The organism is Humibacter ginsengiterrae (genome assembly GCF_054780115.1).
This window is the reverse complement of the sequence record NZ_BAAGWY010000010.1, coordinates 57,672-114,192: the sequence shown is the minus strand read 5'-3', so window position 1 is coordinate 114,192 and position 56,521 is coordinate 57,672. Positions and strand designations below refer to the sequence as shown.

General features: G+C 67.6%; 54 protein-coding genes and 1 tRNA gene (2 of these 55 only partly in view). 39 read left to right on the top strand and 16 right to left on the bottom strand.

Annotated elements, in window-relative coordinates; genetic code table 11:
- The 11 genes from ACYVII_RS12910 to ACYVII_RS12860 form a co-directional block, all read left to right on the top strand.
- Positions 1-120, top strand: the final stretch of a protein-coding gene (locus ACYVII_RS12910; RefSeq protein WP_460535720.1) for a metal ABC transporter ATP-binding protein. It extends 795 nt beyond the left edge of the window; only the last 120 of its 915 coding nucleotides appear in the window; its start codon lies beyond the left edge, outside the window; it ends in the stop codon at positions 118-120.
- Complete coding sequence (locus ACYVII_RS12905) at positions 117-1,043, top strand: metal ABC transporter permease (RefSeq protein ID WP_460535653.1); 927 nt, start codon at positions 117-119, stop codon at positions 1,041-1,043. Before ACYVII_RS12910 ends, ACYVII_RS12905 begins: the two co-directional genes overlap by 4 nt.
- 25 nt (positions 1,044-1,068) lie before the next feature.
- Positions 1,069-1,476 carry a Fur family transcriptional regulator gene (locus ACYVII_RS12900; RefSeq protein ID WP_460535649.1) on the top strand — a complete coding sequence of 136 codons (408 nt, stop codon included), beginning with the start codon at positions 1,069-1,071 and terminating at the stop codon, positions 1,474-1,476.
- Positions 1,477-1,712: 236 nt separating this feature from the next.
- On the top strand, positions 1,713-1,949 hold the full coding sequence (gene rpmB / locus ACYVII_RS12895) for a 50S ribosomal protein L28 (protein WP_210895839.1): 237 nt from the start codon (positions 1,713-1,715) through the stop codon (positions 1,947-1,949).
- The gene (rpmG, locus tag ACYVII_RS12890; RefSeq protein WP_146321261.1) at positions 1,949-2,116 is read left to right on the top strand and encodes a 50S ribosomal protein L33; all 168 of its coding nucleotides are present in this window, start codon (positions 1,949-1,951) and stop codon (positions 2,114-2,116) included. Before rpmB ends, rpmG begins: the two co-directional genes overlap by 1 nt.
- A gap of 3 nt (positions 2,117-2,119) precedes the next feature.
- A complete protein-coding gene (gene rpsN / locus ACYVII_RS12885; protein WP_460535647.1) occupies positions 2,120-2,425 on the top strand; it encodes an uS14 family ribosomal protein in 306 nt (101 codons plus the stop codon).
- Between the two features lie 645 nt (positions 2,426-3,070).
- Positions 3,071-3,358: an HU family DNA-binding protein gene (locus tag ACYVII_RS12880; RefSeq protein WP_146321257.1), complete on the top strand. Its 288-nt coding sequence runs from the start codon at positions 3,071-3,073 to the stop codon at positions 3,356-3,358.
- 323 nt (positions 3,359-3,681) lie between these two features.
- Complete coding sequence (locus tag ACYVII_RS12875; RefSeq protein ID WP_460535644.1) at positions 3,682-5,715, top strand: cytochrome c oxidase assembly protein; 2,034 nt, start codon at positions 3,682-3,684, stop codon at positions 5,713-5,715.
- Positions 5,712-7,034: an ATP-dependent DNA helicase gene (locus ACYVII_RS12870; protein ID WP_460535642.1), complete on the top strand. Its 1,323-nt coding sequence runs from the start codon at positions 5,712-5,714 to the stop codon at positions 7,032-7,034. Before ACYVII_RS12875 ends, ACYVII_RS12870 begins: the two co-directional genes overlap by 4 nt.
- A gap of 159 nt (positions 7,035-7,193) precedes the next feature.
- Entirely contained in the window at positions 7,194-8,543 is a 1,350-nt protein-coding gene (locus ACYVII_RS12865; RefSeq protein ID WP_460535640.1) for a serine hydrolase domain-containing protein, read from the top strand.
- Positions 8,544-8,655: 112 nt separating this feature from the next.
- On the top strand, positions 8,656-9,177 hold the full coding sequence (locus ACYVII_RS12860; protein WP_460535638.1) for a DinB family protein: 522 nt from the start codon (positions 8,656-8,658) through the stop codon (positions 9,175-9,177).
- Between the two features lie 4 nt (positions 9,178-9,181).
- Here the strand turns inward: ACYVII_RS12860 and ACYVII_RS12855 are convergent, their stop codons facing one another.
- From ACYVII_RS12855 to ACYVII_RS12840, 4 genes are read right to left on the bottom strand one after another with little or no spacing between them, the layout of a single operon-like run.
- Positions 9,182-10,366, bottom strand: coding sequence for an OmpA family protein (locus ACYVII_RS12855; RefSeq protein WP_460535635.1), 1,185 nt, complete (start codon positions 10,364-10,366; stop codon positions 9,182-9,184).
- Positions 10,363-11,187 carry a hypothetical protein gene (locus ACYVII_RS12850; protein WP_460535632.1) on the bottom strand — a complete coding sequence of 275 codons (825 nt, stop codon included), beginning with the start codon at positions 11,185-11,187 and terminating at the stop codon, positions 10,363-10,365. The genes ACYVII_RS12855 and ACYVII_RS12850 overlap by 4 nt, the downstream gene beginning before the upstream one ends.
- Positions 11,188-11,211: 24 nt before the next feature.
- The gene (locus ACYVII_RS12845; RefSeq protein WP_460535630.1) at positions 11,212-11,616 is read right to left on the bottom strand and encodes a hypothetical protein; all 405 of its coding nucleotides are present in this window, start codon (positions 11,614-11,616) and stop codon (positions 11,212-11,214) included.
- A gap of 53 nt (positions 11,617-11,669) precedes the next feature.
- On the bottom strand, positions 11,670-12,404 hold the full coding sequence (locus tag ACYVII_RS12840; RefSeq protein ID WP_460535627.1) for a hypothetical protein: 735 nt from the start codon (positions 12,402-12,404) through the stop codon (positions 11,670-11,672).
- 223 nt (positions 12,405-12,627) lie between these two features.
- Here ACYVII_RS12840 and ACYVII_RS12835 point away from each other — a divergent pair, with 223 nt between their 5' ends.
- Complete coding sequence (locus ACYVII_RS12835; RefSeq protein WP_460535625.1) at positions 12,628-13,164, top strand: hypothetical protein; 537 nt, start codon at positions 12,628-12,630, stop codon at positions 13,162-13,164.
- Positions 13,165-13,192: 28 nt separating this feature from the next.
- Here the strand turns inward: ACYVII_RS12835 and ACYVII_RS12830 are convergent, their stop codons facing one another.
- Both ACYVII_RS12830 and ACYVII_RS12825 read right to left on the bottom strand, forming a co-directional pair.
- The gene (locus tag ACYVII_RS12830) at positions 13,193-15,664 is read right to left on the bottom strand and encodes an HAD family hydrolase (RefSeq protein ID WP_460535623.1); all 2,472 of its coding nucleotides are present in this window, start codon (positions 15,662-15,664) and stop codon (positions 13,193-13,195) included.
- A gap of 184 nt (positions 15,665-15,848) precedes the next feature.
- Positions 15,849-16,292, bottom strand: a complete 444-nt coding sequence (locus ACYVII_RS12825) for a MarR family winged helix-turn-helix transcriptional regulator (protein WP_460535620.1) — start codon at positions 16,290-16,292, stop codon at positions 15,849-15,851.
- A 75-nt stretch (positions 16,293-16,367) separates the two neighbouring features.
- Between ACYVII_RS12825 and ACYVII_RS12820 the strand changes: the two genes are divergently transcribed.
- Positions 16,368-16,736 (top strand): VOC family protein, encoded by a 369-nt coding sequence (locus tag ACYVII_RS12820; protein WP_460535618.1) that lies wholly within the window; start codon positions 16,368-16,370, stop codon positions 16,734-16,736.
- 185 nt (positions 16,737-16,921) lie between these two features.
- A complete protein-coding gene (locus ACYVII_RS12815) occupies positions 16,922-18,106 on the top strand; it encodes a GTPase (protein WP_460535616.1) in 1,185 nt (394 codons plus the stop codon).
- 154 nt (positions 18,107-18,260) lie between these two features.
- Here the strand turns inward: ACYVII_RS12815 and ACYVII_RS12810 are convergent.
- A tRNA-Gly gene (locus ACYVII_RS12810) sits at positions 18,261-18,331 on the bottom strand.
- Positions 18,332-18,423: 92 nt separating this feature from the next.
- Between ACYVII_RS12810 and dcd the strand changes: the two genes are divergently transcribed.
- From dcd to ACYVII_RS12795, 3 genes are all read left to right on the top strand, one after another.
- Positions 18,424-19,062, top strand: coding sequence for a dCTP deaminase (gene dcd / locus ACYVII_RS12805; protein ID WP_460535614.1), 639 nt, complete (start codon positions 18,424-18,426; stop codon positions 19,060-19,062).
- A gap of 29 nt (positions 19,063-19,091) precedes the next feature.
- On the top strand, positions 19,092-19,634 hold the full coding sequence (locus ACYVII_RS12800; RefSeq protein ID WP_460535612.1) for a hypothetical protein: 543 nt from the start codon (positions 19,092-19,094) through the stop codon (positions 19,632-19,634).
- Between the two features lie 77 nt (positions 19,635-19,711).
- Positions 19,712-20,752 (top strand): Gfo/Idh/MocA family protein, encoded by a 1,041-nt coding sequence (locus ACYVII_RS12795; RefSeq protein WP_460535608.1) that lies wholly within the window; start codon positions 19,712-19,714, stop codon positions 20,750-20,752.
- Here the strand turns inward: ACYVII_RS12795 and ACYVII_RS12790 are convergent.
- Together ACYVII_RS12790 and ACYVII_RS12785 are read right to left on the bottom strand one after the other, a co-directional pair.
- Entirely contained in the window at positions 20,745-22,100 is a 1,356-nt protein-coding gene (locus ACYVII_RS12790) for an MFS transporter (RefSeq protein WP_460535606.1), read from the bottom strand. The genes ACYVII_RS12795 and ACYVII_RS12790 overlap by 8 nt on opposite strands.
- Positions 22,101-22,517: 417 nt before the next feature.
- A complete protein-coding gene (locus ACYVII_RS12785) occupies positions 22,518-23,318 on the bottom strand; it encodes a sugar phosphate isomerase/epimerase family protein (protein WP_460535604.1) in 801 nt (266 codons plus the stop codon).
- A gap of 166 nt (positions 23,319-23,484) precedes the next feature.
- Here ACYVII_RS12785 and ACYVII_RS12780 point away from each other — a divergent pair, with 166 nt between their 5' ends.
- Positions 23,485-24,753 (top strand): alpha/beta hydrolase family protein, encoded by a 1,269-nt coding sequence (locus ACYVII_RS12780; RefSeq protein WP_460535602.1) that lies wholly within the window; start codon positions 23,485-23,487, stop codon positions 24,751-24,753.
- 72 nt (positions 24,754-24,825) lie between these two features.
- On the opposite strand, the gene ACYVII_RS12775 is transcribed toward ACYVII_RS12780, so the two are convergent.
- Entirely contained in the window at positions 24,826-25,386 is a 561-nt protein-coding gene (locus ACYVII_RS12775; RefSeq protein ID WP_460535600.1) for an NUDIX hydrolase, read from the bottom strand.
- Between the two features lie 488 nt (positions 25,387-25,874).
- Here ACYVII_RS12775 and dnaK point away from each other — a divergent pair, with 488 nt between their 5' ends.
- The 6 genes from dnaK (at position 25,875) to ACYVII_RS12745 (ending at position 31,748) form a co-directional block, all read left to right on the top strand.
- Positions 25,875-27,743, top strand: coding sequence for a molecular chaperone DnaK (gene dnaK, locus ACYVII_RS12770; protein ID WP_460535598.1), 1,869 nt, complete (start codon positions 25,875-25,877; stop codon positions 27,741-27,743).
- Between the two features lie 2 nt (positions 27,744-27,745).
- Positions 27,746-28,507: a nucleotide exchange factor GrpE gene (locus tag ACYVII_RS12765; RefSeq protein WP_460535596.1), complete on the top strand. Its 762-nt coding sequence runs from the start codon at positions 27,746-27,748 to the stop codon at positions 28,505-28,507.
- Between the two features lie 137 nt (positions 28,508-28,644).
- Complete coding sequence (locus ACYVII_RS12760; RefSeq protein ID WP_460535594.1) at positions 28,645-29,643, top strand: molecular chaperone DnaJ; 999 nt, start codon at positions 28,645-28,647, stop codon at positions 29,641-29,643.
- 80 nt (positions 29,644-29,723) lie between these two features.
- Positions 29,724-30,146, top strand: coding sequence for a heat shock protein transcriptional repressor HspR (locus ACYVII_RS12755; protein ID WP_460535591.1), 423 nt, complete (start codon positions 29,724-29,726; stop codon positions 30,144-30,146).
- A 48-nt stretch (positions 30,147-30,194) separates the two neighbouring features.
- Positions 30,195-30,887 (top strand): SGNH/GDSL hydrolase family protein, encoded by a 693-nt coding sequence (locus ACYVII_RS12750; RefSeq protein ID WP_460535589.1) that lies wholly within the window; start codon positions 30,195-30,197, stop codon positions 30,885-30,887.
- Positions 30,888-31,088: 201 nt separating this feature from the next.
- On the top strand, positions 31,089-31,748 hold the full coding sequence (locus tag ACYVII_RS12745; protein ID WP_460535587.1) for an SGNH/GDSL hydrolase family protein: 660 nt from the start codon (positions 31,089-31,091) through the stop codon (positions 31,746-31,748).
- Positions 31,749-31,759: 11 nt separating this feature from the next.
- Here ACYVII_RS12745 and ACYVII_RS12740 read toward each other — a convergent pair whose 3' ends face one another.
- The 3 genes from ACYVII_RS12740 to ACYVII_RS12730 all read right to left on the bottom strand — a co-directional run bounded on the left by ACYVII_RS12740 (position 31,760) and on the right by ACYVII_RS12730 (position 36,469).
- Positions 31,760-34,267 carry a polysaccharide lyase 8 family protein gene (locus tag ACYVII_RS12740; protein WP_460535585.1) on the bottom strand — a complete coding sequence of 836 codons (2,508 nt, stop codon included), beginning with the start codon at positions 34,265-34,267 and terminating at the stop codon, positions 31,760-31,762.
- Between the two features lie 67 nt (positions 34,268-34,334).
- Positions 34,335-35,420, bottom strand: coding sequence for a LacI family DNA-binding transcriptional regulator (locus tag ACYVII_RS12735; RefSeq protein ID WP_460535583.1), 1,086 nt, complete (start codon positions 35,418-35,420; stop codon positions 34,335-34,337).
- A 53-nt stretch (positions 35,421-35,473) separates the two neighbouring features.
- On the bottom strand, positions 35,474-36,469 hold the full coding sequence (locus ACYVII_RS12730; protein ID WP_460535581.1) for a hydroxyacid dehydrogenase: 996 nt from the start codon (positions 36,467-36,469) through the stop codon (positions 35,474-35,476).
- Positions 36,470-36,814: 345 nt separating this feature from the next.
- Here ACYVII_RS12730 and ACYVII_RS12725 point away from each other — a divergent pair, with 345 nt between their 5' ends.
- From ACYVII_RS12725 to ACYVII_RS12700, 6 genes are all read left to right on the top strand, one after another.
- On the top strand, positions 36,815-37,849 hold the full coding sequence (locus ACYVII_RS12725; protein ID WP_460535579.1) for an ABC transporter permease: 1,035 nt from the start codon (positions 36,815-36,817) through the stop codon (positions 37,847-37,849).
- An 82-nt stretch (positions 37,850-37,931) separates the two neighbouring features.
- Positions 37,932-38,789: a carbohydrate ABC transporter permease gene (locus ACYVII_RS12720; protein ID WP_460535718.1), complete on the top strand. Its 858-nt coding sequence runs from the start codon at positions 37,932-37,934 to the stop codon at positions 38,787-38,789.
- 58 nt (positions 38,790-38,847) lie between these two features.
- Positions 38,848-40,497: a type 2 periplasmic-binding domain-containing protein gene (locus tag ACYVII_RS12715; RefSeq protein ID WP_460535576.1), complete on the top strand. Its 1,650-nt coding sequence runs from the start codon at positions 38,848-38,850 to the stop codon at positions 40,495-40,497.
- A gap of 2 nt (positions 40,498-40,499) precedes the next feature.
- Positions 40,500-42,467 carry a DUF2264 domain-containing protein gene (locus tag ACYVII_RS12710; protein ID WP_460535574.1) on the top strand — a complete coding sequence of 656 codons (1,968 nt, stop codon included), beginning with the start codon at positions 40,500-40,502 and terminating at the stop codon, positions 42,465-42,467.
- 89 nt (positions 42,468-42,556) lie between these two features.
- Positions 42,557-43,942, top strand: a complete 1,386-nt coding sequence (locus ACYVII_RS12705) for an alpha-L-fucosidase (RefSeq protein ID WP_460535716.1) — start codon at positions 42,557-42,559, stop codon at positions 43,940-43,942.
- Between the two features lie 107 nt (positions 43,943-44,049).
- On the top strand, positions 44,050-46,218 hold the full coding sequence (locus ACYVII_RS12700; RefSeq protein WP_460535572.1) for an RICIN domain-containing protein: 2,169 nt from the start codon (positions 44,050-44,052) through the stop codon (positions 46,216-46,218).
- A gap of 163 nt (positions 46,219-46,381) precedes the next feature.
- On the opposite strand, the gene ACYVII_RS12695 is transcribed toward ACYVII_RS12700, so the two are convergent.
- Entirely contained in the window at positions 46,382-47,980 is a 1,599-nt protein-coding gene (locus ACYVII_RS12695; protein ID WP_460535570.1) for a multicopper oxidase family protein, read from the bottom strand.
- Positions 47,977-48,381: a hypothetical protein gene (locus tag ACYVII_RS12690; protein WP_460535568.1), complete on the bottom strand. Its 405-nt coding sequence runs from the start codon at positions 48,379-48,381 to the stop codon at positions 47,977-47,979. The genes ACYVII_RS12695 and ACYVII_RS12690 overlap by 4 nt, the downstream gene beginning before the upstream one ends.
- Before the next feature lie 96 nt (positions 48,382-48,477).
- On the opposite strand from ACYVII_RS12690, the gene ACYVII_RS12685 reads away from it, so the two are divergent.
- Both ACYVII_RS12685 and ACYVII_RS12680 read left to right on the top strand, forming a co-directional pair.
- Entirely contained in the window at positions 48,478-48,936 is a 459-nt protein-coding gene (locus ACYVII_RS12685) for a MarR family winged helix-turn-helix transcriptional regulator (RefSeq protein WP_460535566.1), read from the top strand.
- 185 nt (positions 48,937-49,121) lie between these two features.
- A complete protein-coding gene (locus ACYVII_RS12680) occupies positions 49,122-49,394 on the top strand; it encodes a glutaredoxin family protein (RefSeq protein WP_460535564.1) in 273 nt (90 codons plus the stop codon).
- A gap of 120 nt (positions 49,395-49,514) precedes the next feature.
- On the opposite strand, the gene ACYVII_RS12675 is transcribed toward ACYVII_RS12680, so the two are convergent.
- Complete coding sequence (locus ACYVII_RS12675) at positions 49,515-50,483, bottom strand: patatin-like phospholipase family protein (RefSeq protein WP_460535562.1); 969 nt, start codon at positions 50,481-50,483, stop codon at positions 49,515-49,517.
- 395 nt (positions 50,484-50,878) lie between these two features.
- Between ACYVII_RS12675 and ACYVII_RS12670 the strand changes: the two genes are divergently transcribed.
- The 7 genes from ACYVII_RS12670 to ACYVII_RS12640 form a co-directional block, all read left to right on the top strand.
- The gene (locus ACYVII_RS12670; protein ID WP_460535560.1) at positions 50,879-51,241 is read left to right on the top strand and encodes a hypothetical protein; all 363 of its coding nucleotides are present in this window, start codon (positions 50,879-50,881) and stop codon (positions 51,239-51,241) included.
- Positions 51,242-51,345: 104 nt separating this feature from the next.
- Positions 51,346-52,731 carry an LLM class flavin-dependent oxidoreductase gene (locus ACYVII_RS12665; RefSeq protein ID WP_460535557.1) on the top strand — a complete coding sequence of 462 codons (1,386 nt, stop codon included), beginning with the start codon at positions 51,346-51,348 and terminating at the stop codon, positions 52,729-52,731.
- A gap of 208 nt (positions 52,732-52,939) precedes the next feature.
- Positions 52,940-54,085, top strand: coding sequence for a class I SAM-dependent methyltransferase (locus tag ACYVII_RS12660; protein ID WP_460535554.1), 1,146 nt, complete (start codon positions 52,940-52,942; stop codon positions 54,083-54,085).
- A 166-nt stretch (positions 54,086-54,251) separates the two neighbouring features.
- Positions 54,252-54,947, top strand: a complete 696-nt coding sequence (locus ACYVII_RS12655) for an NAD(P)H-hydrate epimerase (protein ID WP_460535552.1) — start codon at positions 54,252-54,254, stop codon at positions 54,945-54,947.
- Positions 54,948-55,084: 137 nt separating this feature from the next.
- Entirely contained in the window at positions 55,085-55,792 is a 708-nt protein-coding gene (locus ACYVII_RS12650) for a purine-nucleoside phosphorylase (RefSeq protein ID WP_460535550.1), read from the top strand.
- A gap of 102 nt (positions 55,793-55,894) precedes the next feature.
- Positions 55,895-56,350, top strand: a complete 456-nt coding sequence (locus ACYVII_RS12645) for an SRPBCC family protein (protein WP_460535547.1) — start codon at positions 55,895-55,897, stop codon at positions 56,348-56,350.
- A protein-coding gene (locus ACYVII_RS12640; protein ID WP_460535545.1) for a MarR family winged helix-turn-helix transcriptional regulator crosses the window boundary here: on the top strand, positions 56,343-56,521 show its beginning. Its footprint extends 277 nt past the window's final position; the window shows 179 of its 456 coding nt (coding positions 1-179); it begins with the start codon at positions 56,343-56,345; its stop codon lies off the right edge, out of view. The genes ACYVII_RS12645 and ACYVII_RS12640 overlap by 8 nt, the downstream gene beginning before the upstream one ends.

The window sequence follows — 56,521 nt, the reverse complement described above, 5'->3', positions numbered from 1 at the left end:
GTCGGCACATCGGATGCTCCCGGCGCGCACCCCGACGGATCGCACGCCCACCACGACGAGCATCACGATCCGCACCACGACGATCACGACCACGACGTGTACGAGGAGGCGGGGCGATGATCCACGCGGATGCCGCCGGTTGGTGGAGCCAAATCTTCAACTTCACCGACTACGGGCAACTGGTCGTGCTGCTGCACAACTCGATCCTGGCGGGGGCCGTGCTCGGCCTCGTCGGCGGGCTGATCGGCGTGTTCGTGATGTCGCGCGACATGGCGTTCGCGGTGCACGGCATCAGCGAGCTCTCATTCGCCGGGGCATCCGCCGGTCTGCTGCTCGGCGTCGGTGTGGTGCAAGGATCCCTGGTCGGATCGCTGATCGCCGCGCTCCTGATCGGGGTGCTCGGGTCCCGCGCCCGCGAACGCAACTCCATCACGGCCGTGCTGATGCCGTTCGGACTGGGCTTGGGCATCCTGTGCCTGGCTCTCTATCCGGGACGCTCGGCCAACAAGTTCGGGCTGCTCACCGGGCAGATCGTCGCGATCGACAACCCGCAGATCGGCGCTCTGCTGGTGATCTCGATCGTCGTGCTCGCCGGGCTTCTCGTGGTGTGGCGTCCGCTCACGTTCGCCAGCCTGGATGCCGACGTGGCGGCCGCCCGCGGAGTCCCGACCCGTACGCTCTCCATCGTCTTCATGCTGCTGCTCGGGCTCGCAGTGGCGGTCTCGGTGCAGATAGTCGGCGCGCTGCTGGTGCTGTCGATCCTGGTGACGCCCGCCGCGGCCGCGCTCAAGGTGTCGTCGTCGCCACTGGTGGTCCCGCTGCTCAGCGTGGCGTTCGGCGTTGTGTCGATGGTGGGCGGGATCATGCTCGCGCTCGGTGGATCCGTGCCGATCAGCCCCTACGTCACCACGATCTCGTTCCTCATCTACCTGGTGTGCCGGGTGATCGCGTGGTCGCGCAAGCGCCGGGGCGTCAGCGGCAGACGGATGCCGGCGGCCGGCGCGGCGGATCGCGCGCCCGTTCCCGCGGAGGCGGCTCGATGATCCGGTTGCGTGAGGAGGTTCGACCATGAAGCGCAATACGTGGCAGCGCGAGGCCGTGCGTGAAGCGCTGGCCTCCAACGAGGGATTCGTCAGCGCGCAGAACCTGCACAACGAGCTGCGCGACCACGGATCGTCGATCGGCCTGGCGACCGTCTACCGTGCGCTGGCCGACCTGGCGACGGAGGGCGATGCGGACTCGCTGCAGTCTCCGGAGGGCGAGGCGCTCTACCGCGCGTGCTCCACGACAGGTCACCACCACCACCTGATCTGCCGCCGTTGCGGCCTGACCGTCGAGATCGCCGCGGACGACGTCGAGCAGTGGGCGCAGTCCGTCGCCTCCGAACACGGCTTCACGGATGCCCGCCACGTCGTCGACGTCTTCGGTCTCTGCGCCACGTGCTCGCAGGCATCCAGGCGGCCATCCGAACCGTGAACATGACAGCTTGCGCTCTTGCGCCGCGAGTGTCATGTCGAGCCACCGGGGCCTGGTCCCGGGGCACGCGATTTGGGTGGATGCGGCGTGTCGCGTAGAATGGTTCTTCGTCTGCGCGGGCTCCTCTGCGCAGTTCGCACACACAATCCCCTCTTCGCGAAAGCGATGAGTCGTTGTGTGCGCCGACAAGAGATCTTGGGAAGGGCATCCGCCCTTCGGTACTGATGGAGGAAATCATGGCAGCTGTCTGCCAGGTGACGGGAGCTGTGCCCGGTTTCGGACACAACATCTCGCACTCGCACCGACGCACGAAGCGTCGCTTCGACCCGAACGTGCAGAAGAAGACGTACTACGTGCCGTCCCTGCGCCGTAACGTCACGCTGAACGTCAGCGCTAAGGGCATCAAGGTGATCGACGCCCGTGGAATCGAGGCTGTCGTCAAGGACATCCTGGCCCGTGGGGAGAAGATCTGATGGCCAAGCAGCAGGACATCCGCCCGATCATCAAGCTTCGTTCGACGGCCGGTACCGGTTACACCTATGTGACCAAGAAGAACCGCCGCAACGACCCCGACCGTCTCGTGCTCAAGAAGTACGACCCCATCGTGCGCAAGCACGTCGAATTCCGCGAGGAGCGGTAGAGCATGGCTAAGAAGAGCAAGATCGCGCGCAACAAGCAGCGCCAGGAGGTCGTCGACCGTTACGCCGCGAAGCGTACGGAGCTGAAGAAGGCCCTCATCAACCCGAACTCCAGCGACGAGGAGCGCGAGGCGGCCCGCGTCGGCCTGCAGAAGCTTCCGCGCAACGCGTCGCCGGTGCGTCTGCGCAGCCGCGACGCCGTCGACGGACGTCCGCGTGGCGTGCTGACCAAGTTCGGCATCTCGCGTGTGCGCTTCCGCGACATGGCCCACCGTGGCGAGCTGCCTGGTATCACGAAGTCCAGCTGGTAGGCACCAGCAGCGCTGAGGGGCGTCGTCTTTCGGGACGGCGCCCCTTTTGCATGTGCAAACCGAGCCGGAGAACACTCCCGCCTCGCGAAAACAGGCAGATCTCCCGGAAACAGGCAAAATTTGCCTGTCTTCACGAGGAGAGCGCGATCATGCCTGTTTTCGGGCGACCGTCGCATCGCCTGTGCTCGCGGCTGGCGCCGCTCAACAGGCTCCATCGGCTCGGCCAAGCGAGCAAGCTCGCTTGCCTCTCGCCTCAGTCGCCTGTGCTCGCGGCTGGCGCCGCTCGGCAGGCTCCATCGGCTCGGTCAAGCGAGCAAGCTCGCCCGGCTCTCGCCTCAGTCGCCTGTGCTCGCGGCTGGCGCCGCTCAACAGGCTCCATCGGCTCGGCCAAGCGAGCAAGCTCGCCCGGCTCTCGCCTCAGTCGCCTGTGCATAACTCGGCGAATTCTGTGCATAACCCTTGCTGGAGGCGGCAGGATGCCCCGAAACACGCGGTTCTGGCCTCAGAATCCCCGGAAATCCGCGGAATTACGCGGTTTGTTGGTACCTTGAGGGCGGTTCGCGAGAACCACACCATGCGGCTCATCGCCGTGAACTTCATCAACAAAACGCTGCCCAGCAGCAGAACGTCCGAGGAGGACACTCAATGGCTGACAAGTCGCTGAACAAGACCGAGCTCGTGGCGGCGGTCGCCGCGTCGACCGGTCAGAGCCAGGCCGCCGTGGGGGCTGTGGTCGACGCTTTCTTCGCGACCATCGCCGAGACCGTCGCAGGCGGGGGCAAGGTCACCATCCCGGGCTGGCTCGCCGCAGAGCGCACGTCGACGGCCGCGCGTACGGGCCGCAACCCGCAGACCGGCGCCGAGATCAAGATCCCGGCCGGCCACCGCGTCAAGCTGACCGCGGGCAGCAAGCTCAAGGCTTCCGTCAAGTAGCCGTACTCGACAAGGGGATGTCGGTTCGCCGGCATCCCCTTTCGCATGCCCGTCGCAACTCCCTGACACGCTGCGCGAGCCACCCTCATGTCGCCGACCCGCCAGCATGTCGCCGACCCACCCGCATGTCGCCGAGCCACCCGCAAGTCGCCGACGCACCCTCGCTTTTCCGCGGATCTGCGGGTGGTTCGGCAATATGAGGGTGGTCGGCGCCAGGGGGCGGGTGCGAAGCCTTCCCTCCACAGGCTCGCGCTGACGTGCGCGCGTGCACACGAGCATCCGGTCTCGCCCGGCGTCAAGGTTGCAACGCCTACGCTTGTCGGGTGAGAAGAGTGCAGCGCGTCGCGGGCCCCGTCGCACTCGTCGTGGCGGCACTGGCGGCCATTCTCGTGGCGCTCGCGTACGGGGGCGCGGCGTCGGCGCCGGCGCTGCTCGACCCCGGGCCGGTCGTGCGCTGGGGGCTGCCCATCGCGAACCTCTTCGTGAACCTGAGCGCTGCCGCCATGATCGGCTCGTTGTTCATGGCGTGCTTCGCGCTCAGCCCCGGCAAACCGGAGTACGACAAGGCTCTGGATGTCGCGGCCGGCTCTGCTGCCATCATGACCGTCGTCAGCGCCATCACCGGTGTGCTCACCTACCTCGACGTGACGGGTTCGGCGCTCGCATTCGACCAGTCGTTCAGCGACGGAATCAGCCAGTTCGCCACCCAGATCGCCATCGGGCAAGTGTGGCTGGCCATCACGCTGATCGCCGCGACCACCACGGTGCTCTGCTTCGCGGTGCGCAACCACACGGCCATCGCGTTCGTGACCATCGTGTCGTTGTGCACGCTCATCCCGATGGCGCTGAGCGGCCACGCGGCTGGAACGGCCGGCCACGACCAGGCCATCACGTCGCTCGGACTGCACCTCGTGTTCGCCGCCATCTGGATCGGCGGCCTGGTCACGATCGTGCTGATCCGCAAGACACTGGACAAGGACCGCCTCGTCACGGTGCTCGAGCGGTTCTCCACGCTCGCGATCATCTGCTTCGTCGTCGTCGCCTTCTCGGGCATCATCAACGCCGATCTGCGCGTCGGCACGTTGGAGAACCTGCTCACCGCCTACGGCGTGCTCGTGCTGGTCAAGGTGTTCGCGCTCGCCGTGCTCGGCTTGTTCGGCTTGTTCTGGCGCCGCTACATGATCGACCGGTTGAAGCGAGTCGGCAGCCGGGGACCGTTCTGGTGGATCGTCACCGCAGAGCTCGCGTTCATGGGCGTCGCCTCCGGTGTCGCCGCCGCGCTCGCCCGCACGGCCACACCCGTCGCGCAAGTGCCGGTCTCGCAGCCCACCCCGGCCGAGGTGCTCACCGGCGAGCCGCTGCCGCCACCGGTCACACTCGCCCGCTACCTGTTCGGCGTGAACATCGATCCGCTCTGGCTGATCGGATGCTGCTTCGCGATCTTCTTCTACCTCGCAGCCGTCATCCGGCTGCGTCGTCGTGGCGACAGCTGGCCCATCGGACGCACGATCGCCTGGATTGCGGGCGTTCTGGCGCTGCTCTGGGTGACCAACGGCGGCATCAACGTCTACGAGAAGTACCTCTTCTCCAGCCACATGCTCGCGCACATGCTGCTCACGATGGCCGTGCCGGTGCTCCTCGTGCCCGGCGCCCCCGTGACGCTCGCGGTGCGAGCCATCAGGAAACGCACCGACGGGTCGCGTGGCGGGCGCGAGTGGATCCTGCTGGTCGTGCACTCGAAGATCGCGGCGTTCCTCACGCATCCGATCACCGCCGCCGTACTGTTCGCCGGTTCGCTCTGGGTGTTCTACTACTCACCTCTGTTCAGCTGGGCGACGACCGACCACATCGGACACGAGTGGATGATCATCCACTTCCTCATCACCGGCTACCTGTTCGTGCAGTCGCTGATCGGCATCGACCCGGTCCCGTACCGGTTCCCGTACCCCATGCGGCTGGTGTTGCTGCTGGCCACGATGGCGTTCCATGCGTTCTTCGGCCTTTCGATCATGACCACTGACGGATTGTTCCTCGCCGACTGGTACGGCGCCATGGGCCGCACCTGGGGCGTGACGCCACTGGCCGATCAGCAACTGGCCGGCGGCATCGCGTGGAGCATCGGCGAGATCCCGACCGTCGCGCTCGCGATCACCGTCGCGATCCAGTGGAGCCGCAGCGACGCCAAGGAGACGAAACGCCGCGACCGGCAGGCGGATCGAAGCGGCGACGCCGATCTCGTCGCCTACAATGCGATGCTGCAGCGCATGGCGTCCGACGATCCCGATCCAGGGGCGGGCGCCGCGGTGCGGCACGACGAGGCAGCACAGACGCGTGCAGCGAAGGAGCCCCAGCGTTGAGCACGGTGACAGCGGATGCCGTCACTCTGACGAGCGAACAGGCTGCGGTGTTCGACGCGATCGAGCACACCCGCGACCACGTCTTCGTCACGGGACGCGCCGGAACCGGCAAGTCCACTCTGCTGAACCATCTGGCCTGGAACACCGAGAAGCAACTCGTCATCAGCGCACCGACCGGGGTCGCGGCGCTGAATGTGGGGGGTCAGACGATCCACTCCCTGATGCGGCTGCCGATCGGTGTCATCGCCGACAACGACCTGGACCAGCCGCGCGAGCTCATCAGGCTGCTGAACACCATCGACACCCTCGTGATCGACGAGATCTCGATGGTCAACGCGGACCTGATGGATGCCGTCGACCGAGCGCTCCGCCAGGCTCGCCAGCGCAAGCTCGAGCCGTTCGGTGGTGTGCAGATCGTGCTGTTCGGCGACCCGTACCAGCTCGCGCCGGTTCCCGGCGACGCCGAGGAGCGCGCGTATTTCGCCGACCACTACCGGTCGATGTGGTTCTTCGACGCGAAGGTGTGGGAGGAGGCATCCCTTCGCCGGTTCGAGCTGAGCGAGATCCACCGGCAGCACGAGCTCGACTTCAAGCTCATGCTCAACGCCGTGCGCCACGGACGCGTCACGAAAGAGATCGCGGATCGGCTCAATGCCATGGGCGCGCGGCCGCAGCCGGAGGACGGCACGATCACGCTCGCCACCCGCAACGACACGGTCAACCGCATCAACGCGACTGCCCTGCGGAAGCTGCCCGGCCGCGTGCTGACGGCCAAGGCGGAGATCTCCGGCGACTTCGGGCAGCGCAACTTCCCGGCCGACGAGACGCTCGAGCTGAAGGTCGGCGCGCAGGTGATGTTCCTGCGCAACGACACCGGCCAGAGCGGTGACCCTCCCCGCTGGGTCAACGGCACCATCGGCACCGTGGTGCGCATCGACACCAACGTGTGGGTGGATGTCGACGGCGACGTGCACGAGGTGGAGCCCGCGGTCTGGGAACGGTACAAGTACACATACAACCCGCTCACGAAGAAGCTGACGAAGGATGTCGCCGCCGAGTTCACGCAGTTCCCGCTGCGACTCGCGTGGGCCGTCACGATCCACAAGTCGCAGGGCAAGACGTACGACAGCGCCATCGTCGACCTCGGTGCGAGGGCGTTCAGCCCGGGCCAGACATACGTGGCGCTGAGCCGCCTCACCTCGCTGGAAGGGCTCTACCTCACCCGTCCCCTGCGCCCGGGCGACATCATGGTCGACCGCGACGTCGACCGCTTCATGAGCGGCGGAGCCGCGACCCCGGCTGCCGGCGCTGTGGTCTGACCACACTCGGAAGTGCCTCAGCCGAAGGGATGATTTCCGTCCGTCCGTTGTCGTCTCGTTACCCCTCGCTGCCTCCTCTCCGACGGCTGTCGGCTTAGGCTGGAAGACAGGTCGGCCCAGACACACGTCTAGTGGCCGGGGGGAACCTGAGGGAGAGCTATGCCAAGGCGTGAGGGGCGCAACCGGCGTTACGCGCTGCTCGCAACCGGAGTAGCCGCGGTCATGGCCGCCTCGCTCGCGCTGGCCGGATGCACCGGGAACGGGACGGCCGCACCGGTGCCGTCGCAGGCATCCGTCACGGTGCCATCCGATGAGGCGAACGCCGTGAAAACCGCCGTGACGGATGCCATGAAGCTGGCGGGAGCATCCGGCGCGATCGTGGGCGTGTGGGCGCCGTGGGCGGGAAGCTACACCGCAGGGCTGGGCACGACGACCACGAAGGGCAAGAACCCGGTGACGCCCGACATGGCGTGGCGCATCGGCTCGGTGACCAAACCCATGACCTGCACGGTACTGCTGTCGCTCGTGCAGAAGGGTGAGGTGTCGCTCGACGATCCGGTGTCGAAGTATCTGCCACGGCTGGTCGGCATCGACGATCTGAAGCTGGGGCAGCTGTGTCAGAACACGTCGGGCCTCGGCGACTACTCCGCAGCGCTCGCCCCCCAGTTCGTGGACAACCCGCTACGCACCTACGTGCCCCTCGAGCTCGTCTCGAGCGGCTTGGGCGAGCCGCGCACCGGCACACCGGGCCAGCAGTGGTCGTACTCCAACGCCGGTTACATCCTGCTCGGCATGGCCCTCCAAGCTGCCACCGGCAAGGACTGGTCCACCCTCTACCGGGACGAGGTGTTCAACCCGCTCGGCATGTCGTCGTCGAGCCTGCCGAGTTCGGCGAACCTCCAGGGATCCGGTCTTCACGGCTATGCCACGTCGCTGGATCCCGTCAGCGGCGCCCCGCAGTGCGGCACCGTGATGGACGACACCGACCTCGCTCCGAGTGCCACCTGGACGGCGAAGGGTGTGGTCTCCACTCTCGGCGACCTGAAGACGTTCGCACAGTCGTTCGCAACGGCGTCCCTTCTGCAGGGAGACGCGAAGAAGGCCGCATGGAAGTCCGTGCCGCTCGGTGCGAAGGCCGCGGCCTGGCAGCGCTACGGAATGGGCGGCATCCAGTTGGGCCCGATGCGCGGGCACGACGGGGCGGTACCGGGGTTCATCACGGCCATGCTGAGCGACCCGCAGTCCGGGCTCACGGTCGTGGTCATGCTGAACAATTCGACGTCGGGCGCCGCCTATGCGCAGTCGCTCGCGATGGAGCTCAGCGCCATCGCCGCGGGATTCAAGCCGACCGACGGACGCAAGGCGCCCACGATCTCGCTGCCGTGGAAGGCGGATGACGCCAAGGCGACCCTCGATCAGCTCGCGGTCTGCAGACCGGCCGGCTCACCCCCGGCTCCGACACCGGCGGCGGCGACGACAGCGGCGTATCAGCCGCTGCCCCCCAACTGACGCTCAATCGGCTCTCGCCGATATCGTGGCTGCGCCACTCACCGCCGGGGTCGGGTCGGCCGTAGGAGCAAGCTCCTACGGCTCTCCCCTCAATCGCCGATAGCCTCGAGGCATGGCTATCGTCCCCGACACGAAGAACTGGACCTGGGTGCTCGAGCGCGCCTGCCCGGAATGCGGATTCGACGCCAGCACGGTCGGGTTCCGCGACATCCCGCGTCTGACGAGGGAGAACGCCGCGGGGTGGATGCCCGTGCTCGAGCGGCACGACGTACGCGTGCGTCCCGACGAGAGCACGTGGTCGCCACTGGAGTACGCGGCGCACGTGCGCGACGTCTACCGGGTGATGGGTCGCCGGCTGCAGCTGCTGCTGACGCAGGACGACCCCGAGTTCGAGAACTGGGATCAGGACGCCACCGCGGTCGCCGAACGCTACGGGGAACAGGATCCTGCCGTCGTCAGCGGCGAACTCCGTGAGGCTGCGGCAGCGATCGCGGATGCCTGGGAGGCGGTTCCCGACTCCGCTCTGGCCCGAAGCGGCCGCCGCAGCGACGGGAGCGTCTTCACCGTCGAGTCGCTGGCCAGGTATTTCATCCACGACCCGGTGCACCACCTGTGGGATGTGCGCCCGCGCTAGCAGGTCACGCGCAGAGCGGGACCCCGGGCGACGTGAGGATGACCGTGCGGTTCTGCTCGGCGAGGGCGTCGGAGTACGTGCCCGTGGCATCCGTCTCGGGCTTGAACCCGCACCAGGAGTGACCCACTCCGGCCGTCGCCAGCAGGGATGACGGCACACCGAGGGTCACGAGTGCCTGCTTGACGGCATCCGCTCGCTGTTTCGACAACGCGAGATCGGCCGTGTTGCTGGTCGCCTGGTCCTTCGAAGCCGTGCCGGTGATGGTGACCACCTGACCGTTCTGCTCGATGGACGGAACCAGGTCGGAGAGCACCTTCTGGGCCGCTGACGGGTCGGAGAACCTGGCGGTGTTCTTCACGAAGAGCAGATCGCTGTCGCGCACGACGATCGGCTGCGACCAGTCCGTCTTCGTGGCCGTCGATGGAACCGGCACCGCGGTGACAGCGGGCAGCCCGGATGCCGCCGCCCCAGATGCCGGCTCGGGCAGCACCGAGAGCGTGCCGCCGGATGCCGTGACGATCGCCGCCCAGATCGCCTGCAGGTTGCTGCGCGCCGTGATGGTGAGCGGCTGCTGCGCACCGGCGACGTCGCCGAGGCCGGACCAGTAGACGGTGACGCCCTTCAGATCCGTCGGCAGCTCGCCCTTCGACTTCAGGTCGGCGACCACCTGCGTCGCGTCCGCGGTGAGCAGGCCCTGCACGGCGAAGTTCAGCGGGTCGACCGTCTGCAGTCCGTTCCCGATCACGAGCACGCCCATCGAGTTCGTGCCGAGGTTGCGCGCCGCCTGGTCGATGGCGTCGAGAAAGTCGACCTCCGGGCTGGATGCCTTCAGCGATTGGATGTAGCTCGTCACCTGCGCGAGCTTGTTGCGTTGGTCGCTCTTGCAGACGATGTCGTCGTTGGCACTCGAACCGAGCAGCGTCGTTCCGCGCGCCTCCGGCTTGCCCGACGGCACCACGATGGTTACGCTGCCGTTGCTCTGCCCTGTGGCCTGCAGCTGCTGGGTCGCGGATGCCGGCAGCTGCGTCGCCGGTTCGTTCGCGGTGCTTCCCGCGACGACACCGAGGTTCCGTTTGTTCGCCTGACTGCAGGGTCCCGTCGATGCAGCGGCCGACGAGCAGGCCGTGAGCGCGACGGCGACGAGGCAGGCCGCGACGGCAGGGGCGATGAGGCGGAGCGGATGTCTCACTGCGGCTCCCTTCTCAGCTGCAGCTCGTGGATGATCTGGCTCGTTCCCTGCGGATCCCGCTGCCGCTGCGCTAGCCGCGTCGCCAGCTGGGCGCGCACCTGTTCGAGCTGCGAGCGCAGTGTGTCCTGAGCGAGCTCGTAGCGCCGGCGATCGGCGGCATCCTGCGCGGCCTGCTGGGCGACCGCCTCGGCGGCCTTCAACTGCTCGGCTAGCAGGCGATCGCGATACTGGCGCAAGCGGGCGACCCGACGCCATCCGCGTTCGACGGCGGTGACCAGCGGCCGCGTCGTGAGCCAGGCGGTGACGAAGCTCAACGCCCCGGAGGTCGTGAGAACGCCCAGCATCAAGAACGCCATGATCGTGTCGGGCGCCGTCCACGAGAAGCCTGCCGCGGGCGTGGTCTGTCCGGTGCCGACGAGGCCGGAGAGCCCGCCCGCCGCCTGCGCGTCGATACCCGCCTTGATCCTGGCGAGCGTGACGACGATGAGGATGGCCGCCCACAGCACTCCGAGTCCGAGCACGACTGCCACCCAGCCGCGGGTGCTGATGCCGCTCTCGATGCGTCGGATCAGCACGGCGATCAGGTGCGGGATGGTGACGATCGCGGCCGAGATTCCGGCGGTGATGATGTACATCAGCGCGCCGATCGACCCGTACTGGCTGTCGTTGCGCAACAGTAGCGTGAGCGTCTGCGACAGCAGGTAGTAGTCCACCGCCATCATGCCCAGCAACAGCACGTAGACCATCACGTGGGCAAGCGGCGAAAGGCGTCCGAGCCGCGGACCGCTCCGCGGCGGTTTCATCACGATGTCGCGAGCCATGTCATCCCCCTTGAAGCCGTGAACTCAGGCGTAGCTGTGGAACTGCGGATCGCGGGCGGCCAGTTTGCGCTCGAGCATGCCCGCCTCCGCCTCGGCCTTGCCGAGGTCCGCGTGCACGGAGCGCAGCGCGCCGTCGACGAGCTCGATGCGGCTGCGTGCGATGGTCTGCAGCGCCTCGCACGTGGACTCGTGGCGTGTACGCTGCCTGGCAAGGTCGGCGAGACCGGCGTTCTCGAACGCGGAGATCTCGTGCTCGAAGACATCCAGTGTCTCCACGTCGAGCGAGCGTCTCATGCGCCATAGGCGCCAGCGCAGCCTTCGTGACAGCCGCTTCGCCTTGGGCAGGCGGTATTCGACCGTCTCGAGCCCGAACGCGTCGTGCGTGTCCACCACGGCGACGACGGCCCCCAATCGGTTCCGTTTCGACATCGTTCCCTCCTCGACTGCGCGGCCGGCGCGCTCCTGTGTCGTGCGCTCCAGGCTCAGCCTGCGGCGTCCGCCCTGCCGTTGCCTGTGTGTGCGGCCGCGATCGCACCACCGAACAGGTCGGTGCCGTGCCACAGGTCCAGCGCTCGATGGCTGTCGTCGACCGTGAGCCACGCGGGGCGTGCCAGTGTCGGCGGCCGGTCGCTGATGTTCTCGGCGGCAGGATGCACGCGCCGCAGCGTGCCCCAGTAGATGGCCGCCTTCTCGTCCGAGTAGTCGAAGTACCGGCGGGCGCGCAGTCGCGCCACCGTGAACCTCGTGTGGATGATCGCCTTGAGGTGCGCCGACCTGCGGTGATCGCGCTGGATGCGCCGCTCGAGTCTCCGCAGATCCTCGTGGGCGGGACTCGTCAGGTCGGGGTGCGCCATGGCACTGGCGATCGCATCGTGCAGCGCTTCGGTCGCCGCCCGTTCGAGTGCGCTGGATCGTTCCGCATACTCGCGCTGCTCGCGCACGATCGTGTCAGCAAGGGCCTCGTGCTCCATCCACTGGGACCGAACATCCGTGAAGAACCGCTGCCCCTCACGCTGAGCGTACGTGGCGGCGTGCGCCTGCAGAGCTGCGACAGTCGGAGTGGGATCGCCGACCGGCTCGGCTTCGTAGGCGGCTCGCGGGACGCCAGCACGGGCATCCCGTTTCGCCAGCCGCCTCAGATGGGTGCGCGTGAGCACGCCGACACGCAATGGAGCGCGAGGCGTGCGCGGGACGCGCAGTGCACGGGCATCCGACACGGAAGACCTCCTCTTCGTCGCGGACGGATCCGATCCGGCCGCACCGAGGAGATACACGGTAGGCGTGCCGGATGACAGATCGCCATGAGCCTGATAAGACGCTCGGCGAATCGAGACGCGCGCGTTATGCGACCCGTCGGGTCACTCGAACTGGGGCGCACGGCGAGCCGAGCGGCGCCGATCGATGGGTGATCCCTTGGAGGGCGAAACATAAGGTGAGAGCATGACCACGGGAACGCCCGCGAACGATCCGTCGCGTCTCTCGCCGGATCCGCCCGCTCAGCCCGACCAGCCGGCCCAGGAGCCGGGGCCCTCGCCGCATCCGCCGGTGCGGCACCGCCCGCCTGCAGAGCTGATCGCCGTCGTCGTGCTCACCTACATCGCGGGGTTCCTCGCGATCGGGGTGGGCATCCTGTTCATCCTGCTGCGCTACGTGGTCGACAACGGCATGTTCGGCGGGTCGTTCGGAGTCACGCTGATCGGAGCCGTGGTCATCCTTCTCGGGCTCTTCATCATCGCGATGGCGTCGGCCCTGACCAGGGGCAAGCACTACGCGCGAGTGCTGACCACGATCGCGATGGCGGCGGAGTTCGCGCTGGCGATCGTCGCGCTCGTCGTCGACGCGACGTCGTACTGGTTCGAGATCGCGCTCATGGCCGTCGCCGTGCTCACCACGGTCGTGCTCTGGGTGGGGCGCGGTGGGCGCTACTTCGCGCACATCAGCGCGCAGGATGCCGCGCGCCGGCAGACCGGGCTGTAGGTTCCGAAGAGCTCGACAAGCGGTGGCGTCAGTAATCGCCCGATCCGCCATGACGTCGCACGTAGCGGCGGTGGATGAAGCGCACCACCTCGACGCCCGCGATCGCGACGATGGACAGCTCGATCACGAGCAGCGTCGTGATGAGCGAGGGGTCCGCGAACCCGAGGAACGTGCGTGCCAGCGGCACCGCGTACACGACGATGAGGCCGATCATCATGGCGCCGATGATGACGATCTTCCATCCGTCGATGGGCCGGGAGAGCACCACGAGAATCCACAACCCGATGATCGTGAGGATGAGCGTAGACCCGGTGCGCAGTTCGTCTTGCTGGATGCCCGCACCGCCGGCCGCCCACGCGTACCACCACACGACCAGGCCGACGACCAGGCCGGCAGGCACCGCGAAGCTGAGCGAGCGACGCAGGAACCCGGGGATGTAGCGCCGTGTGTTCGGCATGAGCGCCAGGAAGAACGCCGGAATGCCGATCGTCAGGCCGTCGACCACGGAGAGCTGGCGCGGTAGGAACGGGAACTGCATGATGCTGATTCCGAACACGATCGCCAGCACCGTGGCCCACGCCGTCTTGGTGAGGAACAGCATCGAGACGCGCTCGATGTTCGCGATCACCTGACGTCCTTCGGCGACGACGCCGGGCAGGTGCTCGAACTTGCCGTCCAGCAGCACGATGCGCGCGACCGCCTTGGTCGCGGCCGAGCCGGACTCCATCGCGATGCCGATGTCGGCCTCCTTGATGGCCAGCGCGTCGTTCACCCCGTCCCCGGTCATCGCGACGGTGTGCCCGGCGGCCTGCAGCGCCTGCACGATGCCCTTCTTCTGGGTCGGGGTGACCCTGCCGAAAACCGTGTGGCGCTCTAGCTCGGCGGCGAGGGCATCCTGGTCGTCGGGCAGTTCGCGGGCGTCGAAGCCGCTCGGGGCATCCAGCCCCACCTCCCGGGCGATCGCAGCGACGGTCTGCGGGTTGTCGCCGGAGATGATCTTCACGGCCACGCCCTGCGATGCGAAGTAGCCGAGGGTCTCGAGGGCGTCCGAGCGGACGCTCTCGCGGAACGTCAGCAGCGTGACCGGCTTCAGCTCGGCGGGAAGCGTTTCGGCGTCGACGTGCTCGGGCGTGAGCGTCGCGGCGCAGTGCCCGAGCACGAGCGTGCGTCGTCCGGATGCCGCCAGCTCGACCGACCTACCTCGCAGCTCCTCGTGTGCGGCACCCTGGAACACCATCTCGGGCCCGCCGAGCACCCAGGTGCCTTCGGCGGAGCCGGTGAACGACACCGCGCTCCACTTGCGGGCGGAGGAGAACGGGATGCGCGCCTCCGGTTCCAGGTCGCCCTCCGTCGGGTAGACGGCGGCGAGGCATCGCGCGGTGGCGTTCGCATCGGGTTCGGCGCCGTACCAGGCCAGCACCTGCTCCCATCCGCGCGGCATGGACCCCGCGTCCGGAACGGCCTGCGCTTCCACGGCGGAGAGCGGTCCTGAAACGGACCGGGACACCGGATGCGCCTGATCGAACACGATCTCGCCCTCGGTGAGCGTGCCGGTCTTGTCGAGGCAGATCACGTCGACGCGGGCCAGGCCCTCCACCGCCGGAAGCTCCTGCACGAGCACCTGCCGCGCGGCGAGTTTCACCGCTCCGACCGCGAACGCGATGCTCGTCATGAGCACGAGGCCCAGCGGGATCATCGCGATCACCGAAGCGATCGCGTTCACAGCGGCCTGCCGCCAGTCGCCGCTGCGGATCGCCTCTGGCCAGCCGCCGAACACGAAGATCTGCGCGTTGAGCACGAGCAGGGCGACCGGGCCGATGATCCAGGCCTGGAACTTGAGCACCTTGTCCACCGACCGCCGCAGCTCGCTCGCGACCAGCGAGAACCGCTTCGCCTCGCTGGCGAGCTTGTTGGCGAACGAGTCGGCGCCCACCCGGGTGACGCGCACGGTGCCCTCGCCGCCGACCACGATCGACCCGCTCAGCACCTCGCCTGTCCCGTCTTCTCCGCCCGGCTGCTTGTCGACCGCATCCGACTCCCCGGTCAGCATCGACTCGTCGGCCTGCAGCCGCGACGAGTCGACGACCACGCCGTCCGCGGCGATCTGGTCGCCTGCCCGGAGCACGAGGATGTCGTCCAGCACCACCTCGGCCAGCGTCACCTCGCGCAGCTCCCCGTCGCGTATCACCCGGGCGGTCGGAGCGTGCAGCAACGCGAGCTTGTCGAGGGCGGCCTTGGCACGGAACTCCTGAACGGAACCGATGATCGTGTTGGCGATCGCACTCAGGCCGAACAGGGCATCCTGCCATCGCCCGAGGATGAGCAGCACGGCGAAGCAGGCCACGATGATGCCGTTGAACAGGGTGAACACGTTGGCGCGCACGATGCTCCACGCGGAGCGGCTGGTGGCATCCGTGTACGCGTTCGTACGCCCGGCTGCCACCCGTTCGGCGACCTCGGCCGACGTCAGGCCGAGCGTCGCGTCGGCCGTGTCGGTCATCGTCTCCCCCCTCGACACTCTGGCGGATCGAGGCACGCTCAGCGGCATCAGCGCCGCCCGATGCGAGCATAATGGAGCACTTTGCGTGGAGCAGTCCCCCATTCGCCCATGGCATCGACGGCTGACGTCAGCGTCGACGATCCTGGGCGCGGCTAAATGGGTCGGCGAGAACTGGTTCCTGCTGCTATGAGTCGTCGCGCAGGCCCTGGATCATGCTCCGCAGGATCCGTAGCGCCACGGCCTGTTCGTCCTGAGTCAGGTCGCTGACCATTCTGAGCTCGACCGATCGGACGGCGGCGGATGCCTTCTCGAGGCTCCGCCTGCCGCGCGGTGTCAATCGAGTGGGCAGAGCCTTCCCGACGGGAGCCTCCGCCGGTCTGGTCACGTAACCGTCACGCTCGAGGGTCTGCAGCAGCACGTTCATCGATTGCCGTGTCACAAACGCCCCTCGTGCGAGTTCGGAGTTCGACAGCCCGGGACGCTGGGCGAGCAGTTCGAGGCACGAGTAGTGCGTCACGGTCATCCCGAGTGGCCGCAGCACGGCCTCCATCGCAACGCGGAGCGCGCTGGAGGCTTCCTTCAGCAGGTAGCCCAACGACGTCTCCAGATCGACACCGTCTTGACTCATGTCAGCATTCTGACATAGAGTCGAGCGTGTCAGAAAACTGACACAACTCGATCAGGCGAAGCGAGGAGAATCACCATGCCTGTTACCGGTCCCGACTTCATCTCCCTCCAGGTTCGCGACCTCGACGCGTCGCGGGCGTTCTACGAGCAGTACCTCGGTCTGGTCCGCTCGCAGGCCGGCCCTCCGCACGCCGTCGTCTTCGAGACGACGCCGATCGCGTTCGCGCTGCGAGACGTCGTGCCCGGCACCGACCTCGGCTCCGTGTCCCAGCCGGGCATCGGCGCGGCGATCTGGCTCCACGCGACCGACGTGCAGAGCATCCACGACGCTCTCGTCGCCGACGGTCACACGATCGTCGCGGCCCCGATCGACGGGCCCTTCGGTCGTACGTTCACCTTTGCCGATCCGGATGGCTACCACGTCACGCTTCACGACCGGGTCTGAGCCCACGGTCGGAGCTGAGCCCACGACCGGGCACGGTCCCTCCCGCGCCGCACCATACGAACGGTGCCTTCCGCAACTCCTGTCGATCAAGCGTGCCGATCCGCGATGCTGAAGTGGTGGCATCCGCTGCCGGCGCTCCATGGGGATCGGCGTCGAGTGGCAACCACGAGAAGGGCGGCCGAAATATGACGACAGAACCAGAAGGCTCCGGCGAGGGGACGCCCGAGTTCGATGAACAGCCGTTTATCGAGGCGAACTCTCAAGCGAAATCGCGGTACGGCCGCTTCAACCTTGCCATCGTCGGCGCCACGGGCGTTGGCAAGTCCTCGCTCGTCAACGCGGTGTTCGGGCGCGACCTGGCGAAGGTCGGCAAGGGGCTGCCGGTGACCAGAGGCGTGCATTACTACCACGACGATTCGCTCGGGATCTGGGATCTCGAAGGCTTCGAGATCGGATCGCAGGATGCCCCGAGCGACATTCTCCGAGAGCACCTCAAGACGATCTCGGAGCGGCCGGCCATCGAGCAGATCTCCGTGGTCTGGTACTGCGTGCTCTCTCACGCCGACCGCTTGACTTCTTCTGACATCGGCATGATCCGCGAACTCGATGCCGCCGGTCTGCCGGTCATCGTCGTTCTGACCAAGGTCGACTGGACGAAGAGCGCCATCACCGGCAAGCGCTCCGCTTCGTCGGACGCCAACGAGTTTCAGCAGTGGCTGGAGGATCCCGTCGACGAGAACGGGCATCCGATCGACATCCCGATTCAGCGAGTGATCCTGACGTCAGTGCGGGACAAGCACGGAAAGGGCAAGGGGCACGGCCTCGGTGAACTCGTCACGGAAACCCTCGCACTTTCACCGGAGAGCGAGAAGGATGCGTTTCGCATCGCTCAACGACTCAACCTCCCTTGGAAGCGCGAGCTGGCTCGCCCGGTCATCAGAGCTGCTGCGGGGGCGGCCGCAGCAGCTGCCGCTGTCCCTGTTCCGATCGCTGACGCGGCGATTCTGGCACCGATCCAGTTGACGATGATGGGCCGGATCGCGGCCATCTACGACCTCGAGCTCAAGACGATGCTATCCGCAGGAGCCCTCGCCCAGCTGGGCGTGCAGTTCACCGGTCAGGCGCTGGCGCGCAGCTTTCTCAAGCTGATCCCCGGTGCGGGAAGCGTCATCAACGCGGGAGTCGCCTTCGCGGTCACGGTCGCCACCGGCGAGGGATGGCTGCGACTGTGCGAACAGGTGCACACCGGCAAGCTGGATGTGGCGAACATCGCCGATTCCTGGGGGCGATACGCCCCGAGCTTCCTCGATGTCGTCCGCAGGATGACGGAGCATCGAATCGCCGGGCCGGGCGACCGGCATAACGCATGAGAGCGGATGACGGGAATCGTCCCCACCGCCCCTCCAACCGCCGCTCCGCGGCGCTCGGAGCCTCCGGCGGCGTGGGCCCACCCAAGGGTTCGATTCACTGCACACACAAATGCGTTATGCCGGCCACCTAACGGCGACCGGCATAACGCATGAGAGCGGATGACGGGAATCGAACCCGCGCTATCAGCTTGGGAAGCTGAGGTTCTGCCATTGAACTACATCCGCGTGCCGCGCGGCGGCGGCATCCATCATCGTAGCCGACGGCATCCGGAGGTCGCGCCCTCGGCTCTCAGCCCAATCGCCGCTAGCCTGGACACGTGCTGCTCTCCGATCGCGACATCACGGCCGAGCTCGACGCGGGACGCATCGCTCTGGAGCCCTACGATCCGGCGATGATCCAGCCGTCGAGCATCGATGTGCGCCTCGACCGCTTCTTCCGGCTGTTCGACAACCACAAGTACGCGTTCATCGATCCGTCCGAAGATCAGCCCGAGCTGACTCACCTCGTGGAGGTGGACGGCGACCAGCCGTTCATCCTTCACCCCGGCGAGTTCGCGCTCGGGTCGACGTTCGAGCGCGTGACCCTGCCCGACAACGTGGCGGCGCGCCTGGAGGGCAAGAGCTCGCTCGGCCGCCTCGGCCTGCTGACGCACTCGACGGCCGGCTTCATCGACCCCGGCTTCACCGGGCACGTGACGCTCGAGCTCAGCAACGTGGCCACCCTTCCGATCAAGCTCTGGCCGGGCATGAAGATCGGGCAGATGTGCTTCTTCCAGCTGTCGTCGCCGGCCGAGCAGCCATACGGCTCCGCCGCGTACAGCTCCCGGTACCAGGGCCAGCGCGGGCCGACGGCATCCCGCTCGTTCCTGGGCTTCCACCGCACGGATGTGAGCGGCACCGAGATCAGCACGGACTCCGATGCTCCGGAACGCCACACCGCACCGACCGGGAGCTGACCACTCGAAACACGCAGGAGGGCGAGCCGATGGACGACGAACGCGGCGCGGATCCGATGCGCGCTGAGGCGCGCGGCATGTTCACGGATGCCCTGGTCAGCGCGGGGCCGTCGCCGGAGCATCCGAAGCGGATGACCCGGTTCGGCCAGCTCGTCGGTTCGTGGCACGTGCGCGGTCGACGGCTCGACGAGCCGACCGGTGAGTGGCGCGATCGCGACTTCACCTGGCTGGTCTCGTGGGTGATGGACGGTCGCGCGATCGAAGACCTCGAGGTCGTCGAGAAGGATGGCCGCCCGCAGACCATCGCGGTCGCCGTACGGGTCTACGACCCCACGGCGGGCATCGTGCGCGTGAGCTACTTCTCACCCGCGCTCAACCAGTACGCGAACCTCGTGGCGCAGGGCTGGCGCGACGGCATCCGGCAGGACGGCACGCAGAACGACGAGCGGCCCATCCGCTGGAACTTCAGCGCGGTCTCGGCCCAGAGCTATGCGTTCGACGGCTGGGTGAGCGACGACGGCGGCGTCACGTGGAAGCTCGTCGAGCACCTCGAGGGCGAGCGGCTGGACTGAGCGGGCCCTCGCAGCTCTCGCGGAGCAGAACCTTCACCGGCAGGCGCATCGCGATCGGCTCCTGGGAGGATGACCCCATGACCGTCGCCATCATCGGGCCCGGAACCATCGGCGCAGCCCAGGCGGCCGCCTGGCGCGAGGTGGGTGCCGAGGTGTCGTACCTCGTCTCGCGCCGGGTGGGTGCCTCGCTGCGGGATGCCCCGGACGCCCGCACCGTGACCGACCTCGAGGTCGTGCTCGGCGATCCGTCCGTCGACATCGTGACCATCTGCACGCCGACCCGCACGCACCGGGAGTTCGCCGTGGCATCCTTGCGCGCGGGCAGGAACGTGCTGCTGGAGAAACCGATGGCGCTCGCCGTGGACGACGCGGAGGCGATCGTCAAGGCGGCACGAGAATCCGCTGGCGTGCTCATGGTCGGACACGTCGTGCGGTTCTTCGACGCCTACGTGCGCGTGCGCGAGCTCGTCGAGGCGGGTGCGGTGGGGCATCCGTTCCATGTGCGGGCGGAGCGCATGATCGCGCCGCCAGACACCCCGTGGTGGTTCGACGAGGAGCAGTCCGGCGGGGTCGCGGTCGACCTCGGCATCCACGATCTGGATCAGGCGAACCTGCTGCTCGGGCAGCCGACCGGCGTCAGGGCGGCTGCGACGCACCCGCTCGGCCCCGTGGAGACGACGGTGCGATACGACGACGGCGAGCTCGCCCAGGTGATGAGCCATGCACGGATGCCCATTGCGATCTCGTTCGCGACTGCCCTGCAAGTAACCGGTGACGCAGGCGTCATCGCGACGCGTTTCATCGGCGGAGAGCGACCCACGGAGGAGTTCACGGTGCGGGGTGGGGCGGATGTAGGAGAAGCCGCCACCGAGGAAGGCGCCGTCCGGATCGTTGGCCGCGGCACCATGACCGGCCGCATCGTCCCCGTTGGCTCGAACTCCGCGCACCCGGTGCCCACCAACCCCTACGCGAGGCAGGCGGCGCACTTTCTGGAGTGCGTGGCATCCGGAACCCCGTCGACGATCGCACCGGTCGTGGACGCGATGGTCGCGCTCCGCACCGCCCTCGCCGCCCGCGACTCGTTACGGGCGGGCGGTGCCTGGATGCCGGTCAGCTGAGCTGGTCCTGCTTCGCCTTCACCGGGATCATCACGGCCAGTCCGATGGCGAGCACAAGCACGATGCCGAGGATGCCCCAGTACTGCTTGCCGCCCATGGTGACGAAGAGGCCGAACGCTAGCGGTGCGATGAAGGTAGCGGCCCGGCCGGTCGTGGCATACAGGCCGTAGACCTCGCCCTCGCGGCCAGGCGGGATGAGGCGGCCGAGGAACGTGCGGCTGGCCGACTGCGCCGGCCCGACGAAGAGGCACAGGGCGAGGCCGAGCGTCCAGAACACGATCTGGCCGCCGCCGTGCAGCACGAAGACGAGCGAGCCGCAGACGACGAGTCCGATGAGGGATGTCAGGATGACCGGCTTCGGTCCGAGCAGGTCGTCGAGCGTGCCGACCGCGATGGTGGCGATGCCGGCGACGACGTTCGCGGCGATGGCGAAGATGATGACCTCGCCGGAGGAGAAGCCGAACGATCCGGCTGCGAGCACGCCGCCGAACGTGAAGACGCCGGTGAGGCCGTCGCGGAAGATCGCGCTGGCGAGCAGGAAGTAGACGGTGTGGCGGCTGGTCTTCCAGAGGCGGGCGATGTCTCGGCCGAGCACCGCGTACGAGCGGAAGAAGCCGACGCGCGGTCGGCCGAAGTCGGCAAGCGCGCGGTTCTCCGGAACGGCGAACAGAACGGGAAGCGCGAACACCGCGAACCAGAGCGCCGCGATGAGCATCGAGACACGAACCGACAGACCGTTCGCGCTGGTCACCCCGAACAGGCCGACACTCGGGTGGATGAAGCCGAAATAGACGATCAAGAGCAGCGCGATGCCGCCCACGTACCCCATGCCCCAGCCCAGGCCGCTCACCTTGCCGATGGTCTTCGGTGTGGAGATCTGGCGGAGCATCCCGTTGTAGTTGACGCCCGCGATTTCGAAGAACACGGTGCCGATCGCGAGCAGCGCGAGGCCGAGCCACACGTACGCGGGTGCGGCCTGCACGAAGAACATGAGCGCGAGGCAGACCACGACGACGCCGGTGTTCACCCCGAGCCAGAGCTTGCGCCGGCCGGAGGTGTCGGTGCGCTGCCCGAGCACTGGGGCGAGCAGCAGCACGATGATGCCGGCCGCCGTGATGGTCCAGCTGAGCAGCTGCGAGAGCTGGGTGTTGTCGCCGAACGACTTGCTCGTCAGGTAGACCGTGAACACGAACGTCGTGGCGACGGCGTTGAAGGCGGAGGATCCCCAGTCCCATGCACCCCAGGCGAGTACCCGGCCGAAGCCGGTGCGCGTGGGGAGGATCGGCGCGCCGTCGGGTGGGATGACAGGGGATGCCGCATCTCTGCCGGCGCCGGCCACGTCGCTCATGCGCACACCTTACTGGCGACTGAGGCGAGAGCAATGCGAGCTTGCTCGCATTGCCGAGCCGATGGAGTCAGTTGAGCGGCGTCAGGCGCGATCATGGCATGGCAGGGGCCGGCGAGTGACTGGGTGGGCGCGGAGCGTCGACGCCTCGGGAATCGTGGACGCCTTTGGTCGCTTTACCGCGCGGCAACGGCATAGCGGGTCCACAATTTCGCGGATGCGCCCGTTCGGGAAGGCTCTGCCAGCCGCGGTGCGACGGTGCGGAACCGTGCCCGAAAACAGGCAAACCTCCCGGAAACAGGCCAAATTGTCCTGTTCTCGGGAGGAATGCGGTTTCCTGCCTGTTTTCGGGGGGAGGGGCGAGAGAGGAGGGGCGTGTGGCCGCCGACGGCGGCCACACAGCATCCGGCTCGCGCTGCCTCAGGCGTCGTTCTCCTTCAGCCAGGCCAGCGACTGCGCGATCCCCTCGAAGACGTCGCCGCGGTACGCGTCGAACTCCACGACCCGCAACGCGTTCGGCGCGGCCTGCAGGATGGCTCGCACGTCGACATCCCCCTGCCCGGCCGGGGCCTGGTTCTCGAACGCGGCCTTCAGTGCCTCGGGCACGATCAGCGCGCTCTCGCTGCTGGGCAGCACGTTCTTGATGTCGTCGTCGATCTTGCCGTCCTTGATGTGCAGCGCCCGCACCCGGTCGCCGAGCGAACGCAGCACCGCAGGGGCGTCCGCACCGCCGACCGTCGCCCAGAACGTGTCGACCTCGAGCACCGTGTCCGGACCGAGCAACTCGACGAACAGGTCGTAGACGGGACGCCCATCGACCTTGTTCGTGAACTCCCACTGGTGATTGTGGTAACCGAACTCGAGTCCACGTGCCTTGGCCTCGGCGGTCAGCTCGTTGACCCGCTCCGCCAGGCGGTGCACGTCATCGGATGTCTGCCACCGGTCGGTCGGGATGAACGGGTCGATCACCGTGGTCATGCCGAGCTCGGCGGCGGCGTCGAAGATCGAGGCGGGGGCATCCGAGTCGATGACGGGCGCGTGACCGGACGGCGCCGTCACCCCGGATGCCGCGAAAGCACGCTTGTAGTCGGCCGTGCGCAGGTGGAACGCGTACGGCTCGACCTGGCGGAAGCCGATCTCGGCAACGCGGGCCACGGCGGCGTCGAGATCGGCGTCGATCGCGTCGCGCACCGAGTACAGCTGAACGGAGGGGTTGGACATGAAGGGCTCCTTTGTGGTGGTTGGCGGTTCTTGCAGAACAGCAGAACGCGGCGAGAACAGCAACTTTGCCGCTGTTCTCGCCGCGAGAGCGCGGGCTGTAATGCTTCATGGGACGTACCCCATTTCGGGGCATCGGCGCACGTGCATACAGACCTAGACTCGGCTCATGATCGGCTGGGCGCGGGCGACCGGCGTTCTGGCCATGGCAGCGGTGGCGGTCGCGGGCATCCTGATGGCGCCCCCGGCCGGCAAGCAGCTGGTCGACGACGGTCTGCAGGCGCTGTGGAGCATGTCGCCGAAGCAGGCGCAGGCGTATCTGCTGAAGAACCCGGCGATCGCGGTCGACCTTGCCAACGCCGACGGGCGATACGTCGACGACCTGTGGAACAAGGCGTCAGCGAAGGAGCGCCAGACTGCGCTCCGGAACGCGCCGCAACTGATCGGCAACCTCGAGGGCGTCGACTACACGGACCGCGACAAGGCGAACCGCATCTACCTCGCCAAGTCACTGAAGTCGACGACGAAGCGGGTGGCATCCGCTCCGCAGGATGAGACGGCGCAGTTCCGGCTGCGCGCCCTGAAGGCCGTGAAGGCGACACTCAGCGGTGCGCGGAACCCTCGCCGTTACCTCGTCGAACTGACTCCAGCGGCACGCCCGCTCGCGGCGGTGGCGGTCGGCAACCCCGACACTGCGATGCAGGTCACGTTCGACGTGCCGGGCATGGGCACGTACGCCGACGACATGCAGCTCTGGACGCAGGCCGCGCAGAACGTCTACGACGAGCAGGGCAAGGCGGGAGCGCCGGCGAATCGTTCCGTGATCGCGTGGATCGGGTACGTGACCCCGCCACCGGGCATCGACGCGGCACTCGGCGCGTATGCCGCACGTGGGGCGCCGCATCTGGTGGCCGCGCTGCGCGGCTTCAAGGTCAGCCGCGACGGTGCGGTGGGCGTCGACCTCAGCGTCATCGCGCATTCCTACGGCACGACGACGGCGGCGAACGCTCTGGCATCCGCCCGGCTCGGCGTCTTCGCGTTCGTGATGCTCGGCTCCGCGGGCATCGAGGAGAACATCAGGGATGCCCGTGCCCTGCACTGCGAGCACGTGTACGCCGGCGAGGCGACCGGCGACACCCAGGCCCAGTGGGGTCGGTTGACGCGGAGGGATCCGCGCGCGCCGTCCTTCGGGGCGACGATTCTGCACGTGGAGGGATTCAGCGGCAAGCTGCCGGTCACCGCCCACGAACCGATCAAGCACTCGAACTGGAACAACGACCCCACCTCGGCCGCCTACGCCAACCTGACCAACATGAACGAGCTGGCCAAGAAGTACAGCGAGCACGTGACCACGTTCGGATACCTCGATGCCGGCACCGAGTCGCTCGCGAACGCCGCGACCGCGACGACGCGGTATCCCTCTCGCGGGCTGCTCTAGCGCGGCCGCGCCTGCCCTGACGGGTGGGCCGCGAATTGTGCACCCGTCGTGCAGCTGGATGCGCGAAAAGCGTCACCAATTCCCGGGCGCGCGACTCCCGAGGGCGGACCCAGCCGCATCCAGCGCCTGCCTCATGCGCTCGCCGAGACCGTCGGCAGAGAGCGCCGGCAGGTCGTCGACCGGGAACCAGCGCACGTCCTCGCTCTCGTCGCTGACCACGACAGGAGCCGCCGGATCGACGACGGCCACGAACCCGATGTCCCAGTGCGCCGAGCATGCGAAACCGCTGCCGAGCTCATGCCGGTGCAGGTCGACGATCGCCTTGGTCAGCAGCTCGAGCTCCTGGATGCCCGACTCCTCCCGTGCCTCCCGCACTGCCACGTCTGCGATCGAGTCGTCCTGCGGCTCGACGTGGCCGCCGAACTGCACCCAGAAGCCGCCCTTACGGTGAAAGCACAGCAGCGTGCGCTCGAGATCAGGCGAGAACACGAAGCACGACGCGGTCACGTGCTCAGGGCCGCCCTCGCGTCGGAGTGCCCCGTCGCCGCTCACCCCCACGAATCGCAGGTATGCCTCTCGCGCATCCGACGCTTCGAGCGCGGTGAGGCGGTCGAGGAGATCGTCGTGGGTCACGCCCCATTGTCTCAGGCGCCTGCGACGAGCGGCTGGCACGCCGTCCGGCGGTCGCACGCGTCAGACGATGAGCGGTCGCCGAGCAGCGGGATCCTTGTCAACCGGTTCACGCGCCGCCGTGGCCGAGTGGGCTGGAGGGATGTCCGCATGGCGCAAGCTCCTGTCACTGGCACCCCTGGCCCTCGTCGCTGCAGCTGTCATGCAGCGGATGAGCCGAAATCGGAATAGACCGCAGTCGGCGGAAGTTGATACAAGTGCGCTCAACTTTTCGGAACTCAGCTTGACACGGCATCCAGCTCTGACATAAGTTGAGCCTGCGAGACTCAACTCTCGTGTATCGGTTCGTCATGGTCGGCTCGGCAACGCCGAACGACAGGACGGTACCGGCGCGAACGAGGATCGCTCCACTGGCTTCGGTCGCGAGCGCAGAAGGCGCTTAGACCACAAGGGTGCACGTCGTGTGCGCCCGAGGAAGGGAAACACAACACATGTCACGTGCAGTAGGTATCGACCTCGGAACGACGAACTCCGTCGTCTCCGTGCTCGAGGGCGGCGAGCCCGTCGTCATCGCCAACGCGGAGGGATTCCGCACCACCCCGTCCGTGGTGGCATTCACGAAGGACGGCGAGGTGCTGGTCGGCGAGACCGCAAAGCGCCAGGCGGTCACGAACGTCGACCGCACGATCACGTCGGTCAAGCGCCACATGGGCACCGACTGGAAGAAGGAGATCGACGGCAAGAACTACACGCCGCAGGAGATCTCCGCGCGCATTCTGCAGAAGCTGAAGCGCGACGCCGAGCAGTACCTCGGCGACTCGGTGTCGGATGCCGTCATCACCGTTCCTGCGTACTTCAACGACGCGGAGCGCCAGGCCACGAAGGAGGCCGGTGAGATCGCGGGCCTCAACGTGCTGCGCATTATCAACGAGCCGACCGCTGCCGCGCTGGCGTACGGCCTCGACAAGGGCAAGGAAGACGAGCTCATCCTGGTCTTCGACCTCGGTGGCGGAACGTTCGACGTGTCGCTGCTCGAGGTGGGCAAGGACGACGACTTCTCCACGATCCAGGTTCGTTCCACGGCGGGTGACAACCGCCTCGGTGGTGACGACTGGGACCAGCGCGTCGTCGACTGGCTGATCAAGAAGTTCAAGGACACCACCGGCGTGGATGTCTCGGGCGACAAGATCGCGCTGCAGCGCCTCAAGGAGGCCGCGGAGCAGGCGAAGAAGGAGCTCTCCAGCTCGATGTCGACGAGCATCCAGCTCCCCTACCTGTCGCTGACCGAGAACGGACCGGCGAACCTCGACGAGACCCTCACCCGGGCTCAGTTCGAGCAGATGACCTCCGACCTTCTGGACCGCACCAAGAAGCCGTTCCAGGATGTCATCAAGGAGGCCGGCATCAAGGTCTCCGACATCGCGCACGTCGTGCTGGTAGGCGGATCGACCCGCATGCCCGCCGTGTCGGATCTCGTGAAGCAGGAGACCGGCGGCAAGGAGCCCAACAAGGGCGTCAACCCCGATGAGGTCGTCGCCGTCGGTGCCGCACTGCAGGCCGGCGTGCTGAAGGGCGAGCGCAAGGACGTTCTGCTCATCGACGTCACCCCGCTGAGCCTCGGCATCGAGACCAAGGGCGGCATCATGACGAAGCTGATCGAGCGCAACACGGCCATTCCGACCAAGCGCAGCGAGACGTTCACGACCGCCGACGACAACCAGCCGTCGGTCGCGATCCAGGTGTTCCAGGGTGAGCGCGAGTTCACCCGCGACAACAAGCCGCTGGGCACGTTCGAGCTGACCGGCATCGCGCCGGCGCCGCGGGGCATCCCGCAGGTCGAGGTCACCTTCGACATCGACGCGAACGGAATCGTGCACGTGTCCGCGAAGGACAAGGGCACCGGCAAGGAGCAGTCGATGACGATCACCGGTGGCTCCTCGCTGCCGAAGGACGACATCGAGCGCATGGTGCGCGAGGCCGAGGAGCACGCCGCAGAAGACAAGAAGCGTCGCGAGTCCGCCGAGGTGCGCAACAGCGCCGAGCAGATGGTCTACTCCATCGAGAAGCTCATCAAGGACAACGACGACAAGCTGCCGGCGGACGTGAAGACCGACGTGCAGGGCGACGTGGATGCCCTCAAGTCCGCTCTCGCAGGTGACGACGACGACGCGGTGAAGGCCGCGCACGACAAGCTCATCGCGAGCCAGCAGAAGCTGGGCGAGGCGATCTACCAGTCCGCTCAGGCGCAGGGCGAGCAGGGCGACCCGAACGTGGCCGACCCGGGCAACGGCGAGGTGCCGAACCCCGAGGAGGACGTGGTCGACGCCGAGGTCGTGGACGACGAGGACGAGAAGAAGTAGTCATGGCGAATAACGACGAATCATCGCGCGCTGGAGCTGGGGGCGATCGCGAGAGCGATCGCGCGACGCCAGCGCCGAGCGAGCCTGCGAGCGAGGGCCCGCACGAGGAGCCGGTCGTCCGCGACAAGCGACGCATCGACCCCGAGACGGGCGAGGTTCGTCGGCCGGACGGCGACGCGGCGGAGTCGAAGGACTCCGCCGCGCGGCCCGGATCTGGTGACTCCGATCCCGATCTCGAGCACGAGCAGGTGGTCGACACCGGCGAGGGCTATGAGGGTCCGGATGTCGAGACATCCCTCTCCGACGCGGATCTCGACTTCTTGTCGGGCCAGTCCAGCGCCGAGCAACTGGCCGCCGAACGGCTCGCCGACCTGCAGCGGGTGACAGCCGAGTACGCGAACTACCGCAAGCGCACCGAGGCCAACCGAGAGGTCGAGCGGGAACGAGCCGTCGCTGACGCGGCGAAGGCGATCCTGCCCGTGCTCGACGACATCGACCGTGCCGAGAAGCACGGCGATCTCGAGGGCGAGACGGCATTCGCGACGATCGCGGGCAAGCTGCGCGCTGCGGCTTCCGAGAAGCTAGGGCTGCAGCCGTTCGGTGCCGCGGGCGAGGCGTTCGACCACAACGTGCACGAGGCGATCTTCCAGCAGCCGTCGCCCGACGTGACGGAGCCGACCGTCCTCGACGTCGTCGAGGTGGGTTACACGCTCGGCTCTACGCTGGTGCGGGCGGCCAAGGTGGTCGTCGCGGTCCCGCAGTAGCGTCCGCATTCCATTCAGGTCGCAGTTTTCGTCGCTTTCGAGCCCACATGATGACGAAAACTGCGACCTGAAACGATGACACGCCGCCGTTCACAACCGAACACGCAAGAACAGAACACACAGAAAGGAGGTGCCGGGTGGCCAGTCAGGACTGGTTCGACAAGGACTTCTACAAGGTGCTCGGCGTCTCCAAAGACGTTTCGCAGTCCGAGTTGAAGAAGACCTACCGCAAGCTCGCGCGCCAGTACCACCCGGACTCCAACCCGGGCGACGCCAAGGCCGAGGCGAAGTTCAAGGAGATCAGCGAGGCGTACTCCGTGCTCTCCGACGACGAACAGCGCAAGGAGTACGACCAGATCCGCGCCATGGGCTCCGGTGCCAGGTTCACCGCTCCGGGAGGCGGCGCGGGCGCCGGTGGATTCGAGGATGTCTTCGGCGGCATGTTCGGCCAGGGCGGCCGTGGGCAGTCCTACACATTCCAGCAGGGCGGCGCCGGTTACGACGACCTGCTCGGCGGCCTCTTCGGCAACGGGCGCTTCGGCCAGTCGACGGGCGGATTCCGGGGCTACGGCGGCCCAACCCGTGGACAGGATGTCTCGGCATCCACCACCATCGACTTCCAGACCGCTGTCACCGGCGAGACCGTGCACCTGACCGTGGACGGCGAGACCGTGAAGGTGCGCATTCCGGCAGGGGTGAGCGACAAGCAGCGCATCCGTGTGCCAGGTAAGGGACGTCCTTCCCCGGATGGCGGCGAACGCGGCGATCTCTACCTCACCGTCACGGTGCGCAGGCATCCGGTGTTCGAACGCGAGGGTCTGAACCTGCGCGTCATGGTGCCGGTGACGTTCGCGGAGGCGACGCTCGGCGCCACGATCGAGGTTCCGACGCTCGACGGTGGAACGGTACGGCTCAAGGTGGCGCCCGGAACGCCGAGCGGCAGGGTGCTGCGCGTGAAGGGCAGAGGCGTCGTCTCCAAAAAGGCGGCGGGCGACCTGCTCGCAGAGGTGCAGGTGGTCGTGCCATCGCACCTGAGCAAGCAGGGTGAGGATGCGCTCAAAGCGTTCGACGCCACGCTGCCCGACGAGAATCCCCGCGAGGAGCTGCTCGCGAAGGCGCGCGCAGCGGCGCGGTGACCTCGAGCCGACACCGCCGGTCGAGCGCGTCGAAACCAGCGAATGCGGAAGACTTCTGAAGAGAGCGGAGGTGAGCGGTGATGGTCGAGTTGGATGAGACGACGCCCGTCTTCGCGATCACCGCGGCCGCCGAGCTGGCCGGCATGCATCCGCAGACGCTGAGGCAATACGACCGGCTCGGACTGGTGAGCCCGCGCCGCACGGCCGGGCGGTCGCGTCGCTACTCGATGCGCGATGTGGTGCAGCTACGGGAGGTTGCACGACTCGGTTCGGAGGGCGTCAGCCTGGAGGGCATTCGGCGCATCCTCGAGCTCGAGAACCAGGTGAACCGGCTCGGCGCACGCGTGCGCGAGCTGGAGACCGCGCTCGCCGACGAGATGCTGAACCGGCCAGGTCGCCGGGTGTTCGCCGCCGGCTCCGAGGGCGAGGTCGTCTCGCTGCGCGCCGGAACCCGGGTGCGGCGCAGCAACCAGGTGGTCGTCTGGCGGCCGCTCGACCGGTGATGACAGCGTGCAGTGCGTGCAAAAGCTTCGAGTCGTAGCGTCGATGTCATGACACGGACGCCCGTCGCTGCCGTGGCGCTGGGCGTGAGCGCCGCAGCAGTCGTGCTCGGCGTCGCCGCACTCGCGGTCGCTACGACTCTTTCGGCGAATTTGCACAGTCATCCGATCGTCGCTGACCAGCCGGCCGATGCCACCACCGTCGTCGCCATCGGCGACTCGATCATGGACGGGAACGGGCTGGATCCCGATCAGGCCTGGCCGAAGGTGATCGCCGGCTACAACGGCTGGCACCTGGTCAACCTCGCGACCAACGGGGCGGGCTTCGTCGCCAAGGGCAACAACGGCTCGATCTTCGCCGACCAGGTGAAGGAGGCCGTTCAGTTCGACCCGTCGATGGTGATCATCTCGGGCAGCAGCAACGACCTGGGCGTACCCGAGTCTGACGTGCAGGCGTCGATGATCAGCGCCATGAACATGCTGCGGCACGATCTTCCGCACACCCGCATCGTCGCCGTGAGCCCGGTGTGGAACGAGAACGAGCATCCGAAGCAGCTCGACGAGATCAACGACGACATGGAGGCCGCCGTCAAGCACGTCGGAGGCACCTACCTCGACATCGGAACGCCGCTGCTCGGAAAGCCGGGCTACATGCAGTCCGATGACGTGCACCCGACCTCCGACGGCCAGCTCGTCATCGCCGCCGCCGTCGAGGCGCGGATGCGTGCAACCCACCTCGTGTAGCGAGATTTCGCACGATGCACCGAAAACCGAAGGGTCCGACGGAAGCGGTGTCGCTGCCTTTGCGGTTCAGGCGTCGTTTTCCGGTGGAACGTGCGGCGCGTCACAGGTCATGGCGTGGAGGCCACGCTGGCCTGGCACCTCATAGGAACCTCATCGCCAGCTCTGGTCGGCGGCAACAGCTGGGTTCGTAACCTGATCGTTATGAAGTTCAAGCGGCCGATCGCGCCGGCGCTGGCCATGGCGTCCGTGGCGTTGGCCGTCGCCGGATACCTCACGGTCGGGGCCCCGGCCGCTGCGGCGACGGCGGGACGTTCAACGGCCGTCGCGATCGGGGACTCCATCATGGACGGCCACAATCTGCGGCCCGATCAGGCGTGGCCGGTGATCATCGCGCACGACGACGACTGGTCGCTCACGAACCTGTCGGCCGACGGAGACGGTTTCGTCACGGTCGGCGACGACGGGACGACCTTCTTGCAGCAGGTGCGCGAGGCGATCACGTCGCATCCGTCGATCGTGATCGTTTCGGCGAGCAGCAACGACCTGGGCGTCCCAGAACCTGAGGTGAGGTCCGCCATGGTCGAGGCCGTCGACGAGTTGCACGCGGCGCTGCCGAAGGCCGAGATCATCGGCTTCAGCGCGATCTGGAATCAGAACGACCCGCCGCCGCAGCTCGACCAGATGGGAACGGACCTGAAGGCCGCGGTGTCAGCCGTCGGCGGAACCTACCTCGATATCGGCAACCCCCTGAAAGACAGGCCCGACCTCATGCAGGGCGGCGACGTGCATCCCACCGCCGCCGGCCAGCTCGTGATCGCCGCCGCCGTGCAGTCCGCGCTGTCGAAGGCCGGGTTGGTCTAGCCGACGGCTGCTCAGCGCTTCAGCACGATCTGCTTCGCGTGGCTGTGGCCGTCCAGGGCGAACCGCAGAGTCAAGGGCGATGCGCTGACCACGGAGGCACCGGCATCCGCCTGGCTCACGCTGAAGCTTCCCGAGTCGGGCAGCACCAGCGTCGCGGTCGACTGCGTGCGGCTCGGATCGGCCAGCGCCACCGTGATGGTGTCTCCGTCGCGGTGCACACCTACCGAGCACGGTCCGCTCACCTGCATGCCCTGTACCGGAGATGCCGGCACCCCGTAGAAGTTCGCCAGGGTGACGCCCGAACCGCCGTGCGCGATCGCCTGCGCTGTGCCGTTGTTGGCCAGCACCTTCACCGGCTTCTGCGCCTCGGTGGCGAACGTCGTGCTGTGCGCGGCGCCCGGCAGCAGGTAGTACGCGTACCCGCCCGAAGCCGGGTCGACGCCGTGCGGATGCGTGAACGTCACGTAGTCGCGCTGCTTCACGTCGGTCGTTCCGCCGGTGTCCGATCCCGAGTTGATCCCGTTCCACGTGCCCTGCCGGTTCACCACCTGCACCTGAGGTGTACCGGAGACGCCCTCGGAGTCGAGGAGCACGATGCCTGCGTAGCCCTCGATGTGCAGGCTGCGCTTCACCGGAAGAGGCGACTGGCCGGGCCGCATCCGCTTGTTCGCGTGGTCGATGCGCAGGTTCGGCGCCTGCCCGGCCGCGAACGACCGGTTCTCGATGGCGGTGAAGACGCCGTGGCCGCCGGAGCCGGCGATGGCGGCGCCCAGGCACACGATGCCGTCGTCGAGGAAGAACCACGACTTCTTGCCCGACAGGGTCTTGTCGAAGTTCAGGTGATCCATGCCCTGAATGCCCCACCGCGACTCGAGCGCCAGCCCGCCGGCGAACGCCTGGAACGCGCGAGGGATGCCGGTGCCCGCGCCGCCGGCGCCCGACGCCCGCACCTCGTCGTTGACGGTGGTGCCGGGCAGCCGGTACGGGTCGACCGTCGGCCAGAAGTCCGCGCTGTACTGCGACGGATCCACGCCGGGCAGGTAGACGAACAGCATGCCGTCGCCCTGGTACCAGCCGAGGTTGTTCTCGTCGTTGCCCCACTCGTACCGTCCGATGCGCTTGGACGAGACGTTCACCACCGATGACCACGACGCGCGGTGATGCACCAGCCGGTCCTGGTCGCCGAACGCCTGCGTGACGACCGGAGCGGGCGCGGGCTGCACCGAGGCATCCGTTGCGACCCCCGAGGCCAGCAGCGCCTGGGCGATCGTGAGCTTCGGCACGGCGACGAGGTTCACGTCGGTGCACTGCTCGAGCCAGCCCTTCGCCAGCGAGAGGAACGCGGACTGGTACGGCTGCGGCGCCCCGGACGCCAGCAGCAGTGTGCTCGCGACGAGCGTCGCGCCGTCGACGTAGTCCGGCTCGTTCTGTCGGGATACCGCCCGGCCGCGCACGGTGTCCATGATGCGGCCGCCGACGACGAACGGCTGGAACGACTTCTGGATCGAGTCGAGAAACACGCTCTGGTTCGGGTCGGTCACCGCCCACGTGCTGCCGCCGAGCAGGGCGAGGATGGCTGCGACGCCGGAGAGCGTGACCGTGCCGTAGGTGCCGACGTACGGCAGGTAGGTGTGCTGGATGAACGACCCGTCCCGGTAGAACCCGTCCCCCGAGGTGACGTAGGTGAAGAGACTGTTCCTGCCGCCGCCCGCCACGTCGCTGAGGGCATCCCTCGCTACGGCGATCTCGTCGGGCCGGTCGTCGAGGATGCCGCGCAGGGCGGTGTTCAGAGCCTTGTCGCTGCGGTTGGCGCCGGTCTCGGCGAAGCTGGTGCCGCGGCCCCGGTAGTTGGGGTTCGGCGCGAAGTATCGCGCGGCGGCGAGCAGGTTGGTCCGCACGTCGGCGGGCACCTTGTCGTAGAGCAGCACGAGCGAGTCGCCGACCTGGCGCGGTCCGCCGATCTCCCAGAACCACCAGTTGCCCGCCGCGGCCTTGCCTGCCACGTACTGGTTGACGCTCATCCAGGTGAGCGCTGAGACGAGGTCGGTCGCGAGGTTGTCGTCGCCGTACTGGTCGGTGCCCTGCGTCGCCCAGGCTTCGGCGAGGCTCGTGATCCGGTCGAACGTGACGCCCATGTTGCCGGTCGCCGTGGCGGCGCTGATGCCCAGCATCGGCAGGTCGGGCCAGACGCCGGACGCTCCGGCGGTGAGCGTCATGGCCTGCCAGGAGGCAGCGGCGTCGGCCGAGATCTGCTTGAGGCTGTCCGCCAGAGCGGGCACGTTCGCCGCATTGCCGGATCCGACGAGCATCGTGGCGCGCCGCTGGATGAGGGCGGAGAGTGCGGTGCCGGCGGATGCCGCGTCCGCGTGCGCCGTGTCGGCCGACGCGCGTAGTGCGCCGGTTCCCGTGCCGATCGCGGTCGCGGCCAGCGCACCCGCGCCGGCGAGCATGAGAACGCTCCGGCGGGAGAGCGTGAGCCCGTTCTTCGCGGGCTCCGCGGCGGAATCGCTGTTGTGCATCTTCTCTCCTCCTTGAGATGGCTCCGAGAGCCGGTGGTTCTGACTGGCCGGATGTCCCGCCCGTGGTCTATCGAGCGCGCGGTGGCGCGACCGACTCACGCACGACGACGTGCGTGCCGACGATGATCTCGTTCGCGGCGTGCCGGCCGAAGGCATCCTCGTGCCGGATGGCGATGCGCACCGACTCACGGCCCATCTCCTCCAGCGGCACGTGCACGGTGGTGAGCTTGGGACGCAACTCGAACGACTGCGGGATGTCGTCGTATCCGACCAGGGAGACGTCGTCCGGGACACGGATGCCCGCCTCGGTCAATGCCTCCAGCGCGCCTGCGGCGACGAGGTCGTTCGCGGCGAACACGGCGGTGTACTCCAGGTCGGACTTCAAGATCTGCTGCATGTGCGTGTAGCCGAACTGGCGGCCGAACGCGCCCTCGTGCACGAGTTCGTCGGTCGGCTCGATGCCGCGCGCGAGCAACGCCCGACGGTAGCCCTGAAGACGCGACGTCGTCGTGGAGAGGCCGGGTGGGCCGCCCAGGTAGAGGATGCGCCGGTGCCCCTGTGCGATCAGGTGCTCGGTGAGCGCGAAAGCCCCGCCCTCGTTGTCGTAGCCCACCATCTTGGTCGGCACGGAGTCGCCGAGCGACGGACGACCGCACAGCACCAGCACGGAGCCGACGTCGGCCAGCGCACGCGCCCGGTCGGCCATCTTGCGGCGCAGTCCCTCGTCGTGCACGGCGCCGCCGACCACGATCACGGCGTCGGCGCGCTGCTCGCGCATGCGGTCGATGAGCTCGAGCTCCTGGTCGCGGCTGCTGCGCGCGGCGGCGACGAGGCAGAGCCGGTCGTTGAGTGCCGCCTCCTGCTCGACGCCGCGGACGATGTAGGAGAAGAACGGGTCGACGACGTCGTTGACGATGATGCCCACGGTGCGTGTCGCGGCGTTGGCGAGCGCCCTCGCGTGGGCGTTCGCGGTGTACCGCAGCTCCGCGACCGCCTGCAGCACCCTGTCGCGTGTGGCCTTCGCCACCGGGTAGTTGCCGTTCAGCACCCGGGAGACGGTGGCCGTCGACACCTCGGCGCGCTGCGCGACGTCGTCGATCGTGGGCATCCTGCCCGCCGGGCTTCTGCCCCGCGTCGCCTCTTCGGTGCTCATGCTTCTCCCCAGGTTGTCGTCGTCCCCAGCATGGCCCACCGCGTGAACACGATCTACGCGATCCTTGCCAGGTCGGCGTGCCGGATCTCGTGCTGCAACTGCGCACCGAACACCAGCCGTTCGATCTCGTCGACGGCGAGGTCGCCGAGCCGCACAACCTCATTGCCGAGCGCGCCGGCGATGTGCGGCGTGAGCGTGACGTTCGGCAGGTCGTACAGAGGCGAGTCCTCGGGAAGCGGTTCCGGCTCGGTGACGTCGAGGTAAGCATCCAGCCGGCCCGAAACCAACTCGGCGGTGAGTGCGGTCGTGTCTATCAGCTGACCGCGGGCGGTATTGATGACGACGGCGCCGTCATGCAGCAGGGCGAGCTGCCGCGGGCCGATCAGCCCACGGGTCTCGGGCGTCAGCGGGGCGTGCAGGCTCAGCACGTCGCTTCGCCGGCACAGGTCGTCGAGCGTGGTGAGCTCGATGCCCAGAGCGGATGCCTCCGCGTGCGGCAGATACGGATCGCTCACCAGGATGCGCACGTCGATGTTGCTCAGCAGGCGCACCACCTCGCGCCCCACCCGCGACGCCCCGACCAGGCCGATCGTGACGCCGCTGGCCCCGATCGGCGGCATGCCAGTGGCATCCCGTGCCGAGTGCGTCTCGCGCAGGCGCGCCGCGAACCGGCCGGCGCGCTTGAGCCCGAACACGATGGACGCGAAGGTGAACTCGGCGACGGGGATGGCATTCGCTGCGGCGCAGCTGGAGACACGGATGCCGCGCAGCAGCACGTCTTCGGACAGGAACGTCTTGACCGTCCCAGCCGAGTGCACGATGGCGCGCAGGTTGGGAGCGGCGTCGATGACCGAGCCGTCGACGCGCGGCGGGTTCCAGCCGGTGATCATGAGGTGCGCCTCAGCCAGCGCGCCACGTGCCTGCGGCGAGTCGAAGTCGACCATCGGGCGCGGCCCGATGAGTTCGACCGCGCGCTCCAGCCGCGCGAGGGCACGGGGGGAGAACACCTCGGCGAGCGACGCCTCGCTCATCGCAAGAATCGCCGGCATTCGGGCGCCCTCGTCCATCTTCGGTTCGTCCTCTCCGAGCCACATAGTAATCGCTTACTGTAGTCCATCTACCTATCGCATCCGCAAGTGTCGCTGCCAGAACTCCCGCCAGGGCACGGAACACGCATGACGGTGACAAATTCGCCGACTGCGTTGACAGCACGAAACGGGTCGGGTACCTTCATCGAAAAGAAACCGCTTACTATCCGGGCCTCGAGCGTTGGTCCCGTCGCGTCGCGTCGTCACCTGATGGCCGCGTCGACAGGGAGCAAGCCATTGGCATCCGGTCGGCGGCACAGCGAACCAACGACGCTTCCACGCGGAGCTCTCGGATAGGGAACCCGAATGAGCAGCTACAGCCAGTCCGTTGCGGACGACGGCACGCGGTCCGAGACCACGCGCCCGGCCGTCGAGGACCGCGCTTCGCGCCGCACTCGCGAACATGCTGCGCGCCCCACGGTGCGCAAGAAGACCCTGTGGCAACGCATCAAGCGCGACAAGGTGATGCTGCTGCTGATCGCGCCGGGCTTCGTGTACTTCGTGCTGTTCCACTACCTGCCGCTGCCCGGCAACATCATCGCGTTCGAGAACTACCAGCCGTACCTCGGGTTCATCAACAGCTCGTGGGCGGGGCTCGACAACTTCGTCTCGATCTTCGCGGATGCCACGTTCTGGCAGGCACTGCGCAACACGCTGGTGATCACGTCGTTGCAGCTCGTGCTGTTCTTCCCGGTGCCGATCATGCTGGCCCTGCTGCTGAACAGCATCGTGTCGGGCAAGGTACGCAAGTTCGTGCAGAGCGTCGTCTACCTGCCGCACTTCCTGGGCTGGGTGATCATCGTCTCGATCTTCAGCCAGGTGCTCGGGGCATCCGGGGTGGTGCCCAACCTGCTGCACATGCTCGGGCTTCCGCAGTGGGATGCCATGACCACGCCGTGGTTCTTCCCCATCCTCGTCACCATTCAGGAGATCTGGAAAGACACCGGCTGGGGCACCATCATCTTCCTCGCCGCGCTGATGAACATCGATCAGGAGCTCTACGAGGCGGCAGCCGTCGACGGCGCGGGGCCATGGTCGCGGCTGTGGAAGATCACCATTCCCGGCATCATGCCCGTGATCATCCTCCTGTTCATCCTCAACCTCGGCAGCATCCTCTCGGTCGGATTCGAGCAGATCGTGCTCCAGCGCAACAACGTCGGGCCGGGTGCAGGCGAGGTGCTCGACACGTGGGTCTACTTCCATGGCATCCAAGACGGCCAATGGGGCCCTGCCGCCGCGGTCGGTCTGGTGAAGGGCGTCGTCGGGCTCGCACTCGTGCTCGGTGCGAACAAGGTCGCCCACTGGTTCGGGCAGGAAGGGGTCTACTCCAGTGGCAAGTGAGACGCCGGCAGCACAGGCCGTACGAACCCCGCATGGGCCCCGCGCTCCGCGAAAGAGCAGCGTGGATGCCCGCCCCGCCTGGATGGAGAAGCCGTCTGCGGTCGGCCGGGTCGGCAAGGTGGTCGCGATCGTCGTGATCGCCGTGCTGACCATCTACCCGTTCCTCACGGTGATCTCCACCAGCCTGTCGGACAGCACCGACATCGCGAACGCGAACGGACTCGTGCTGTTTCCGCTCCATCCGACATTGGCGGCGTACCAGACGATCTTCGCCGGCGGTGTCGTCACTGCAGCGCTGCTGCGCAGCATCGTCATCACCGTGGTCGGCACGATCCTGTCCCTGGCGGCCACGGTTGGCATGGCCTATGGGCTCTCGCGTCGCGATCTGGTGTTCGGCAAGTTCATCCTGCTCGTTGCCCTGTTCACCATGCTGTTCAGTCCGGGCATCATCCCGAGCTTTCTCATGGTGAAGCAGCTTGGCCTGCTCGACAGCTACGCCTCGCTGATCCTGCCCGTGCTGATCTCGGCCTTCAACCTCGTGGTGGTGCGGTCGTTCTTCATGAACCTGCCCCAGGAGCTCTTCGAGGCGGCCCGGATCGACGGCGCAGGCGACTTCCGCATCCTCAGCACGATCGTGCTGCCACTGTCCAAGGGCGTTCTCGCCGTCGTCGGACTGTTCTACGCGGTCGCGTACTGGAACGCGTTCTTCAACGCGATGCTCTACCTCGACAGCGACAAATGGCCGCTGGCGATGATCTTGCGCCAGTACGTGCTGCTCGGGTCTCCGCTCAATACCGCGACCGCCGGTGAGATCTCGGCTCCGTCGCAGGCCATCCAGATGGCCGTCGTCGTGATCAGCCTCGTGCCGATCCTGCTCGTCTACCCGTTCCTGCAGAAGTACTTCACCAAGGGCGTCCTCACCGGCGCTGTCAAGGGCTGACCCACGTCATCCCTGCATCACCCCTCCATTCCCATCTCACCGAAGAAAGGAGCCTCCGATGGTCGCCACGACGACTCGGCGTGCTTTCCTCTCCTACACGGCGCTCGGCGCGCTCGCGGTCGTCACCGCGGGCTCGCTCTCCGGCTGCGGCGCGCAGAGCACGCTCAAGGCCGGAAGCGTCTCGAACGCCACGCTGCCGAACTACACGGCGGTCAAGGGCGTCACGCCCGACCTGGCGCCGACCGCGCAGGGTGTTCCGCCCGCGTTCTTCAACTATCCGAAGAACCCGTACCGCTCAGTGAAGAGCCCGTTCATGAAGGGTCAGACCGTCACGGGCATCACGAACATCTTCGGGCCGCCGCCCACCGGCCGCTCCAGCAACCCAGCCTGGCAGGAGATCGAGAAGCGCCTGGGCGGCACCGTCGACATCACCGCGGTCTCCAGCGGCGACTTCGACACCAAGCTCAACACGGTCGTGGCGGGAGGCAACCTCCCGGATCTCATGCTCAACGACGGAGCGGCGATCCCCGACATCATCGGGTTCCTGGAGTCCTCCTGCGAAGACCTCACTCCATATCTCGCAGGCGACAAGGTCAGTGCATACCCGAACCTGGCGAACATTCCGCAGGTGTTCTGGAAGCAGACCGTGCAGAACGGCAAGCTCTACGGCCTGCCCATTCCGCGCAGCATGACCGGCGGCTCGGGCTTCATCAACCAGACCTACTTCGCCAAGGCCGGGGTCTCCGACACCAGCACCATCAAGAGCTCGGATGACTACCTCGCGCTGGCGAAACAGCTCTCGGGCGCCAACCAGTGGGCGTTCGGCAGCACGAACTTCGGACTGCCGCCGTTCCTGCACATCTTCCACGTGCCCTACAACTGGACCGAGCAGAACGGCAAGCTCGTCAAGGACTACGAGACGCCGCAGTGGCTGGAGGCGATCAGCTTCGTGCAGAAGATGCACGCCGCCGGCGCGGTCGCCCCCGGCAGCGAGGGCTGGACGAAGCAGCAGATGCAGGATGCCTTCATCTCCGGCAAGGTCGCCCAGATCTACGACGGCCTCCCCGCGTACGGCAAGGTCGGCGGCTATCAGCAGACGCTTCCCGCGGCCAACCCCGCGAACAAGGCGACGCCGTTCCTGCCGTTCAGCGCGCACGGCGGCAAGGCCATGGTGTGGCTGGACAACATCGACTTCGCCTGGACCATGGTGAAGAAGGGCAGCCCCAGCCACATCAAGCTCGTTCTGCAGGTGGCGAACTTTCTCGCTGCGCCGTTCGGCAGCCAGGAATACCTGCTGATGAACTACGGCGTCGAGGGCACGGATTACACGCTCGACGGCAAGGGCAACCCCACGGCCACCGCCCAGGCGGCGCTCGACACGGCCGTTCCGTGGAGGTACCTCGCCGCCGGTCCGAATGCGCTCTACTCGCCTCAGTTCCCCGACGCGATCAAGGTTCTGCACGAGACGTACGCGAAGCTGATCCCGCTGGGGGTGGCGGACCCGACTCAGGGTCTGTTCAGCCCGACGCAGGCGCAGAAGGGCCTGACGCTCGGGCAGACGATGACCGACGCCGTCAATAACTACGTCGCCGGACGCAGCTCGCTCGCCGACCTGAAGAACGCGATCGCCACCTGGAAGTCCAGCGGCGGCGATCAGATCCGGTCGGAGTACCAGAAGGTTCTGTCGAAGTCGAAGAAGAAGTCCTGAACGTGCCTGCGCTCTCACCCGTCTTCCTGCCGCAGGATGACCGCGATCTGTCGCCGTTCACCGGCTGGGGTCGCGAGCACTGGCAGGCCACGGCCGACCACTGGCTCGGGCAGGTGCGCCGCCACTCCAGCGCGGAGGGCGCCATGACGCGCCTGCCTGGCCCGGTGACCGGGGACGGCGTGCGCCGCGAGTGCATGGAGACGGTGGGCAGGTCGTTCCTGCTCGCCGCTCCACGCATCGCCGGTGCCGCGGCCGAGGACACCGTCGCCGATGAGAACCTCGAGTGGTACACGCGGGCGCTGCTGGCCGGAACGCGGCCGGGTGGTGCAGAGGAGTGGCCGCGCGGTGTCACCTGTCGCACGCCGCTAGCCGGCGTGACGAACTCGATCGTGGAGGCGGCGAACATCGCGTTCGGCCTGCACCTCACGCGAGACCGACTGTGGAACAACCTGACCAGGCCGGAGCAACGACAGCTCGCCGACTGGCTGCTGCACCACGCGCGAGTGGAGGTCTGGCAGAACAACTGGCAGCTGTTCCCGGCGATGGCGGAGGGATTCCTGCACTCCGTCGGCGAGGACGTCAGCGGCACCACGGGTCGCCGGAACGTCGCGCGCGTGGAGTCGTGGTACCTCGGCGACGGCTGGTACACCGACGGCCCCGAGCACTCCATCGACTACTACAACGCGTGGGCGATCCACCCCTACCTATGGGCGTGGTACCGCATGACCGACGCCGTGCAGACGGTGGAGGGACAACGCCACCTTGAGCGACTGGCCGAGTTCACGGCGTCGTACTCGCGTTTCTTCGCGCGGGACGGATCCGTGCTGCACGTCGGCAGATCGCTCACGTACCGCACCGCCGTGCTCGCGGCGCTGTGGTGCGCGGAGCTCAGCGGCGTGAACCCGTTGACGCCGGGGGCGACGCGACGGCTGGCATCCGGTGTGCTGTCTCGCTTCACGTCGAAGGGCGTCGGCGTCGAAGGCCCGTTGAGCCTCGGCTGGTACGAATCGTTCGAGCCGATGTGCCAGGCGTACAGCGGGTTCGGTTCGCCCTATCTCGCCGGGATCGGATTCCTCGGGCTGGCGTTGCCGGCCGAGGCTCCGGCGTGGACCGCCGTCGAAGAGGAGCAGCCGACCGACGGCGCCGCGTTCAAGGCGGGCATGCCCGCGACCGGATGGCTGCTCTCGGCTCAGGACGACGGCATCGTGCGTCTCGTCAACCACGGCACCGATCACGTCTGGCTCGCGGTCGGCGACGACGTCGACGGCGACGACCCGCACTACGCGAAGTTCGCGTACTCCACGCACACGGCGCCCGGAACGGCGCAGGCGTGGGCCGACGACGTCGACTCGCACTTCGCGCTGCTCGACGACGATGGCAACGCGAGTCGGCGCGGCGCCCTTCGCGCCACCCGGGTCGATGGCGACATCGCAGGCTCCGTGCACCTGCCGCAGCTGAATCGGCGGCTGTTCGACGGATGCGCCGTCACCACAGTGTCGTTCCTCGACGGCCCGTACGAGGTGCGCGCGCACCTGGTGCAGTCGCCGCGGGACTACCGGGTGCGCGAGGGCGGGTTCGCCGTCGCGGGCTCAGCGGTCCCGACGACCTTGGTGCACGGGACCACCGCGCTGGCCCGCGGCGCCGACGACGTGACCGCCGCCGTCGTGGGTCTGTACGGCTGGAAAGAGGCGGCGGTCGTCGAACACCGCGACGCGAACGCGATGGGCGAGCACTCGGCCACACCGGTGCTGTACGGCCGCTGCGCCGAAGGGCTCAGCGTGTTCGTGACGCTGCACGTGCTGACGAAGGCGAGTGACGGGTATGCGAATCCCTGGGCATCCGCCGCCGAGGTCGCCGTCGACGGAAGCACGGTGCAGGTGCGATGGGCGAGCGGCCGCTCCGCCGAGTGCGACCTCGCGACGTTCGTGCCGTGGGACCACCACACGGGACCGAGGACCGCGAACCTGTGACCTCTTGCCCATCTCCCTCAGGTCGCACTTTTTGTCGTTCTCGCGTGCCGATGGCAACAAAAAGTGCGACTTGAACGGGATACCGCCAACTGACCATCCAGAGGAGATCCGCCGCAATGCAGCTGAAGTACGGCGCGCAGACCACCCAGCAGCGTGACGACCCCACCGTGAAGGCCTTCCGGTGCGACCGGTTCGGGCAGTTCATCCACTGGGGTCTCTACGCCCTGCCGGCTGGCGTCTGGCGGGGCGAGACGTATGACTTCGCGGCGGAGTTCCTGCCGAAGTCGGCGAACATCGCCGACGCGGACTGGCAGGCGCTCGCCGCCGACTTCACGATCGACCGTTTCGACGCCTCGCAGTGGGCTCGCACCGCCAAAGCGATGGGCGCGCGATACGTCACGGTGACCGCGAAGCACCACGACGGGTTCTGCCTGTGGCCGAGCGAGTTCAGCGACACCACGGTCGCCGTCACCCCGCACGGGCGCGACCTGCTCGGCGAGATCGTCGCCGCCTACGAGGCGGAAGGACTCGCCGTGCACCTCTACTACTCGGTGCTCGACTGGCACCACCCCGACTGGCGGTACCGCATCGAGTCGGCGGATGACGCAGCATCCTTCGCCCGCTACCTCACGTTCGCGCAGAACCAGCTGCGTGAGCTGGCCACCAGGTACCCGACCGTGCGGGGGTTCTGGTTCGACGGCACCTGGGACGAGTCGGTCAAGGCGAACGGATGGTGGACGCTCGAGGTCGAGCGCATGCTCAAGGAGCTCATCCCCGGCGTGCTCGTCAACAGCCGACTGCGTGCCGACGAACACGGCGCGCGCCACAGGGACTCCAACGGCGACCTGATGGGCGACTTCTTCAGCGGCTACGAGCGCCGGCTGCCCGACCCGTGGGACCGCTCGACGGCCGACCACGACTGGGAAGCGTGCATGACGATCCCTCAGAACTCCTGGGGCTATCACGCGAGCGCCGCCGTCGCCGCGACATGCAAGCAGCCGGTCGAGCTGATCGAGCAGCTGGCGCACGCCGTGAGCCTGAGCGGCAACCTGCTGCTCAACTTCGGCCCGATGGGCGACGGCGCGCTGCCGCGGTTCGAGATCGAGATCGCGGAGCGGATCGGCGCCTGGATGCGCGTGAACGGCGAGGCGATCCACGGCTGCGGCATGGCGCCGGGCTGGGACTACCCCGGCTGGGGCTACTACACGCAGAACGCCGAGACCGGTGCGACGTACGCGATCGTCACGAGGATGCCCGTCTCGGGTGCGATCAAGCCGCAGGCTCCGGCGGGCACGAACATCCGTTCCGTGCAGGCGCTCGGCTCGGCAGAACCGGTCGAGTTCGCCCGGCTCGATGAGCAGACCGTCTCGATTCCGGTGCCGCGCGATACCCCTGCACCCGTCGTCTTCGTGTTCGACGTGGAGCGTGAGAAGGCGGACGTGCCGACACAGGAGGTCAACCCCGACGTGGCATGAACGGCATGCGCCCGCGTCGTCTGAAGCCTGAAGCCTGAAGCCTGAAGCCCGAAGCCCGAAGCCCGAATGCAACTGATCGATACGAAGTTCGACGAAAGGAAAGCACCATGCTTCACAGATCCGGCCCGCGACGACGCGTGCCGGCACGCGTCCGCGTGCTCGCTCCACTCGCCATCGTCACCACCGCCGCGCTCGCCGCCGTGCCCGCGGCAGGCTACGCGGACCCCGCCGTCACACCGCCCCAGTACACGGCCGCTCAGACGGGAACCCTCGACGGCGGCCTGCTCTCGGACATCGCCGGCTCGGCGTTCGTCGACAAGGACGGCCGGTTCCACTGGACGAACGGCTACACCGGCTACGCCGACGACCCGACGCAGGGCTGGGCGAACACGTTCACGAACACCGACCTGGGCGCCGTCACCGCCGGCATGGGCACCACCACTCAGAAGACCGTGGCGGATGCCTTCTACACCACGCCCGGCAGCATCTGCTACCACCTCGACAAGGATGCGGCTCATCCCATTCCGTCGCCGCAGGAGGATGACCACTGCGACGTCATCGGAGTGTGGGTGGACCCGGCCGGCACCTGGCACGCGTTGCTGAACGACGAGTACCAGTTCGATCCGTGGCAGACGAAGGGGCCCGACGCGACCGTCGCGCAGAAGATCTCCACGGGGCACCACAACAACCGCATCCTGCTGGCGACGTCGAAGGATGGCGGCGCCTCCTGGCAGTACGGAGGGCCGGCCCTCACCTCGGGTTGGGACGATGACCAAGTCATCGACGCCAAGGCGTCGCCTGGTACGTCGTATCCGTTCGGGAACTCTGGATGCCGGCTCTTCGTCGATTACTCGTCCGGGTACTTCTACATCACCTACAACGTCAAGATCTACAAGAAGCCCGCGTCGTCGACACTGGCCAGCTGGACCGAGATGGCGCGCGCCCCGATCAGCGGCGGCATGGCATCCGGAACCTGGCAGAAGTGGCACAACGGCTCCTGGTCGCAGCCCGGCATCGGGGGAATCGACGGCAACGTCAACTCCGTCGGCGGGCTCAACGTGTCATACGACCCGGCGACCGACAAGATCGCGTGGACCGGCTCGGGAGCGAACGCGTCGGCGTCGTACGAGGCGGCCAAGGTGCAGAGCGACCACCTCATCGTCTTCTCGGATGCCTCGGGCAACACGTACACCGCCAACACGCTGGCGCACACCATCGCGAACAACGCGACCGATCGGTCCGCGCCCGACCGCACCGTGACCTACACCGACCCGGTGACCGGTCAGAACATGACGATCAAGGCGGTCGATGACGTCTGGGTGAACGGCGTCAAGACGGTGACCGGCGGCATCTACGTCACCCAGGCCGATCCAAGCACGGGCGTCTCGCAGACCGTCGACCTCATCACGAACAGCGCGTACTACGAGGACCCCGCCTCGAAGCACCTCTACCTGCCCTCTGCCAACAACGAGTCGGCGATCAGCTACAACGCCTACTCGGGCGAGTACCGCATCGCCGGCTATGACGGCAACGTGTACGAGACCGCCGACCTCGGCGACCCGAACTCGTGGAAGGTCGGCGGGCTCATGCCGGCCGGGTCGAACGGCGGATACCTGACGTCGCTCGACAACGGCAGCCTGACGAACCAGAACGTCACGGGCCGCTCCTTCCTCACCATCTCGGACCTCTCCGGCAAGGTCGTCGACATCGACCAGGCGGAGGCGGCCAATCAGACGGTCGTGAGCAAGGAGTACGTGCCGATCGACACCGACGGCAACGCCGTGAAATCAGACGGCTCCTACATCGTCCGCGTCGGCGGCAAGGCGGTGAACGCCAACGGCGGACCGTCGCTCGTCGGCGGTGACGGAGTGGCGACCAGCTCGTCGTCGTGGCAGCTCGTCCCGGTCGCGGACCCGAACTCGCCGAGCCAGAACAGCGGATTCTTCCGTCTCGTGAACCCGGCGACCGGCGAGGACCTGCAGATCGCGGGCGACGGGATCGTCGCTCAGCGTGCGATGGGCGCCGCCGCTACCGTCGGTGCACAGCAGCCGAATGGGCAGCCGATGACCTCGAGCAACCTCGGCTCCACGGGCGGAAGCGACCAGTGGTACCTGCAGCGCGTGGCCACGAATGGCACGTCGCTGGCCGGCTCTGCCACGTACCGGCTGGTGAACCGCAACACCGGGCTGGCGCTGGAGTTCCAGCAGGGCCGGTTCCGGCTCAGCCAGCAGGCCCCGGGTGACAGCGGGCAGTACGTGACGCTCGCGTCGCGCTGAGTCACCGGCGGATGCTCGCGCCGGGGATGCACAGGTCCAGTGCGTCCCCGGCGCGTGTGCGCCTGGGAGATGCAGGCATTCGCCGCGATCCGGATGTCATGTTGGGTGGCCCAGTCGAGTTCGATGATCCAGGCTTGGGCGGTATCCGATCAGGGTCCGCGGTTCAGCTGGTGATGAAGTTGGCCATCATTGCCATGTCTTCGTGTTCGAGGTTGTGGCAGTGGAAGACGAATCGGCCGGCGTAGTCGTTGAATTGCACGGCGATGCGTGCTTGTTCGGCTGGTTTGAGGTCGATGGTGTCTTTCCAGCCGGCGTCGTAGGGGCCAGGACCCGTGATGCCGCGGGCGATGATCTGGAATGGGTCGAGGTGGGCGTGCACGGGGTGGTACGAGTCGGCGAAGAGTTCCCAGATCTCGAGTTGGCCGAGTTGGGGACGTGCGAGCGCGACGTCGGGGCTGAAGGGTTGCGCGTTGACGACCCAGCCCGGGCCACCTGCCTGGAATCGGAAGCTGCGAGTGATCGCCGCTCTCGATGCATCCACTGGCCGCAGGTCGGAGAGCCGGTCGGGCACGTTGTAACGGTGGCCTGAGTCGGGACGGATGGTGAACCGCATGATGCGGCCCATCTCGCCTTCGCCGAAGTCGTTATAAAGCGTGACTTCTGTTCCCGGCCGGTACTGGCTGAAATCGATGATCGCGTCGAGTCGCTGGGCTTCGGCGAGTTCGAAATCGTCGTGGGCGAGTGGGGCGGCCAGGAGCCCGCCTTCGGTGCCGATCTGGACGATGCCGCCCTCAGGGGGCGGGTCGAGCCGCAACTTGAGGCGTCGGGCGTTGCACCCGTTCAGGATCCGTAACCGATAACTGGCACGGTCCACTGCGGCGTTGGGCCAGGGGACGCCGTTGACGAGCATGACGTCGCCGAGCACCCCCGCGATGAACGAGGTCGTCACCCCGGGCGTGTTGACCATTGTCGGGTCGGTGCTCGGGTAACGGAAGGACCCGTCGGCCTCGAAGCTGCGATCGGCGAGGAACAGCGGCAACTCGTACCGCCCGCTTGGAAGGTGCAGGGCGTCTTCCTCCTCGTCGCGGACGAGGTGGAACCCGGCAAGGCCGCGCCACACGCTCGGGCCGGTGAAGCCCATGCGGTGATCGTGGTACCACAGGGTGGCGGCGCGTTGATGCATCGGGTATGTATAGACGCGCTGGCCGTGGCTGACATCTCCGGCGTCGTCGGATCCTATCCCCGGCATGCCCTTCATGGACCCGCCCATCGCCATCCGGTGTGCGTTCAGGTAACGCATGTCGATCGGGTAGACCAGGTCGATCGGGTAGCCGTCGCTCTCTACGGGTGTGTGCCCACCGTGTAGATGAACAACGATCGGGATCGGCAGCTCGTTACGATGCAGCACCGTTGTGGTGCGGTCGCGACGACTGATGATCGTAGGGCCCGGGAAGATGCCATTGAATCCGAAGATCCTCGTTGTCGTACCGGGGACGATCGACACCGCGGCCTGCCGGGCGGTGATCGCGTAGTAGTCGCTGTCGGCCGTTGAATGCGTCGGCGACAACACCGGCGGCACACGCAGCGGTTGCGTGAAGGGTCGCGGTCGTCGGAGCCGGCTGACCAGGACCGCGCCGTCGGAGGACGCGCTGCTAGGACCTAACGCATAGGGCAATCCCACACCGAGCAGGACCGCTGCCCCGACGCCTCCGGCGACGCCTACACCACCGGCGAGGAAGGACCGTCGATTCAGCTCGCTCATCGCCGCGTCCACATCAGCACGGCCAGAATGACAGCGGCGAGAATGATCGTCACGCCCAACGGGATGTGGATCGCCAGGGCCTGGGAGAACCCGAGCACGATCTGAAGCGCGACCAACCCGAACAGGCCCAGGTATGCCACGATCGGCCACCACGGTCCCCGACCCGGCCACCGGAAGAGGACCGCAGCAGCTGCCGCTAGGAGCACACTGATGCCGGCATACGTCGCATTCTCGCGGTGAGTGTGGAGCATCGGATACACCCCGGAGAGGAACTGACCGGCGAAGATCGCCTGATCGAACAGCATGATCGCCGCCACCATGCTCGTGACCCGGAGCACCCACCGTGGCCAAGCCGGCCCTCGGGTCGAGGACGACCGCCCGTCCAGTGCGTCACTGCTCATCGAATCCTCAATCCCCGTGATAGTTTCAGCAGAAACAGTTCCACATGAATCTAATACCTCAAGGGCTGCCCCGCAAGCTGCGACGATGGGAAGACGATGTCCACGCCTGACCGATTGAAGCTCGGGGTGCTACTGCGGCAAGCGCACAGCAAAGCCGCCGCCGCCCTGAATATCGCGCTCGAACCGTTGTCGTTGACCGGGAAGCACTTCGGTGTGCTGCTGCATCTGTCGCGTCGCGGCGAATCCACACATAAGGAGTTGCTCACGCTGATGGGCAGCGACAAGGCGAGCATGGCGCGAACGATCGATGCCCTCGTCGACGCTGGGCTGGTCTCCCGGGAAGTTTCACCAACCGACCGACGCGTGAACCGCCTCACCCTCACCGAAGCCGGGTACACCATCACGCAGGATGCGCTCACTCGGGCAGCAACCGTCGGACGCGACCTCTTCCACCCCTTCAGCGAACCCGAACTCGTACAGCTCACCGAACTCCTGGAACGATTTGTGGACCCCTCGACCGCCCTCAACGAGCCAGAGGACGACCCGCCAAGGTGAGGACAGAGCCAAATTTGGCACCATGCCAGGCTTTTGATCCGAGCGGTGAGGTGGCCCCGCACGTTCCTGAGGCGTCCCGAGTGGTGCTCGTCCTTGGATCCTCCTCGGCGTCGAATACCTACAGGCCGGAGGTCGCTACATGCGAGCCGAATCGGCGTTCAGGCATCCGCCCTAATCTGGATGCCATGCCTCAGAACCTCACCGAAGCTCCCGTCGACCGCGTCACGATGTACGGCGCGGCCTGGTGCGGCGACTGCCGCCGCTCGAAGGCGCTGCTCGACCGAGTCGGCGCGGATTATGAGTACATCGACCTCGAGGCGCACCCGGAGCAGGCCGACAAGGCGCATGCGATCAGCGGCCGCACGAACATTCCCGTGGTCGTGTTCCCCGACGGCACGCACTTCGTGGAGCCGACCGACCCCGAGCTGCAGGCGAAGCTCGACGCGCTGACGGCGTAGCGCCCCGATTCCTCCAGCCACCCGCAAATCGCCGAGCCACCCGCAAATAGTCGCGAATATGCGGGTGGTTCGACGCTTTCCGGGTGGCTCGACGCTTTCTGGGTGACTCGGCGAGAGGGGTCAGCGCCAGAACCCGGAGAGTTCGGCGGCCCGCGCTTTGCCCTGCTCGTAGCCGGCACGAGCGGATGCCGGGCGGCGCGACACATCCATCATGTCGTCGCCGAACGCCTCGAGTGAGGCGGCATCGGGGAGGATTGTCTCGACGTGGCTGCCCGCCGCTCGCAGCTCCTCGACCTGCGCGGCCAGCTGCATCCGCCATTCCAGCGGGTGCCGCGTCCGGCCGCCGAACGGCGAGAGAACGAGTACACGTGCGTACCCGGTCGCGAGGTCGGCGTTCTCGTTCCGCCGGTAGCCGCCGTCGATGTAGAGGTCGTTGCCGATGCGGTACGGATCGCCGCTGGACGTGCTCGCCGCGACGGCATCCACCAGCTCGACGCCGCTTTCGCGGTCGAACGCGACGCCATCGCCGGTACGAGCGTCGACCGCCGTGATGAGGATCCTTCGTTCCGGCCACCGGTCGCTGGGCAGTCGGCGGGCGACGATCTCACGCCATCGCGCAGACCACGCGCCGCCCGACGCGGCATCGAGCTCGAGCGCGGCTGCGCCCATCCTGCGGCGCATGTCGGCCGCATCGCTCGAGGCGGCGATGATGCGGTTCGTACGTTCCAAGTGGTTCACCGTCGGGCTCGTACGCGCCCCGCCCTCCGATGTGGCCTGCTGGCGCGTGCGCTGTCCCGGTGCGCTCGACGGGGGCGCGGGCGCACCCGGCCCGGGTGAGCTCGGGTGCGACCCGCGAGCGGCGGAAAGGATGTCTGCCAGCAGGTCGGCAGGGTCGGCCGCGGTGATCTGCGCGGCGGCGGTGGCGCCGGCCGAGGTGCCGACGATGAGGTCGGCATCCGTCGCATCCAGTCCGTCGTCGAGGAGACCGGCGATGACGCCGATCTCCCACGCGTTGCCGGCGGCGCCGCCGCCGTGGAGCACGAGCGCGCGCTCGCGCGCACCGGAGACCGAAGAAAGTGTTGTGTTCATGGGAGTCGCCTCTCGCGATGTGCCTGTCGGGCGCTCCCGGTGGCGACTACCGGAGTCGCAAGATCGTGCGCTGGAAGGGAGCACCCTCTGCCGTTACTTCGTACATGGGTCTCACCTCCTCCGACTGCACCACGATCGTCCGGAACCGTATCACGCGATCGAGCCGCGGCCGCGCCTCGATCCGGCCCGCTTCAAACCCGCATGTCTCAGAAGATGCTGATTCGGGGCAGCGGAGGTCGCGTGTTCTGTGACGCTAGTCTCGGCCGTGTCACAGAAACTGGGAGTTCTGCGCCGGGAACGCGCAGGTACTGAGACACGCCGAAGCGAGTTCGGCCGGCGTGGTCCTTGACGCACACCGAGCGCTTCCCGAATGGCTCGCCGAGCACAGGAGACGGATGCGGTATCCGTTCCTCTGGGATGCCGTGAGCACGGCGTGGTACTCCCCCGATTCCCGTAGACGTCCGTCGGTGAGCGAGGAACTTGTCGAACACGTCAACTACATCCTGATGAACAAGCACCCCCTGCCCGACGACCGGAGCGCGGACGGCATTCCGCGGCCCGGGGCCGGGAGCCGCGTGCGCGAGTCGCACGTGCAGCCCGTCGTCGTGACCGTGAACGGGCACGACGTCGCGGGCGTCCGCATCGACACGGATCCGTATGTCTACGCGGTCGGTGCCGATCTCGGCGATCGGTTGCTCACCGCCGTCTTCGACCGCGAACATCTCCCGCACCTGCACCTCGCATTCGCCGACCGCTGATACATGCGTCGGCCGCGTGCCTGTCTGTGTGGCCGCCTCACGCCGTGTGACGCAATGTTGCGGCGTCGGGCGTCACGCACAAGTGCGTCGGCGACCATGGACGGATGCCACGCCAGATCCGTTTCAACGCCTTCGACATGAACTGCGTCGCGCACCAGACGTCCGGACTGTGGAAGCATCCGACCGACCGTGCCGACCACTACAAAGACCTCGAGTACTGGACCGAGCTCGCAAAGCTGCTGGAGCGCGGCCGATTCGACGGCATCTTCATCGCCGACGTGCTGGGCACGTACGACGTGTACGGCGGAACGAACGAGGCGGCCATCCGCAACGGGGCGCAGGTACCGGTGAACGACCCGCTGCTGGTCATTCCTCCGATGGCATATGTGACGGAGCACCTCGGGTTCGGGGTGACCGCGGGGACGGCCTACGAGCATCCGTATCCCTTCGCGCGTCGCATGTCGACGCTCGACCACCTCACGAAGGGCCGCATCGGCTGGAACGTCGTCACCGGCTACCTGCCCTCTGCCGCCCGCAACATGGGGCACGACGACCAGGCCGAGCACGACGACCGCTACGACCACGCCGACGAGTACCTCGAGGTGCTCTACAAACTGTGGGAAGGCTCGTGGGAAGACGACGCCGTCGTGAAGGATGCCGAGAACGGCATATTCACGGATCCCGCGAAGGTGCACGAGATCGGGCACAAGGGCAAGCACTTCACCGTGCCCGGCATCCACATCGCCGAGCCGTCGCCGCAGCGCACGCCCGTCATCTACCAGGCCGGGGCGTCGTCGCGTGGCGTTCGCTTCGCCGCGGAGAACGCAGAGGCGATCTTCATCGCGGGGCCGACCAAGCAGGTCGTCGCATCCACCGTGAAGAAGATCCGGGATGCCCTCGAGGCTGCCGGTCGTGACCGGTACGCCGCGAAGATCTACACCCTGCTCACCGTCATCACCGATGAGACGGACGATAAGGCGCAGGCGAAGTACGAGGAGTACCTGAGCTACGCCAGCGAGGAGGGCGCGCTCGTCTTCATGTCGGGCTGGATGGGCATCGATCTGTCGCAGTACGCGCTCGACGAGCCGATCGGCAACGTGAAGTCGAACGCGATCCAGTCCGTGGTGGCGAGCTTCCAGGAGAACAACGAAGACGGCCGCGAGTGGACCGTCGGCGACATCGCCAGGCACAGCGCCATCGGGGGCCTCGGGCCGTTCGTCGTCGGCTCCGGTGAGACGATCGCCGACCTGCTGCAGGACTGGGTCGAGGAAACCGACGTCGACGGTTTCAACCTCGCCTACGTCGTGACCCCCGGCACGTTCGAAGACGTCGTGGAGCACGTCATCCCCGTGCTGCAGGAGCGTGGCGCGTACCCGACCGAGTACGACGAGGGCACGCTGCGCAACAAGCTGCACGGCGCGGGCGACCGGGTGCCCGACGACCACCGCGCCGCGAAGTACCGGGTGGGCGCCTTCGAGCGCACCGCCTGACGCGCATCCAACCGGCCCGACCAGCGCGGGAGCGACGAAACCGGTCTCGCCCGCGCATCGCACGATCCGCTCGGCGGCGCCCCGCCCGTTCATAACTCCTGCAAGTTCGCTCGCGGACGGGCGGTCGAGCCGTACTTGCCGGGAAGGGCCGGTGCGCACCGACGAGATTGCAGGAGTTATGAACTCGGCCGCCCCCTACGCTGAGTGGATGGCCGAGTTCGAGTGGGGGCGGCTGCGCCGCTGGCCCGACACCGAGGCCGACAACCTGTTTGCCTCGGATGCCGCGGATCGCCTGATCCTCGACACCGCGGCATCGGCGCTCGGCGAGGTGCAGCCTGACGAGGTTGTTGTCGTCGGCGACACGTACGGCGCGCTCACGCTCGCCGCTGCCGACCGGATGAGCGGTGCCGCGGGTGGGCGCATCCGGGTGCACCAGGATGCGCTCGTCTCCGAACGCGCGCTCGCCGCGAACGCCGAACAGCTCGGCCTCCAGCGCTGTTACAAGGCCTGCGATCTCGACCCCGAGCTGGCCCGCGGTGTACGAGCGGTGCTGCTGCGTCTGCCGAAGAGTCTCGACGAGCTCGACGAGGTGGCCGGGATGCTCGCGGCCCACGCCGACCCGGGTGTCACGGTCTTCGCCGGCGGGATGCAGAAGCACCTCACGCCCGCGATGAACGACGTGCTCGCCCGGCGCTTCAGTCGCATCGACGTCGGTCTCGGACGGCAGAAGGCCAGGGTGCTCACGATCACCAGGCCCCGGCCAGCGCCGAACACCGCGGCCGAGTGGCCGCGCCGCGAGTTCCACGCCGACATCGCGCCGGGGCTGTGGGTCTGCGCACACGGCGGCGCGTTCGCCGGAACGCGCATCGATATCGGGACCCGTTTCCTGTTCGAGCACCTCGACGAGGCCGTCCCTGGCGCCGCATCAGCCGTCGACCTCGCGTGCGGAACCGGGTCGCTGGCGACCACGCTCGCGTTGCGGCGCGCCGACGTGCGCGTCATCGCGAGCGACCAGTCCGCCGTGGCCGTAGCATCCGCTCGGGCCACCGCCGAGGCGAACGGCGTCGGCGACCGGGTCGAGGTGCGGCGCGAAGATGCAGGGGAAGGCATCCCCGATGGTTGGGCGGACCTGGTGCTGCTGAATCCGCCGTTCCACAACGGCGCAGCACTCGATCTAAGGGTCGGACGGATGCTCGTGGCCGCCGCCGCGCGCATCCTCGCCCCCGGCGGCGAGCTCTGGACCGTCTACAACTCGCACCTGGACTACCGCTCGGCGCTGCGCAAGCTCGTGGGCCCGACGCGGCAGGTGGACCGCAACCGCAAGTTCACGATCACGGCGTCGACGCGCGCGTGAACGCGCCGTCAGCGCCGCCTCCCTGTCCATAGCTCAGGACGTTCGCGCAACGGCGGGAGCCCATGCACGTGACTCGCCGCGCTGCGGACCATTCGACTCCTGAGTCATGAACCCGAACGGGCGGAGAACCTCACCGTCGGGCCGACCCGCGCGTATCGTCGCTGACGTGATCCGGGGATATTCCGCCGAGCAGATCCGCGCGGCCGAGGCGCCGCATCTGGCGGCGGGCGAACCGCTCATGGCGATCGCGGCGGCGGGGCTGGCCGCGGTGACGCGCGACGAACTCGCCACGCTCGGCGTTCCGCCGGCCGAGGCGAACGTTCTGCTGCTCGTGGGCTCGGGCAACAACGGCGGCGACGCGCTGTTCGCCGGGGCCGAGCTGGCGGCATCCGGATGCCGTGTGCTCGTCGCCGAACTCGGCTCGCGAACGCACGAGGCCGGGCTGGACGCCGCGCTGAGGGCCGGTGCACGTACGGCCGATCCTGGCGACGGCGCCGTTGTCGCAGTGCTGGATGCCGCGGCCGGCGCGCATGTCATCGTGGACGGGATCCTCGGCACGGGCGCGTACCGCAGCCCGGCGCTCCGCGGCATCGCGCGCGAGGTGGTCGCCGCGCTGCAGCCGCTGGCGTCGGCGCCGGGCCACCGTGTCGTCGCGGTGGACCTGCCGAGCGGCGTCGATCCCGATACCGGCGCCGTGCCGGACGGCGTCGTGCTGCGTGCGGATGCCACGGCCACGTTCGGCGCACACAAGGCGGGCCTGCTGCGCCAGCCCGCATCGTCGTACGCCGGTCGCCTCGTGCTCGTCGACATCGGCCTGGGCCCCGACCTCGAGGCCGTCGAGCCGCTGGTGGTCATCCCGTGAGACGAACCACCCGGATGTTGCCCAGCCACCCCCGAATGTGCGCGAATAGGCGGGTGGCTCGGCATTAGCGGGGTGGCTCGCCGCAGGCGCCGCCGCAAAGCCGGAACCGAGCCCAACGCAGAAGCTGAGGAGACGACATGCCCACACCGCACATAGCAGCCGCATCCGGCGAGATCGCGCCGCTCGTGCTGATGCCCGGCGACCCGCGTCGCGGCCGTCGCATCGCGAAGGAGTTCTTCGACGGGCCGCGCCTCGTCACCGACGTGCGCTCGATCGAGGGCTGGACTGGCAGCATCCGCGGGCGTGCTGTCACCGTGCTCGCTTCGGGCATGGGCATCCCGTCGATGAGCATCTACGCCACCGAGCTGTTCCGCTTCTACGACGTGCAGCGCATCGTGCGCGTCGGCACGACCGGCGGCCTGGCCGAGGGGCAGGCACTCGGCGAACTGGTGATCGCCTCCTCGGCGCACACCGACTCGGCACTGCCGGGCCTGCAGATTCCGGGCGTCAGTCTCAGCCACGCTCCCGCTTATGGGATGCTCGAGGCCGCCGTGCAGGCAGCTCGCTCCCGTGATCTCCCGCACCGCGTTGGCGCCGTGCTGAGCTCCGATACGTTCTACGGCAGCTCGCCGGAGAAGGTTGCGGCGCTCGCCGCCCGCGGAACGCTGGGTATCGAGATGGAGTCCGCCGGACTGTACGCGATCGCCGCATTGGAAAGGCGGGAGGCGCTCACGGTGCTGACCGTCAGCGATCACATCCTGCGGGGAGAAGAGCTCAGCTCGGCCGACCGCGAGACGCGATACGCGCCGATGGTGGATGTCGCGATCGAGGCGCTGTTCTCCTGAGCGAGGAGGTGCCCCTTGTGGAATCGTCCGTGTACAGATAATCTGGCCACGGGTTATCCAAGTACGGGTGATCGGTGAAGTCATCGAGCAAGGGGAGTCACCATGTGGAGCACGGAGTACACGGCACACACGTCGCTATCGGCTGCTGAGGTCTGGGCCGCGTTGCGCGCCCTGCACGAGGGGCGACTGACGTACGAGGGATGCGACGAGTTCGTCCTGCACGGACCTTTCGCCGTCGGCACCCGCGTCTCCGTCACCCCGGAGGGGCAGGAGACGTTCGACTCGACCATCGTGGATCTCGTGGATGGCTCGACCTACGCCGACGAGACGGTATTCGACGACCTCGTCCTGCGGTTCCGGCACACGCTCGTTCCGGACGGCGAGGGAACGAACGTGACGCACAGGCTCGAGATCGACGGGCCGTCCGCCGATGAGGTCGGGCCCGAACTCGGCCCGCAGATCTCCGGCGACTTCCCCGAGTCGATGCAGCGCCTGTTCGAGGCCGCGGCCGTCGGCGAGTATGACCCCGAAGACGAGACCGAGCAGACAGATGCCTGACAGCGCTCCCGCGACCGGCACCCGCTTCGCAGGTGGCCCGGCGGAGAGCCCCGGGTTCCTGCTCTGGCGCGTGACCGGCGCGTGGCAGCGAGCGATGGCATCCGCTCTCGCACCGCTCGGGCTCACGCACCCGCAGTTCGTGCTGCTCGCGTGCGCGTGGTGGTTGAGCCG

What these genes read in the sequence shown, in the direction of transcription:
- ACYVII_RS12670 (WP_460535560.1), top strand. Translation starts at nt 50,879, where the DNA reads ATGCGGTATCCGTTCCTCTGGGATGCCGTGAGCACGGCGTGGTACTCC.
- rpmG (WP_146321261.1), top strand. Translation starts at nt 1,949, where the DNA reads ATGGCCAAGCAGCAGGACATCCGCCCGATCATCAAGCTTCGTTCGACG.
- ACYVII_RS12845 (WP_460535630.1), bottom strand. Translation starts at nt 11,616, where the DNA reads ATGTCGAAACGGAACCGATTGGGGGCCGTCGTCGCCGTGGTGGACACG.
- ACYVII_RS12680 (WP_460535564.1), top strand. Translation starts at nt 49,122, where the DNA reads ATGCCTCAGAACCTCACCGAAGCTCCCGTCGACCGCGTCACGATGTAC.
- ACYVII_RS12700 (WP_460535572.1), top strand. Translation starts at nt 44,050, where the DNA reads ATGCTTCACAGATCCGGCCCGCGACGACGCGTGCCGGCACGCGTCCGC.
- ACYVII_RS12905 (WP_460535653.1), top strand. Translation starts at nt 117, where the DNA reads ATGATCCACGCGGATGCCGCCGGTTGGTGGAGCCAAATCTTCAACTTC.
- ACYVII_RS12835 (WP_460535625.1), top strand. Translation starts at nt 12,628, where the DNA reads ATGACCACGGGAACGCCCGCGAACGATCCGTCGCGTCTCTCGCCGGAT.
- ACYVII_RS12735 (WP_460535583.1), bottom strand. Translation starts at nt 35,420, where the DNA reads ATGAGCACCGAAGAGGCGACGCGGGGCAGAAGCCCGGCGGGCAGGATG.
- rpmB (WP_210895839.1), top strand. Translation starts at nt 1,713, where the DNA reads ATGGCAGCTGTCTGCCAGGTGACGGGAGCTGTGCCCGGTTTCGGACAC.
- ACYVII_RS12645 (WP_460535547.1), top strand. Translation starts at nt 55,895, where the DNA reads ATGTGGAGCACGGAGTACACGGCACACACGTCGCTATCGGCTGCTGAG.
- ACYVII_RS12650 (WP_460535550.1), top strand. Translation starts at nt 55,085, where the DNA reads ATGCCCACACCGCACATAGCAGCCGCATCCGGCGAGATCGCGCCGCTC.
- ACYVII_RS12825 (WP_460535620.1), bottom strand. Translation starts at nt 16,292, where the DNA reads ATGAGTCAAGACGGTGTCGATCTGGAGACGTCGTTGGGCTACCTGCTG.
- ACYVII_RS12830 (WP_460535623.1), bottom strand. Translation starts at nt 15,664, where the DNA reads ATGACCGACACGGCCGACGCGACGCTCGGCCTGACGTCGGCCGAGGTC.
- ACYVII_RS12865 (WP_460535640.1), top strand. Translation starts at nt 7,194, where the DNA reads ATGCCAAGGCGTGAGGGGCGCAACCGGCGTTACGCGCTGCTCGCAACC.
- ACYVII_RS12750 (WP_460535589.1), top strand. Translation starts at nt 30,195, where the DNA reads ATGACACGGACGCCCGTCGCTGCCGTGGCGCTGGGCGTGAGCGCCGCA.
- ACYVII_RS12715 (WP_460535576.1), top strand. Translation starts at nt 38,848, where the DNA reads ATGGTCGCCACGACGACTCGGCGTGCTTTCCTCTCCTACACGGCGCTC.
- ACYVII_RS12675 (WP_460535562.1), bottom strand. Translation starts at nt 50,483, where the DNA reads ATGAACACAACACTTTCTTCGGTCTCCGGTGCGCGCGAGCGCGCGCTC.
- ACYVII_RS12755 (WP_460535591.1), top strand. Translation starts at nt 29,724, where the DNA reads ATGGTCGAGTTGGATGAGACGACGCCCGTCTTCGCGATCACCGCGGCC.
- ACYVII_RS12790 (WP_460535606.1), bottom strand. Translation starts at nt 22,100, where the DNA reads ATGAGCGACGTGGCCGGCGCCGGCAGAGATGCGGCATCCCCTGTCATC.
- ACYVII_RS12795 (WP_460535608.1), top strand. Translation starts at nt 19,712, where the DNA reads ATGACCGTCGCCATCATCGGGCCCGGAACCATCGGCGCAGCCCAGGCG.
- ACYVII_RS12695 (WP_460535570.1), bottom strand. Translation starts at nt 47,980, where the DNA reads ATGAGCGAGCTGAATCGACGGTCCTTCCTCGCCGGTGGTGTAGGCGTC.
- dnaK (WP_460535598.1), top strand. Translation starts at nt 25,875, where the DNA reads ATGTCACGTGCAGTAGGTATCGACCTCGGAACGACGAACTCCGTCGTC.
- ACYVII_RS12900 (WP_460535649.1), top strand. Translation starts at nt 1,069, where the DNA reads ATGAAGCGCAATACGTGGCAGCGCGAGGCCGTGCGTGAAGCGCTGGCC.
- ACYVII_RS12785 (WP_460535604.1), bottom strand. Translation starts at nt 23,318, where the DNA reads ATGTCCAACCCCTCCGTTCAGCTGTACTCGGTGCGCGACGCGATCGAC.
- ACYVII_RS12690 (WP_460535568.1), bottom strand. Translation starts at nt 48,381, where the DNA reads ATGAGCAGTGACGCACTGGACGGGCGGTCGTCCTCGACCCGAGGGCCG.
- ACYVII_RS12780 (WP_460535602.1), top strand. Translation starts at nt 23,485, where the DNA reads ATGATCGGCTGGGCGCGGGCGACCGGCGTTCTGGCCATGGCAGCGGTG.
- ACYVII_RS12745 (WP_460535587.1), top strand. Translation starts at nt 31,089, where the DNA reads ATGAAGTTCAAGCGGCCGATCGCGCCGGCGCTGGCCATGGCGTCCGTG.
- ACYVII_RS12685 (WP_460535566.1), top strand. Translation starts at nt 48,478, where the DNA reads ATGTCCACGCCTGACCGATTGAAGCTCGGGGTGCTACTGCGGCAAGCG.
- ACYVII_RS12665 (WP_460535557.1), top strand. Translation starts at nt 51,346, where the DNA reads ATGCCACGCCAGATCCGTTTCAACGCCTTCGACATGAACTGCGTCGCG.
- ACYVII_RS12765 (WP_460535596.1), top strand. Translation starts at nt 27,746, where the DNA reads ATGGCGAATAACGACGAATCATCGCGCGCTGGAGCTGGGGGCGATCGC.
- ACYVII_RS12730 (WP_460535581.1), bottom strand. Translation starts at nt 36,469, where the DNA reads ATGCCGGCGATTCTTGCGATGAGCGAGGCGTCGCTCGCCGAGGTGTTC.
- ACYVII_RS12740 (WP_460535585.1), bottom strand. Translation starts at nt 34,267, where the DNA reads ATGCACAACAGCGATTCCGCCGCGGAGCCCGCGAAGAACGGGCTCACG.
- ACYVII_RS12660 (WP_460535554.1), top strand. Translation starts at nt 52,940, where the DNA reads ATGGCCGAGTTCGAGTGGGGGCGGCTGCGCCGCTGGCCCGACACCGAG.
- rpsN (WP_460535647.1), top strand. Translation starts at nt 2,120, where the DNA reads ATGGCTAAGAAGAGCAAGATCGCGCGCAACAAGCAGCGCCAGGAGGTC.
- ACYVII_RS12850 (WP_460535632.1), bottom strand. Translation starts at nt 11,187, where the DNA reads ATGGCTCGCGACATCGTGATGAAACCGCCGCGGAGCGGTCCGCGGCTC.
- ACYVII_RS12820 (WP_460535618.1), top strand. Translation starts at nt 16,368, where the DNA reads ATGCCTGTTACCGGTCCCGACTTCATCTCCCTCCAGGTTCGCGACCTC.
- ACYVII_RS12815 (WP_460535616.1), top strand. Translation starts at nt 16,922, where the DNA reads ATGACGACAGAACCAGAAGGCTCCGGCGAGGGGACGCCCGAGTTCGAT.
- ACYVII_RS12800 (WP_460535612.1), top strand. Translation starts at nt 19,092, where the DNA reads ATGGACGACGAACGCGGCGCGGATCCGATGCGCGCTGAGGCGCGCGGC.
- ACYVII_RS12860 (WP_460535638.1), top strand. Translation starts at nt 8,656, where the DNA reads ATGGCTATCGTCCCCGACACGAAGAACTGGACCTGGGTGCTCGAGCGC.
- ACYVII_RS12725 (WP_460535579.1), top strand. Translation starts at nt 36,815, where the DNA reads ATGAGCAGCTACAGCCAGTCCGTTGCGGACGACGGCACGCGGTCCGAG.
- ACYVII_RS12720 (WP_460535718.1), top strand. Translation starts at nt 37,932, where the DNA reads ATGGAGAAGCCGTCTGCGGTCGGCCGGGTCGGCAAGGTGGTCGCGATC.
- ACYVII_RS12880 (WP_146321257.1), top strand. Translation starts at nt 3,071, where the DNA reads ATGGCTGACAAGTCGCTGAACAAGACCGAGCTCGTGGCGGCGGTCGCC.